The organism is Shewanella japonica (genome assembly GCF_002075795.1).
GTDB lineage: Bacteria > Pseudomonadota > Gammaproteobacteria > Enterobacterales > Shewanellaceae > Shewanella > Shewanella japonica.
On the sequence record NZ_CP020472.1, the window covers coordinates 3,908,988 to 3,960,000 of the forward strand.

Sequence of the window (51,013 nt, forward strand, 5' to 3'; positions counted from 1 at the left end):
CTGAATAATAACCATTACCCCATGCAGAGTAATAGCCAGCGCTGACGTACTCTTCATCAAATAAATTATCCGCACGCAAACTTGCAGACCAATTATCACGAGTGTAATTCAGTGCAAGGTTAGCTAACACATAGCTGTCTAATTTAGGGTCAACATTGGCATTATCACCTTCGATATAACGCTCACCGGTGTAAATGCCTTCAGCAAACACTTGCCACTCACTTGCAATGTCATAACTGACATAAGCACGTGCATTATGTTCAGCAACCCAAGACAAAGCCTTACCTTCATTTTCACCTTCAGTGAACTCAGCATCAATGTAGTCATATGATGCTCCTAATAACCAATCTTCTGATAATTGAACATCAAAGCTGGTGTTAACCCCAAAACGGCGAGATGCATCCGCATTAACGTTTGCACCGCCACCTTGTGGGCCATCTGTGCGCCCAGCGTCATAAACAATCTCATCTTCTAAATCGAGTACATAAGCGTTTAATTTGAAGGTGTATAAGCTTTCTGTCCAATCCCATCCTGCTTCATATGAACGACCAGTTTGTGGGTCTAACCCTATTGTGGTTACTGGTGTGTAAGCCTGCTCATCAACTTTAGCAAAACGGAAGTTATCGTTAGCACGAATGTAAAAGCGATGTTCGATACTTGGACGATAATTTAAACCTAACTCAAATGCATGGGCGTCATTATCAAGCTCGACACCGTTTGGATATAAAGTTTGATCGGTTAAATCATCAGTCACTTCACTATAGCGGCCACCCACGACGTAAGATAATGTACTTGTTAATGGCACCGAGGCTTGAACGTAAACGCTTGCCATTTTTTGTTCATTGTTTCTTTGAGTGTAAGCCAGATCAAAATCAGCTTCACCAACGCTTAAATCAATACCAGCGACAATGTCTAAATCACCTTGCTCTAACTGGTAATTACCCGTCGCTTTAGGTGAAAAGCTAAATAAGTTACGCTCGATTCGCCCAGCACTCCCCCATAAAAAGTTAGTTGTTAAGGTATCTGAATAATTTATATCAGCGGCTAAAGCCCACTCATTAGTTAATTGATACTCATAACCACTTCGCAGTGCTGTGGTCATTTCATGGGTGTAGTCATCATCTGTGAATGGTGCTGCTTGACTAGGATCATCTTCAAATTGCGCTAAGGTTAAAGCACCTGGTGCTTGACGATTATCGTCATAGTAGCTGGCTTCTACAAAAAACTGCTGTTTATCAGACTGATACTGTAAACGTCCTAAAATAGAACCCGTTTCACTCTCGTTATTATCACGATAGTTATCGCTTTGGTTGTAGCTACCCGCTAAGTAATAACGCCATGCATCATTGATTTGGCCAGAAATATCACCTTTAGCTTCATAGGTATCAAAACTACCAGCGCTTAGCTCAAGACCACCACCTGTTCCGCTAGGAGCTTTAGTGATAATATTAATGACACCACCCACGGCTTGATCACCGTATACGACACCAGCACTACCATATAGCACTTCGACACGCTCAACTTGGTTTAACGCTACCGCATTCAAACTAGGCGCAGAAATATCGATATTATTTAAACGGCGACCATCAATCAAAATAAGAGTGTTACTGGCAGCTTGCGATGCGGTAAAACCACGCATAGCAAAGGTCGTACCTGAATTATTATCAGACACTTGAATACCCGCTTGGCTGCGTAGTAAGTCAGTTAAGCTTACAGCACCGCTCATCTCAATGTCTGCGGGGCCAATGACGTGCACGTTAGCAGCAATATTCAGTGGGTTAGCTTCACTTCGACCTATAACCACAATGGTTTCTGTTTCTGCATTGATAGCAGCAGGCTCAGTAGTTGATGATGTATTAGTCGTTTCAGCATTAGCAGTTGAAACAAAACTTGCAGCAGAAACACTTAATATCAGGCTCAGTGCAGTGGCGATTTTAGTTGGATTAGTACCCATTTACCTTTAACTCCTAAAAGGAAAAATGGGGCATATTTGCCGCAGCATAGGTGCTAGCAATTTGAATGAAATCAAGTTCAATTGACACTCAATGATTCACTCATGGCTAGTAAGGCTACATTTCGAGATCTGCCCACCGAAATCTCAAAATCATTTTTTGGGCCGGTCTCCGGACTCAGGATAAAGTCACCATTGTGACTCACGAAGCTGAATTTTAAACGTTATAGACTTGTCAGTTCTCCAACAAGCCTATTTAACGCACTCAGTTCTCACCATTACCGTTGCGGGGGCAGTACCAGGTTTTCACTGGTTTCCCGATTATCCCAATTCTATTCATCGAATGAAATAGAGGCTGGGCACCACAAAAAATTGACGATAAATTTGAATTGTTTACACGACTGTTCATCAGTTACATATAACAACAGATTACATTATAACGTGTTAATGTTTCTTTTTGATATAAAGAATGATGATCTATCATATTATTCAACTGCTAGCGAAATAAGTTGAATAATATGATTAGAGAAACGGCTTACAGGTTTGCGACAAGCATTTGTGGTGAGGCGCGTTAACGGGAGAACTTTACCGTAAGCATATTCGAAATAAAGTCACGGTGGTTTGAGGCATTGAGTGGCGGGTTAGACTGACTAAATACACTTCCTCGCATTGACTTATGCATTAAATATAAATCGTCAGTGTCTTTAATCACGGCGTAATAACCAATTTCACCTTGCTGCTTACGTGACGTTGCGCTGCCATATAAGTTTTTCATCGCCGTGCAACCAATAATGCCATGATATGCTTCTTTACCGCCGATTTGAGTCATCCCCAACTGGTTATAAACCACTTCTCCTTGGCAACTTTGTTGGTAGGTATCAGCAAAATTATCTAAAAACTGGGCGCTTTCGATATTGTCAGCTAACCCTTCAAAACCTTGAATACAAAATAAGTCAGACCAATCACTAAGAGACTCTCCAGCAGGAACAAACTCCGCTTTATACATGGTGCCACGCTCAGCATTGAAAGCCATTTTCCAGCCAGTGGGTAACACAAAAGAGACTTTATTTGAAAAAATTGACAGTTCTTTCTTAGTTGAACCGCCCTCAGAATCAAGGTTTGCAGTAATAGTATTAAGAAATGGTTGTGGCTCTTTGGCCATTACATTAAATGAAGGGCTGAATGATAACAGCCCCCCAATTATTATTAGGGTAGCGCAAGCTTTCATACCGAAATCATCCTTGGTATTGGTGCTGAAAGGTGAAGTTTAGTTAATTTTTAATAAAATACAGCAAACTATGTCACCAAAATGTTGTATTACTGTATTATTTTAACTACTAATCTTCAAGCTAATCCTCTGAATCAGTTAGATTCAATTCATTTTCATCGTCAATAAGTGCTTCTGCAGCAATCGCGTCTGCAATTGATTTTGCTTTAATTTTCTTTTCTGTTTTGCGTTTGTTGCGCTCAGCCTGTGTGGCCATAAAGCCTGTCAGTTCTTTTTGGCCCCATGCCGTCGCTTCTTCTTCTGTTGCAAAGCCATCATGACTTTTAGATACAACAGTCTTGGTTGCACTCATACGACGGGTGATTTCTGCTTTAAAGGTATCGCCAACGGCTAACACACGAAAATCGTACTTCTTACTTTTGCTCATTACTCGGTTTTCCTAGCTGATTACAGCTTAAATATGTCGCGTTACACGCGAATATGCTCAACTTGGCATTGCTGCCAATACGTAGTTTATTGTTTCACTAACTGGTTTGAACCAACAATCATCATTTCACATTTCTGACAGTCGAAAACCAGCTTTAATCTATCTTTTCCGATATCTAATACCATAGGATCAGCCTTAATACCCTCGACTTCTTTAGGGCATAAATTAAAGCTATATCGTAAACAGTGCTTAGTGACCATTAATGGCGCATCGGTTAACACTTGGTTCTTTTCATAGGTGTCTTCAATTTGAATCACACCGTGCTGCTGATAAAACTCTCGAGATTTATCGTTAGCGACATTTGATAGAAAGCTCAAATACTTCTGTGGGAAGCGCGCTTCTTTGTCGTGCTCGCCTCGAAGAGGTCGTTGATACCCATTAATACGCTTCTCATCTAAAGCAGCAATAGCGTCACGACGTAGTCCATTAATTACCGATGCTGGTAAAAACCATCTGTTGGCACAGTTCACTTGTAACTGCCCTAATACATAATCACTATTACCTAGCTTTCCTAATTGAGTTCGAAGGCTGGCATCGGCTTTTGCATAGTCTTTTGCTGGCTCTTTTGCCCACTCAAGCTCGGTAGTAGCATAATGACCGTGGTTATCGTTAATGGTCAATGCAATGCCGCTATCGGTATCATTGAGTACCATATTCACTCGTATTTTTCTGGTGGCTGAATCTTTAGATAACAACGCATCAAATTGATGATCAAAGTTTCTAAATAGCTCAACACCCACTTTCAAATCTTTACTAACATCAGTTAAAAACAGGGTATTGCCGTCAGCACGATTAACGCGCAGCCCTTTGGTCTTGTTATCAGAAAGACGCTGTTTTTGGTAACCATCGATGAAAAAACATAAACCGTCACCATTATTAAATTCGATGGTTTTACCCGCTTTAGCACTATCAACTTTAATAAAGTCACGACCGACGCCAACAATTGTGCCGACCTTTTCACCTATGTATTTAGGCGAGCTAAAATGTTCAATCAACGCGGTGCGCTGATTAATAAAGTAATCCGTTTTACCACGGTTAAAGCTCTTTTCAGGATCAGGAGTAAACGTAAATTCACTGCGGCCATGGGACATCGACTCTAGATCACTACGACGATCAATGATCGCATCTAACTGTTGACGATAATGAGCCGTAACATTCTTAAGGTAACTAATATCTTTAAGACGACCTTCAATTTTAAATGAAGTCACCCCAGCATCAATTAATGCTTCGAGGTTTTCTGTCTGGTTATTATCTTTAAGTGATAATAAATGCTCATTTTCAGCTAATACTTCACCATCACGGGTCGACAAGTCACAAGGAAGGCGGCACATTTGCGAACACTCACCGCGGTTAGCACTGCGATTTGAAAACGCATGACTGATGTTACATAAACCGCTGTAACTTACACATAATGCGCCATGGACAAAATATTCCAATTTAAGCTTGGTGTTGTCAGCAATTTGCTTAATTTGCGGCAAGTTTAACTCGCGGGCTAATACCACTTGCGAGAATCCCACCTGCTCTAAAAATACTGCTTTTTCAGGGGTGCGATTATCCATTTGGGTACTGGCATGCATTGCAATCGGTGGTAAATCTAACTGCAATAATCCCATATCTTGGATAATCAGTGCATCGACACCCGCTTCATATAATTCCCAAATTAAACTTTGAGCTTGCTCAATTTCGTCATCCATTAAAATCGTATTTAATGCGACAAATACTTGCGCATGATAGCGATGAGCAAAATCAGCTAATCGAGCAATATCTTCAACACTGTTACCGGCATTATGACGAGCGCCAAATGCTGGCCCACCAATGTAAACTGCATCTGCACCATGACGAATGGCTTCAATACCATAGTCTGCGTTTTTAGCAGGCGCGAGTAACTCTAACTGTTTCTTTTCAGTAGACTTAGTTACAGGTGGTGTCGGCGAAAATATCTCTACAGAACTCATAATCGATGTTTATCTTTTTCTAGGTAATAAAAAATGCATCAAGATAGTAGCTAAACACGGACTAAAACCACGTGTATGTCACTATCATTGACGCACTGTTCAGTTTGCTAGTTTAGCAAAAAATAACCAGTTTCGTTGCTTTTACTTAAACAAATGCTGAATATTCTTAAAATCACTTTTCCCTTCAGCGATTTCTTGTGGGTTTAACCCAGACACTTCATGAGGGAAAACCAACCATTCTTCAGACTCATGGATGAAATAATCAGGTTTTAAGTCAACAGCGGTATTTTTGGGTTTGTAGTAAGGGCATGCTACTCGAATATCTGTTGGGATATTCTTGCGCATAAACTTTTGCAGTTTATCAATTAACGCATCCACACTGCGGCCTGAATCAAAAACATCATCAACAATCAATAAACCGTCTTCTGCATTGGCATTTTCAATAATGTAATGTAAGCCATGCACTTTTATTTTTTTGCTTTGCTTATCAGTTCCAATACCATAATAAGAAGACGTTCGTACTGCGATGTGGTCAGTTTCAACATTTTTGAAATCATAAAACTCTTGTACTGCAATACCAATAGGTGCACCACCACGCCAAATGCCAACAATAAATTGCGGTCTAAAACCACTATCGTATACTTGCGCCGCAAGCTTAAAAGAGTCTTCAAGTAACTGCTGCGCACTGATGTAATGTTTATCTGTCATTGGATTGGGCCCCTATCGTTTTTATTGCGGCGAATTTTATACCAAGGATAGCTGCTTGTCTTTGAGCAATGTGACGAAACGTCATATTTGTTACTGAAACTAGACATATTTCAGCAATTATTTAAACCAACCCACCCAAATTGACGCTATTTTCATGGCTCAAGCATAAGCTCATTTTGAATATTTTTTCACCATTGACTCCCTGTGCATCTGTGGCATAGTAAATTAACTGCCCATTCATAGTGAAATAGCCCCTATGCTTGCTGCACACAATGCTAAGCCAGAGTCGTTTTCATCACATGAGTCATTATCTCTTAAAAGTGATAACCCATTAATTTGGCCTCTACTCACTTTACTTCAAGGCCAACATCAAAGCTGGAAGGTGCACCATCTTGCCAGTGCGTTACAAGCCAAAGGCTTGATGCATGATCTTGATCCTTTGCCTGAGAAGGATTTATTCAAACGCAACTTTTTATTGATGAATGCATTGTTTGAATTACAAAGCATGCTGTTACCTAAGCAGTGGCTTCAGGTTCAAGCAATGGATATAAAAATATGTCGTGTATTGCCCCATGACATTGTCCACCAGCAACAACATGATGAAGCGTTAAAAAACTATTACCTTGATTGGCAACATTACGACACTTGTGCCAATGTCGTAAAAGAAATGCTCGAGTCTTTTTGGTCAAGTTACCATGAGTATATTGGGGCTAACCAACAGCTCATGCACGACTCTCATGCCTTACGGATTTTTGAGTTAAACGAAACCGCAACCGACAAAGATATTCGTAAACAGTGGCGAAAGTTAGCCTTAAAACTCCACCCTGATCGCCCAGATGGAGATGCTGAGCAGTTTCGGCAAGTTTGTGAAGCATGGCAAACTTTACGCTCAAAAGCGGGATAACACCGCGTTTTACGCCTATTTATTTTTATAGAAAGCCGTACCACATCACATATTTAACTCTGAAATAAATCATCGTTTAGGTCATAATTCTTGTTAAGATTAAGGCAATTAAGTTTTGGCTTAATTAAGACTATTTTAAGATTTTTCACGACTACCAGCGGGTAACGTGACACTTTTATTGAGGCTGAAATGATTAAGATTAAACCTATAGCATTTACTATGGCACTTGCGGCATTCACAATCGCCTTAACCGGCTGTGGCAAACCTGCTGAAGTAACGAATGAAAAAGCGGTTGAAGTCACGACTGAAGCAGTGGCTGAAAAAGTTGCTGAGATTCCATCTAAGTTTGTTGAAGGACAGCATTACACTAAAATTTCTGATGCACCAGCTTCAAGCGAGCCTAAAATTTCTGAGTTCTTCTCTTTTTATTGCCATAACTGTTACAACATGGAAAGTAAGTACCTGCCAGAAATTAAAAGCAACTTGAATAAAGGCATCAGCTTCGAAACTAAGCACGTTGACTTTATGAACAGTGACATTGGTACAGAAGTCATGCGCTCATTAGCTGTTATCCATGAAGTGGGTAATGCAGCAGTGCTTAATACTGCCATGTTCCAAGCGATTCAAGGTGAAGGTGGTCATCACGATCATAGCGCACCTGGCCACACACATGATGAGCCAGAAATTAATAACCGTGATGACATCAAAAAAGTTTTTGCCGCTCATGGTATTGATGGTGCAACTTACGACAAAATCGCAGACAGTGATACCACCAATAAAAAGCTATCACTATGGCGTCAACAGCAAGTGATGTTCCAAGTACAAAGTGTTCCAACTTTCATCGTCAATGATAAATACGCTATCAACATGAATGAAATGCGCACCCTTGGTGACCTAATTGATGTGATGAATTACTTAGCATTAGAAAAGAAGTAATCACCATCGCCAATCGATAACGCAACTCACTCAATTGCTGTTAATCGGACAACAAAAAGCCCAATCATTTGATTGGGCTTTTTACTATCTAAAATGAGTTTATCAATCGTTACTTACCGCCAGTTTTGATTTCCATAACACTGAGATAACGTCAAACCGCCCTCAAGAATTTCTTACCATATCAATAATATGAAATGCTGCAAAAATGATATGGATAACTAAAAAGCCAACAAAACCTTGAGCAAACATGATGTGATATTTTCGCCACATTAACGCATCGCTCGACCCTTGATAAACAAACCATGCGATGCCTGTAATACTGACCAGCGCCATCAACACTAAGCCTATTCCTTCAACGATACTAAAAATCCCTTTGCCGCCTGAACTGGGTAACCTTCCCTGCGGTATTTGCTTTATTTCTTGAACGAGTTGACCAAAATCCAATGTTAGCCACGGAAAAAACTGTCGCCAATGCCCATTTAACAGGTTCTTCAATAAAAACAATAATCCGAATATGGCTGCAACCAAGCCAAGGTATACATGTAAGCTATCCCAAATACTGGCTTTCGCACGTAAACGACTGCCAATCAATATCCATGGGCTCGTTACCACTAAAAAGATACTCAAGGCCACGACGATAACATGCAGTTTATCTGCAATGGTGCGGCACCATCTACTCACTTGATTCATAACTATCCTCAGTATGTCTTTAGCCAAAAGCACGGATTATCTATTGTCATAAAATTGCTTTAGCAGCTAAAAATAAAGCCAACATTCGATATGTTGGCTTTAAATGATGTTAAGCAGACAGGATTCTTTCGACATAATTGTCGACTTTAGCCCAATCTGTGTATTCCACCTTTGTGTGCGGGTCGGTTGGCCCTTTGGTGATCCACATAATAAAGCGAATAATATTACGATCCATCGGCCCATAGTATTGATAGTCAAGGTTACCACCAAACACTTCTAGTTCTTTAGGCTGCCATTCACTTTGTTTTAGAAATGCCTGCATATACATATTGGTTTCAGGCGTATTTTTACCTGGCTTTCTCGCCACTAAGCTAACTGAAAAGAAACCATTGGGCTTGGTATCAAGTAATGCTTTATTTGCAGCAACATACTGATAGAGCTCAGGGCGATGCTTACCATGGCGAATACTTGCGCCAATAAACACTTTATCAAAAGCCGATAAATCAGGTTTATCTTGCAGTGCTGATAAAGTCACAGTTTCACCTGCAGCCTCAAGCTTTTCTTGCATATAATCACATATCTTACGGGTCTGGCCGTGGACTGTTGAATAAACGATTAAAATATTGCTCACGTTAACCTCTAAGATAAACAAAGAACGAGTTTAAAGATGGGGATAGAATTAACATGTTTCCCCTGCTGTTCGATACGTTAGTTACAGTATCAAAAATGTCTTTTAATAGACTAACTGCATTTAAAGACTAGCTTAATTGAATCTCGAATAAATTTACATGAATCAGATCACGACATATTAGCAATAGCAGCTAATTAAATGATGATTTTTTGTCTCGCTCACAAAAAAGTGGCCATATCTGACGATATGCCCACTTATACATTTTGAAAATCAGCAATTTACAAATACGACATCACGCTTATCTTAATAATAACTTACCGACTAAAGTGACATTAAGAATGACACTAACTGATCACGCTCAGTTTTGCTCAATGCCATGAATGCCTCTTGACTGTTTTGTGCTTCACCACCATGCCATAAAATTGCTTCTTCAACTGTCGCTGCACGGCCATCGTGCAAAAATCCAGCTTGCGGATTAACGGTTTGAGTTAACCCTAAGCCCCATAACGGGCGGGTACGCCATTCATTACCATTAGCCAAAAAGTCAGGGCGCCCATCAGCTAAGTCATCACCCATATCGTGCAATAACATATCTGTGAAAGGATAAATCACTTGGCCCTTTAATGAATCAATGATGTCACTGCCACCAATATCACCGCTAGTTTTAGTGGTAAAACTTGGAGTATGGCAACCACTACAGTTAATTGATGCAAATAAACGGGCACCTTCACGCACATCAGAGTCATCAACATTACGTCTGGCTGGTACAGCTAAGGTTTCAGCATAAAAAACCACAGCATCACTAAGCGCTTGGTCAACTTCAGGCTCACCATTTTCATCTTCACCGGTATCAACAAAACCTGTTCGGGTTAAATAGGAGTCATGAAGGCTAGTACCTGCCACACTTTCATCAGGAAATAACGGGTTAGTAATGCCAATATCACCACGTAATGCTCCTAAAGATTGCACTCTTACACTTGGCGTATTGGCTTTCCAACCAAAACGACCTAGAGAGACAGGGTTGTCATCTCCGTTGCGATCTTTAATCGCATCAAAAACCCAATTCGGACGACCTGAAATACCATCGCCGTTGCTATCATCGGCATCCGCTAGTGCTAGAATGGCAGCTTCAGGTATCGCTTCCAGTAAGCCTAAACCAAATACTGGCATGCCATTACGCCAACCCATTAACACATCATCTTGAAGTAAATTTGAGGTAATGTTGGTGCTTTGTTTTGTCTCACCAGGTGCATCATAAGGATTTTCGACTTCAAAAATCGGCTTTTTAAGTTCAACACTGGTGCCATCGTCATAAGTCACTGTTGTACGCTCGTATGACAAGTAAACGTCTGCTTGGCCGCCAAAGGCATTTTCTTGCCAATCTGCTCGCGCCTTTAGCACGCCGCGATGGAACAATTGGCCACCAAAATCAGGAACAGGGATTGGAGCACAATAATTATTTGCAGCATTGCCTTGGGTACATTCAACATCTGCAGCTTTACTGATCCGCAAGAAAATTCCCGCATCAGACCCTAGCTTGACCCGGGTTTGATCTGCTGACAGGAAAGGCGTTGAGTTACGTCCATCACGTTGATGACACGAGTTACAGTCGGCATTATTGAAAACAGGGCCTAGACCATCTAATTCTGGATGCTCTATATTTGGTGCTGTGGTAAATGAAATTTCAAAGTTAGCATCACCTTCAAGGTGCAGTGCTAAATCGCCCTCTGATAAATTAGGTGCAGGTGTCGAAAAACCATGCCCAGAATTACCGGCATCATAGGTCGTTGTATCGCCACCACTTGCGGTAATATCGGTAAAGTCAGGATAGGTGACAACAGGTGGCTCTGGCGTCGGTGTTGGCTGCTCATCACCACTGCCACCACATGCTGATAATAGTAAGATGCTAACCATGGATGTCAGCACAATGTTGTTATGTTGATTGGGGAATTTTTGAAACTTGTTCATCTTGCACACTCTTAAATCAATAACACTGCAAAAGGCTTAAACAACACAATTTGGGACTTGCCTTGCTCTAACGGCTGGCTTATTAGTCAAAAGCTTAAATCGCTCTGCCCTTATCAAATTTAGAGCAAAGCGATTGCTTATCCGTTATGTGGCTTACTGAGGGTTCCACTCAGATAAAAGTGGGATAACATCTGACTCTAATGAGGTTTGTAAAGTAGTAAGTGCTGTTACTGCTATTTCAACACGAGTACGACCTGCTTCATCAAGAATAGCTTGACGGAAAGGCATATCGTCGTTGCCTGCAATAGCTTGAATTTTCAAGATAGCATCATCAATTTCGCTAGAAATACGTACTGAAAGCGTGCTGTCAGCTGCGGCAACAAAATCAATAATCCCTTGCTTGTCGGCAGAGCCTGTAAACTCGCCATGATATACATTGCGCACACCTTGAATGTTGTCAGCAAAGTCAGTTAATGAATTCCAAGAGTATTGAGACTCAACTTTTGAGGTATCAGCATTGGCTAAAGAATCACCAAATGGATCCGCAATTTTACCGTTACCGACTTCATCAACAATACCAATCATGCCGTTGATCAACTCTTCAATGACAGCAAGTTCAGAAGAGTAAACTGTGTTGTTATCACTGCCTGGTGAAGTTAATAAATCAGCATATGGTAATGCGTTCGCATCTTGCGGGTTATGAGAAATCTGCCAAGCATCATCAAGTTGTTTTGCATAATCTCTAAAGACTTCAGCAAGTGCAATGACATATTCACGTTCAGCCGTCGTTAAATCACTGATAGACTTATTGTTATCAGCGACACCATCGCCAAACAATAGGTATTCCATTGTGTGGAAACCCTGTACATCATCATTCCAGCTTTTAATTGTTTCAGCGTCAAAGCCTGTATTGTTATCTAGCTGAGTCTGTAAATCAGTAGTATTTAGTGGCCAGCTATCCAAATGCGGATCGATACTCAATGAATCAACAGGACCAAAGATGTGAGATTCACCTTGTTCCCAAGGCTTACGTGCCGCTTTCCACGCCTCTTGGGCAGCGGTTAAATCTGCTTGTGATGTGGAATTTACTAGTGCTTGGGTCGCTAATAATAATGCATCACCCTGTGCCGCTAAATCAGCATAACCCGCTACAATGACGTCATTCGTTAAGTTTGTGACCATCTCAGTTGCAGCAAAGCTAAACCCAGTTTCAGGTACTACCGGATCTGGGGTAGAGGAATCATCAGAACCAGAACCACCACAAGCGGTTAATGTACCCATTAAGGTTAGTGCAATCGCTGTATACTTAAAATTCATGTAAAACTCCATTTCAATCAATAATTTTGGCTGATTCATTTCAGCACTTTCATTTAAAAAAACATGTTAATGCACTGGCTTATAGCGAGAACTGGTAACCCACACCAAGTGCAAAAAAGTTAGTATCAGGAATACTGGCTACGGCCACTTGCTGAAGGCCGCCTTCTGCTTTAATGACAATTTCAGGAATTGGGAAGTAGTTAACTCCGATACTGCTCCAGGTATTTTCATAACGCTTAGTCGCAGTACCACTTTCCACTTCCATTAGTGGATTTGAATAATCTATATTGGCAAATACAGTCATAGGAATAGCTAAGTAGTCATCAAGCTTAAAGCCTGCTTCAACAAAGAAAGATTGCGATTTAGAGCCCAATTGCGCGAAGTTACCAGGCTGTAAACCTGGAGTGGTTTTATTCGCTAATGTAATTGCATCAGAGTCACTTAAAGTACCGTACATGTATTGACCACGTAGCACCCAAGGCCCCTCAACATATGCAGCTGCAGCTGTCACTATGCTCAACGTTCCGTCAACATTGAGCTTATTGCTTTTATTTCGATTGCCTGAGGTATTGCCGTAATAGTAAGACACGCCAATAGCACTACCAGTTTTAAAGTTGCCGTAATCGATTCGCCCAGCAAATGCTAAGTCGTCAGCGTTGACATGTTCAAACCGGGTTTGATGTCCTGATGCAACCCAATCATAGGTTCGAAAGTATTCAGAGTTTAAGCCGCTAACAATCTGGGCTTGATAATGAAAATCAGAGATTTCACCGTAAACACCAATACCATTCTCGTTCCACACGGCCGGGATCATGGCAGCTTCACTTTTGTGACGGAGTACAGTGAGGTATTGGTTTGGCTTGTGTAAGGTGCTCGTTAGGCCGATTGGCAAGTGAATATTACCGAACTTAACGCCAAAGGCTTCACTAGGGCGATATCGAATTTCCGCTTTTTCAACGACAACTTCGCCGCCTGCTTCTATTTCAGATTCAAATTCACCAAATTCATCAAAACCATCATACTCCAGCGCAGCGCCAGTTCCGCCATGCTCATATTCAATTTCAACTTCCATGCTCCAGTGCTCAGTAAACTGATAACCAAATTCAGTGACTATGCGCTCTAAGTCGAAACGGTTTCTTCTTTCTGGCGTGGTATCTTGTACATTGTCAAAATACTCATCACTCGTGAAATTCGCAGACCCATAAGATTTGAATGAAAACTGACTGAAACGGTCCTCTGCTGCGGCAACGTTCGTAACAACATCAGAGACTGCTTTTTGCTGTTGATGCTGAGTGACTTCAATTTGCTTTTGAGATTCAGCTTGCTGGGCTTGTTCCTTTGCTATGGTTTGCAATTGCTGTTTTAGCTGAGCGATTTCAGCTTCTTGCTTGGCAATCGCTTTAGCTAAATCTTCTGCTGATATCGCAGCATATGTACTTGCAGAAGTGCCTAAACCAATCACACTGGCTATTGATACTGCCAACAGCGTTAACTTTTTGCTCATCTCATTCCCCACAATATTGCACAACCTTCGTTAATGTGGCGACACAATATATTAAACAAGAATCATTTTCATTATAATTTACATTTATCTTTGCAGCTTTATTTACAACGCATTTACACTTAGCGCAAAAATGTAATCTGTGTAACCATACAAGCACGATATCAAGTTCAGGAAACCTCCCTATGTCAGTCGCCTCCAGTAAGCATCCTCAACAACTTTTATTGTGGATGACTTTCGTTATGTCGATGGTTTTTGCAGTATGGCAGGCGCTGCTAAATAATTTTGTCATTGAAAAGGCGGCATTCACTGGCGCAGAAATCGGCATGCTACAAAGTTTGCGGGAGGTGCCAGGTTTTTTAGCTTTTACAGCGATATTCGTTTTGTTGCTGATCCGTGAGCAATCATTTGCCTTGGTTTCATTAGCCGTGTTATCTATCGGCATTGCTATTACCGGCTTTTTCCCGAGCGTTTTAGGCTTATATTTAACGACGGTGTTAATGTCAGTGGGATTTCATTACTTTGAAACCATCAACCAATCTCTTACATTGCAATGGGTGGATAAAAAAGATACTGCCGGATTTTTAGGTAAGGCGTTGGCATGGCGCTCTGCTGCCGCTTTAATAGGTTATGGCAGTATCTGGATTGTGATGACATGGCTGAAATTAGATTATGTATGGATGTACGCCATTATTGGCGGACTAGGGCTAACTGCCGTGCTGGTAATGAGTATCTATTACCCTCGTTTTGATATCGCCGAACCACAACATAAAAAACTCATTTTCCGCAAACGTTACTGGCTTTACTATGCCCTTACCTTCTTGTCTGGAGCCCGTCGTCAAATCTTTATGGTTTTTGCCGGATTTATGATGGTAGAAAAGTTCGGGTATTCGGTTTCGCAAATTACGGCACTCTTTTTAATTAACTATGTCGTGAATCTAGTTTTCGCCCCTGCTATTGGTCGCTTAATTGGAAAAATAGGTGAACGGAATGCGTTAGTTATTGAGTATGTTGGATTAATTATTGTCTTCGCAAGTTATGCTGTCGTTGAGCATGCTCAATTGGCTGCAGCACTGTATGTAATTGATCACCTGTTATTTGCAATGGCAATAGCAATGAAAACCTATTTTCAAAAAATTGCCGATCCAAAAGACATTGCGGCCAGTATGTCGGTTAGCTTTACCATCAATCACATTGCAGCTGTGATTATTCCTGCATTATTAGGCATACTATGGTTAAGCTCACCACAGTGGGTATTTATGATAGGCGTATTATTCGCACTGTGTTCCTTGATATTATCGTTAAATATTCCAGCCCATCCGCAGGCTGGAAATGAAACGAATTGGGGTAAATCAACTACTCTTACAACGAGTGAGAGATAATTATCACCCGCTTATTCACCGTTGAAGTATGAGAAAACGTTATGGCAGAAAGTCACCCTCAACAAACTAACAAAGACCAAAAAGCGAGTGTGTCTGCACGAAAAAAAGCATTATTGCTCGGAAAAATTCTCGGATTAGCCAGCGAAGATGATTATCGCCCTTCTCAGGCATCGATTACAGAACGTGCCCAATTTAGATTACAAAAACAGCAAGTTCAGCATCAGCTCAATCTTGAAACCATCTTTGCTTTAGCCCTCAACTATACTCCATCTGATGTTACAGGCGAGGACTTAGATCCTGACTGGAGTTACCAGTTTTTCCAGATGGCAGAACAAATTCAATCTCGACGAATGCAAGATTTATGGGCCAGAATTTTAGCCAGCGAAATTGTAAAACCTGGAAAATTTAGCCTAAGAACCCTTGCCACTCTCAAGAACTTGACCCAACGAGAAGCACAAATACTTGAAAAAGCATTAGGCATGTCTGTAAAAATGAATGCAGAAACTCGATATAAGCTATTAAGTGGTTATCGCATCAGTGGTGGTTTACAGCAGTATTTTAGGAAAACATCACAGGTGAATATTGGCTTATCTAAATACGGTTTACCTTACTCAAGTATTTTAACTCTCATGGATGCTGGCATACTGCATAACAGTGAATTCGAAACCGGCCTGCTTGATAAAAATTCCGATATTTTACTGTCGATGACCGAGCAGCAATTCAAAATTAGTCCAAAAAATAATAATTCACTCTTTAGTTACTACCGCTTCACCCCTGTGGGCGATGAGCTTAGTCTATTGGTACAGGCCAATGTAGAGAACGAATATGTGAGAGCATTGAAGGAAACGTTAAAGGCAGGGTTTAGCGTAAAGTAAACTCTAGAATAAATTGGTTTTGGCCTGAGTGAGCGAGTATACAAGCATGACATGCGATAACCGCTCAGAAAACTTAGGCTAATTAGGTTTCACTTTTCAGTGATAGTAATGACTTCTCAGCTCCTTCGATATCTGTCTTATCCGAATCAACCACTCGCTCATATAAGTTAGAGTGCTGAGCTTTATGCATAGAGAATAGAAATTGCCTTAATGTTTCTCTAGATTCATCACTGACAACAATTGTCGCTGCTATAACGCCATTTTCAGAGCGTACAACTTGATATTCAATGTCAAAACTAATGTCTTTGGTTAAAATTAACTTAGCCTGACGAGCCTCTTCAGTATCATCTATATTTGGAGCATATAACGTCAGCCCGGTGCTTGAAAGAGACAACACATCGATGGCGAGATTAGTATCAAAATCAATGATCCTGACATTATCAAGTTCGTTCATTCGCCAGCTTCTGTCAGCGCCTCGCGTATCAACCACCTCGGGGATCCCCAGCTTAGGGACAAACTGTCCAAGTTCATCCATGGCAATATTTAAAGGGAACCATAATCGGTAATGGCTAATTTCAGCCAATAAAGTCAGTTGAGTCTTACCTAGCAAACTAGCTAAAGTTGCAGGTATTTCAGTTGTCACAGAAACGGTTTCATTAGGACCTTCTGGCACTTTCTTAACGGCAGAAGGTGTTTTAGCGAATAACTCACTAAAACAAGCTAACTCTTCTTTGGTTAAGGTGCTGTCCATTATCACTCCTTGAAACTGTATTTGTTATAATTTGTAACAATTCTATCATGTGAAATCTTAGCGTACAATTCATAGCCAACTTTCTTGGCATAAATCCTAATTAAAATAATAGGTTCTACTGCATTCAACATCGCTCAACAAGCTATGTAACGACACGTTTTATGAAGGATCCGCTTTAAAAGTTTCACTCAATTTTGCAGCACACACTTTAGGAGTTTCACATCGTTCAACTTGGCAATCGCAACCCATAAACTTGGTACGAATGAGCGGCAACTTTAGTTCAAAACAGTTATCCCAATTCAAGTCTTAGATAAATTCAAGCAAGTAAAAACCGGCCCTATATATTCAATTCAAAATGAACAAAAAATAATTTTGCGCAATTAGATTGCGCACAACTTACATTTACAGTATTGTATATTTCATTGAGTGAGTAGCTAAGATTAATCCAACTGAATCACTTAATTTAACGTTCATTATTTTTCAATTAGGAGTTTTCATGGATATCATTTATTCAGCATCAGCAACAACAACTGGCGGTCGTGATGGTCAATCAACATCATCAGACAATAAACTATCGGTAAAACTTAGCACACCTAAAGAACTAGGCGGCGCAGGCGGTGAAGGTACGAACCCAGAACAGCTTTTTGCAGCAGGCTATTCAGCATGTTTTATTGGAGCAATGAAATTTGTTGCAGGACAAGAAAAGATAAGACTTAGCCCAGATCTTAAAGTTCGAGCTACTGTCGGCATTGGGGCTAATACCGCTGGAGTCGGATTTGCCATCGATGTCAAACTACGCATTAGTTTACCTGAAATGGATAAAACTGCGGCTGAAGCATTAGTCGAAAAAGCACATCAAGTATGCCCTTACTCTAACGCTACCCGCGGTAACATCAATGTTGAGCTAGTTGTAGAGTAAATTGAATAAGTCAGTTACCATTTTGAGCTAGGCTATTTTTCACCATTTGAAAATAGCCTAGTGATTGTAGAAGTTAGCTATAACTTATTGCACACTTAATTTAAGACCTGGTAAAAACTATGGTTCAAGTCTTTAAGTCCTCAACAATTTACACCTTATCCAATAAAGCAATATCAAAGTCATCGAGGCTAATCGACAAATTTAATTGGGCAATTTGTGATTCAACTTTTTGAATATTTTGATTAACAGCATCGAGGGTCAACGTATTATTATCTAATTCGTACACTTGCTTTTGAGTGTGGTAGTAAAACAATAATATGGTAATCGCATCAGGTTCATTTTTATCAGCCGCAGCGACAATTTTAGTCAATTTTCGATAGATTCGGTTATGTAGCTGTTTCATTTGCCATACCCAATAAATATCATGCATAAATGGTTTAGTTTTAATGATATTCATAATAAGGCTACAAAAGACGACAGCTAAGATAACCCCCATCAAATTTAAGTGAAAATTACCAGTAGACTCACTTCCCGCGACGGGCGTTTGCCCAAAAAAAGCGATTAAAATAGCGCCAAAACCTAACGATAGTAAGGTTAAGCAACTCACCAACCCGATCAGTAATCTATTTAGCTGCTGCCGGTATTGCTGCTTATTGATTGAGATTAACTTCATAATAATCCTAAACGTAAATGTCTAAGGCATTTTATCCCGAAAAATAACATTGCCCAAGAACTGACACACTCGACTTAATCAAGCATGTCATTGTTTTTGACGATACCGCACCACTAACATTATCACCAATGCGGTAATGGCTCCGCCAACATGGGCAAAATGAGCAATATTACCAACAGAATATTTAGTTAATCCAAAGAACAGGTCACCAGCAATAATGAGTGGGACAAACCATTTAGCACTAATCGGCACAGGTAAGAAAATCAGCGATAACTTTGCATCCGGATAACGCATCGCAAAGGCCACTAACACGCCATACATCGCACCAGATGCCCCAACAACAGGCGCATGGTAAATAGACATAAACTCAACCAGCCTATCCTTACCCAAGGCCTGTACTAAGTGACCATCAGCCATACCTTGCTGCAAAATGGTTTGAATATCATTTGTGCTGTAACCTAACGTTAAAATGTCATTGGTGATAGCGGAAAACTGATAGTAATTAGCGGCAGTATAAATCAGTGCTGCCCCCAACCCTGTTACAAAATAAAAAGCTAAAAACCTTGGCGTCTTCCAAGTCTGTTCAAGTGGGGTACCAAATGACCACAGTGCGTACATATTAAATAGAATATGCGCCACACTGCCGTGCATGAACATATGGGTGACTAACTGCCATAGAGCAAACTTTTCATTCAATGGAAAGTAAAGCGCTAAGGGCTGCAAAGGTTCAAACTTTAACCATGTACTCGCAATAAAAATAAGGACATTAATCGCCATTAAGTAAATAATCGACTGATTTTTGGCTGGCATATTAAGTGACCTTATTGTTGATATTGTCATGATTTGACTAAATTCTACTACGTACTTTTCAACGCTTTTTTGATAAGTTTCCCGAACGGCTAATAGCAAGTAATAAGCGCCCTACCAGTAAACTGCCTGCGGCAGTAATCCCCAAACCTATAATAGAAACGCCTTCATACAAAGGCGGTACGCCACTACTTAACACCATACACCCACCGAGAAAAATAGCACCACTTAATACCCCATAAACCAAGCGATTAATAATCGTATCTAAACTTCGATGATTCAAATTAATATCAAACCGACCATTATTAATTTGCTGAGTTAATAACTCGATTTGTTCAGGCAAAGTATTAATGACACGTTGCCATCGATTAGAAGACGCCATGGTTTGTTTGAACATATATTGAGGCGACAACTGGGCAAGTTTCATCTTAATCGCATAAGGACGAATTGCGTCACCAACACTTATGCTGCTATCTAATTGCTTAGATGCTCCTTCAAGCATGATGAGTACCCTCAGGAGCATCGAAACTTCTGTAGGAATAACTAGCTTATGATGGTGAATAATTCGAATAAATTCATTTAATACGGCAACTAGAGGGACTTCATTAATATCCACTTCCAAAAAGTCTTGTACAAAATCGCTAACATCTTTTTCAAGTAAGACTTTATCTAGCTTAGGCTGTGCCTGACACAATTTGATTATATGGTAAGTTAACTCTGCGGGATCTTTATCGGCAAGGGCAACTAATAAGTGCTGAAAGCGTAATTGAACGGCTTGGGTTAATTTTGCTGTCATCCCCCAATCCAATATACCTAACTGTCCAGACTCCAATACCCAAATATTTCCAGGATGCGGATCGGCGTGAAAAAAACCTAAATCAAAAATCATATCAAGATACACCTTGATCCCGGTTTCAGCTAAAGCTCTAGTATCTACCTCAGCAGCATTTAGTTTGTCACCATCGGCAACGCTAAACCCCTTTAAGCATTCCATGACTAAAACATGTTTACCTGAAATGTCACGATAAACATGTGGAATATGCACTTTACTATTATCACTAAAGTAAGCACTAGCACGTTGCATACTGCGAGCTTCTTTCACGTAGTCGAGCTCATTCATTAGTGATTTAGTAAACTCAATAATTAACTTAGTCGGTTGATATAGTCTGAGTTCTTTATTGTATTGCTCAACCAAAGACGCCAGCATTTTTAAAATTTCGACGTCTGCAACAATTTTATCTTCAATACCAGCGTGCTGAACTTTAACGACAACGTCTTGGCCATCCACGGTGACTGCTTTATGCACCTGACCTACCGAGGCAGAAGCTAATGCATCAAAACAAAAGGATTGAAATAAAGTATCGAATGAGCGACCGAACTCAGCTTCAATGGTTGAAATGATCTGCTGTTTATTATCGGCAGGCGTATCAGATTGAAGCTTAGTTAGCTCGTCAGCAATCTCTTGACCAACCAGATCAGCACGGGTACTGAGTATTTGACCAAGTTTAATAAAAGCAGTGCCTAACTCACTGAATGCTAGACGTAAACGAACTGCAATAGAAAGTGACGCAAGTTGCTGACCGCTCTCATTCACAAATACACTTTTAATAAACTCAGGATTACCTTCTTTGACCCAATTAGCTAAACCATACTTTACCAAAACAGTGAGGATCTGTCGCGAACGCGCCGAATGATTCATGAATTGCTTAACGTTAGTCAGCATCGCCCAACTCCCTGTTTACCCGATAAAATAAGCTTTAGTTTTCTAGATATTGATAAGACTTTAAAGTCATTACATCATCTAGCTAAAGCTAAGATAAAGCAACGAAAATCAATTAATGGTGATTCGGATAAAAGGACTGAAAAAGGAATTGTACGGTTAATAAAATAAATGTGCAGAAAAGACAAAGACCTAGCATTTCTGCTAGGCCTTCTAAATTTGGCAGGGGTAGCAAGACTCGAACTCGCAACCATCGGTTTTGGAGACCGTTTGCAAAAACTTTTAAATCAATAGCATAGGTAGATTTCGTAGAATATAAATAGCTAAAACACCTGATTTATTGTATTGATTTCATTGGGTTTGACGAGACTATTTCTACACCTATATTCATTATTTAATCGGTTATTTGAATATGTTAATGCCTAATACCCGACAAGTTTCACTCTATCATGATGAATCAAAATAAAGGTTAGCTTCTGATAGTGACAAATTAACTTATTCTTACCCGTAGTTTGTAAGATATGTCCCACCTTCAAATCCAAATAATGTTTATTGCAAATATCAAGGTTAATTTTTTTACTCATTTATCCCAACCCGTTTCTAGTTAATCAGGACAATTCATCTATATTAACGAGAACAATATGGTTCAACATAAAAACATTCATCAAAAAATCAATAATCTAGCAAATCTGCTCCAGCTTCTTTCTGCGATAATAGAAACTGAAATCGAAATGCGATGTCAGGAGCGTACTCAATATGATATTGATTTGGAAACTCAATTTTTTCACCATCAAGTTAAACAGCATTTGAGTCGCCAAGGAGTGCAAACAGAAGACGTTAATCTAGCAATGGATTTTATTAACCAGTACATAAAAGACAGGTAGTTTCCCATCATTCAAACCTAGTTATTGATAAGGACATTAACACTAGGAATTGTTATGAATAAGTCACAAACACAGCTTATACGGGTCTATAAACGTCAATCTAAATCGCCATGGGATGACCACAGCACTGTATTGCTGCTGGCAGACCATCAACTTGAGAATGATGAGGTTAAAGTAAGCTATAATAAATACATTTATTTACATCGAAATGTACAAGGCCAAATGTTAGGTATCAGTATCAGCAAATCACTACTTGAAGAGAATGCTGAGCTCGAGAGTCAATATCTGACAGGTATTCAGGCTTATATGATGCTATTGATTTACATCGACGACATTGCCGCTTTTTGTGAACGATTCAAAAATGAGTTTATGAGTATTTTTGGGGTATATCCGCATTATTACTTCGAAACAGCTGAACAATGTTGGTCTGATTTGATTATTGCTGCTGACGCACTGTAATCGCCATCTAGCGAACCCAATTGGGTTCGCTTTTCTATTAATAATTTCATGTCTTTTACTCGCCCAATCTTAATTAAAGCAAACAGTAATTCACTGATAAAACGGACTGAGTAGTTAATTATTGCCTTGGTAAACGTAATAAATTATTCACCTAATTGAAAACCAGTTCTATTAACAGTCAAAAATTCCCCAGTCGCAACCTAGTTAATGGTGAGGCCACAAACCATTAATTAGGATCTATATATGGATCAATCTATGATTTTTCGTTTGCATCCCAAGTCTAGAGGCATTGAAAGCTGTTCATTTTTACTATTAGCAAACACTGACAGTACCAATGAATCATCAAGATTATGTTTTTCTCGATACATCTATCTTAATGTCGATGCTAAGTGGAACATGTTGGGGATTAACATTAGTCATTCCATTCTGGATGAGTACGCTGATGTCGGCGAACGATACTTAACAGGAATTGATATGTTAAAGGTACTAATAATGTACAAAGACGAGATAGCCACGTTCTGTGAGTTGCACTGCACTCAATTTTCAAAAATCTTTGGTTTATGCCCAACAGATTACTTTGAATTTGCGACACCAGTCTGGGCAGAACATGTTAATACATTAGAGTAATGTTATTGGCAACCAACTAACGAACCCTTCTGGGTTCGTTTTTTTGGGGGAAACATACTTATCATATCTATCACGTCGAAAATTAAAGATTAGACAAATACCTTATTTCAATATCAAAAGCTAAAAGTTCGTATTGCTCGATTCTATTTATTGATGGGACTAAACAATATAAAATTTGGACCTAAAAAGAACGATGCCCTAATTCTCAAATCTAGTCATTGCTTGTTCCAACTTGGTATCTGAGAAAGCAGCAACACATGGAACATGTTGCCGTTGAATTTTTAAACGAAAGCGTTTTAAATAATTTAGAGGGTAAAGAGCCGCTGGGCAATGACGGAAAGGCACTATGTGCCTTTTTCATGCCTTTAAAATAAGTAATTTACACAGATAGTAAAACTGTTAACAGGTTTTGCTTCAGTGCTGTGTCAAAATCATTTTAAAGCTCAGCTAGAGTTTTTCACATTTTATAATCAGTAACTCCTAACAATAAGTGGCAATTAAATATTAATACATTTTCTTACTTCTAAGCTTGGCTCTTTGTATTAGACATTAACATACTGTTCAAATTAAATTAATTTGATGTATGACCCAAAAAGAAGCATACTTATATCCACGTATTATTCGAATTAAAAACTAAAATGGACAGACTCTCTTACTCGCAGCAGCAGAGACTATATTTTATTGATTTTAGGCTGATGTTTGTTGGTAGTTTTACACGAGCTGAAGTTGTCCAGCACTTTAAGCTCGGCTTATCTGCTGCAACTCGTGATATCAATCTTTATAAAGAATTAGCGGTGCAGAACCTTCACTATGACAACGCAGACAAGCGTTATTTCAAAACTGAAAAGTTCATAGCGTTATTCCCACATGATGGTGAAAGTGTTTTGAAACAGCTCACCAGCACGCAAACCGACATCAATAATGTCTTTCATGGCATAAATCTCCCTTTTGAAGCACCTAGCCAGCTAGTCGTCCCAGATTTAAATGTTCTAGCGGTTTTGACTCAAGCGACATTAAACAACATTACTGTAGATATCGAATATATTTCATTGAGTAGCGGTCAAAGCGCGCGAACGATTGTACCTCACGCCATCATAGACAATGGGCTTCGTTGGCACATTCGAGCTTATGATTGTCAATCCTGTGAGTTTCGTGACTTTGTAATTACAAGAATTACCAGAGCAAGCTTAAGCCAACAATCGACTACAAGAGAACAAAGTGCTCAGTCTGATCAACAATGGATACAAGAAGTGTCATTAGAATTAGTGCCTCATCCAACGAATATTAAATATCCAAAAGCTATAGAATTAGACTATGGCATGGAAAACGGGGTGCTTCACCTTACAATTCGTTCAGCATTGACAGGGTATCTACTGCGACGCTGGAATGTTGATTGTTCCGCAAATGCAACTCAACAAACTGCTGAGCACCACCTCTGGCTACGTAACAATAATCTGTTAAATAGCGTAACGAATTTGAATCTCACTTCAGGTTTCAATTTAAACACTCTTACTTCTGCACAAGGAGCTAAGTAATGTCAGATCACAAACAATATTTAGGCGACCTAATTGGTGGTAGCTTAATGATTAGAGAAAGTCAGATTATCGCCGACTTACTTCTAAAAGAGCCGACCATAGAAGAATGGAATGAAGCAATAGTTGAGCAAAATATTCTTCAAAAGCCGTCTGCGGCCTCAGCTAAGCGCAATGCTTCAACCATAAAGAAACGCCTAGAAGGGCTAAGCAGTGATTTTCTTTCAAAACTCGCCTTCAGCGGGACTGAAGAAGCGACACAATTAATATTTGCAGCGACTTTAATCAACTCGACTTTACTCGCCGACTTTATGCGAAACGTCGTCACCGATGCTAAGCGCATGTATAGAGACTCACTTAACGTTGACGATTGGCAGCACTTTTGGGAAGAACGAACAAGACTATATCCTGCCTTAGCAGATATGACACAAGCTTCAGTTTATAAGGTATCTCAAGTAGCTTTTAAAGTCCTTGCTGACGCAGGTTATATAGAAACGACAAAAAGCAAACGTCTTATGAATGTATACCTATCACCTGACGTAAGACAAATACTCATTACTCTAAATCGTGATGATATTGTTAGAGCCATGGAGCCATAACAGTTTATGCAGACATTACAACAACTACAGCAACGTCTAAGCCAAGTGCAAGATAAATTAGAGAGCGATGAGTTTCTTACCAACAAAGAACTTGGCGGCGAAATTGGTTTCTACATTTTTGATTATCCCCCAGAGCATGAAGTGGCGGTTCGGGAGCACCTTAGCTATTTAACTAAAAAGCTAAAAAGCCGATCAGAAGCTAAAGGTGGGCGTTTTGCCAGTATCAACCTATTTGAAATGGTTATCGAATTACTTAAGTCTAGAAAGCTGCTTGAACGCTCATATAAGATGCAGTTTGAAAAAGGCGATGATGCGCTGTTTAAAGCATTAAAAGGACCGCTAGAGCAAAACCGTTTTGCAGAGTTTATTGTTGAGCAAGCAGACGTTAAAGGTTGTGATTTTATCATGTTACACGGTTTAGGAAGTGTTTGGCCTATTGTCCGAGGTCACGGTTTGCTGAATGCATTACATGCTAAGGTCGGTAATGTACCAACAGTCATGTTCTACCCAGGTGAATATGATGGTGCCGCACTTAAACCTTTTGGCAGGATAGAATCAAATAACTATTATCGTGCTTTTAAGCTTGTGCCATAAGCCATTGAGCTAGTAAGTAAACTTTGTCATCAGTTAGGGACAACAAATGCAAATTGAACAACTTATCAAAAAAAATATTAATCTCTATCACAACGGTATAGTTAAAGCCGAAGAAATCGATAATGAAACGGTTTTTGTTGAGTTAGACAAATATGTAGTTACCAACGAACTAAAAGAGCACATTGAAAACTTTTTTAAGCTTTACATGACACCTACTTCTAGCGCTGAGGCATCTTCCCCTGCGAGTAAATCAGGCATTTGGCTATCGGGTTCCTTTGGAAGCGGTAAATCACATTTCATTAAGATTTTAGCTTATTTAATACAAAACATTGAAGTCACTTGCAATGGTTTTAATCGAACAGCTTTTGACATGTTTGCAGAGAAACTACAGCCAAATGATATTTTCTTAGCTGATATTGAGAAAGCGATCAAAAATGAAAATAAAGTCATTTTGTTTGATATTGATAAGCTCGCCAATACTGATGATAAAGAAGATGTCATCTTAAAAGTGCTATTAAAAATGTTCAACGCACAACTTGGCTACTGTGCCACCCACGCCCATATTGCTCACTTCGAGCGGGACTTGGACAGAAGTGACAAGTTTGATGCATTCAAACAAGCCTTTAACACTATCTCTGGTGAGAATTGGTTAAAAGAACGTGATGCATATGATTTCTACCGTGATGATATCGCTGAAGCATTAACACAAGTTACAGAGCAGTCCTTAGATTCGGCTCAACAACAAATTGATAAACTGGAAGAAAGCTTCCACCTTGATATAACTCACTTCTGTAAATGGGTCAAAGAATACCTCGATGGCAGCCCTAAGCGTCGTCTACTCTTCTTCATCGATGGAGTGGGTCAGTTTATGGGTAACAACAAAGCAATGATGCTGCAATTACAAACTATCACAGAAAGTCTAAGCGAAAATTGTAATGGTAAGGCATGGGTGGTCGTCACTGCTCATGACGATATTGATACTGTAATTGTTCGTATGGAAGAGTCAAAAAGTCAGGATTTATCTAAGGTTAAAGCTCGTTTTGAGCACATTTATTTATCTGAATCGAACACCAAAGAAGTCATTCAAAAAATGACTCAATTGTAAAAAATAACATTACTCAATTTTAAGATTATTAGTCTGTTAGGGACAAACAATGCAAATTAAACAGCTTTTCAAGAAAGACATAGCTCGCCCAATCAATGGTGTCGTCAAAGCAGATCAAACAGAAAATGAGACTGTTTTTGTTGAATTAGATGAATATGTCGTAACTAACGAGCTAAAAGAGCACATTGAAAACTTTTTTAAGTTTTATATGCCCTCTGTTCATAATCCTGAAAAAGCTTCTATCTCTGGTAAGTCAGGGATCTGGGTGTCAGGTTTCTTCGGAAGCGGTAAATCGCACTTCATCAAGATTTTGTCTTACTTATTACAAAATATTGAAGCAAGTAGCAATGGCCTTCAGCGCACTGCTTTTGACTTTTTTGCTGAAAAACTCCAACAAGATGCTTTCCTCGTTGGCGATATTGAAAAAGCGATCCAAAAAGAAAATAAAGTCATTCTGTTTAATATTGATAGCCGAGCCAACACTGACGATAAAGAAGATGCCATCTTAAAAGTGTTTCTAAAGGTCTTTAATGAACAGCTAGGTTATTCAGGTGATCACGCTCATATTGCCCACCTTGAACGAGATTTAGATAGTCGTGGTCACTTTGAATCTTTCAAAGCGGCTTTTAACACTATCTCAGGTGAGAACTGGCTAGAGCAACGTGACTCATTTGATTTCTACCGTGACGATATCGCCGAAGCCTTAACACAAGTCACAGGCCAATCCATAGACTCGACTCGTCAATGGGTAGAAAAACTGGAAGAGAACTTCCCTCTCGATATCGCTAACTTCTGTAAGTGGGTAAAAGAATACCTCGATGGTAACGCTGATCGTCGCTTATTATTCTTCGTCGATGAAGTAGGTCAATTCATTGGTGACAACACCCAAATGATGCTCAAACTGCAAACAATCACAGAAAACCTAGGCACAATCTGTGGCGGTAAAGCATGGGTCATTGTTACATCACAAGAAGATATTGATGCTGTTCTAGGGCGTATGCAAGGCTCTAAGAGTCAAGATTTCTCTAAAATTCAAGCACGATTTGATCGCATATCACTATCAAGCTCCAACACCAATGAAGTTATTGAAAAACGTCTACTCGATAAAAGCGATGCAGCAAAAGCAGAACTGACCGCCTTATATAACGAAAAAGGCGACATCATTCGCAACCAGTTAAGCTTTGAGCAGAGCAACAGTGCCGAGCTAGCTAATTACACAAGTAGCGAAAACTTTGTAAATAGTTATCCATTCATCCCCTACCACTATAACTTAGTGCAAAAAATCTTTACGGGGATCAGCCGTGCTGGGGCTTCCGGTCAACATATGAGTAAAGGCGAACGCTCACTTATTGATGCGTTCCAAATTGCGTCCAATATGTATTCAGACGATAACGTAGGGCGTCTTATTCCCGTTTATAGCTTCTATAAATCAATTAAAAAGTTTCTAGATACCGCAGTAGTACGTGACATAAACCAAGCGGCAGAAAAGTCGTCAATCAATGATTTTACAGTCAATGTATTACAAACTCTGTTTATGATCCGTTATGTCGACGAAATCAAATCGACACTTGATAACCTTGTTACCCTGTGTATCAGTGAAGTGGATCAAGATAAGCGCACGTTGCGTTTAGAGATTGAACAAAGTTTAGAAGTGCTAGAGCGAAACCTGCTTATTGCCAGACAAAACGATGAATATATCTTCTTAACCAACGAAGAGAAAGAGATTCAAAAAGAGATCCAAAATACCGAGATCGAGCCTTCTGATAAAACAGGAGAGCTGAGCCGTATCGTATTTGATGAAATTTTACGTCGAAATAATAACTATCGTTACCCTGAGAACAAGCAGGACTTCCCTATTGCTCGTTTTTGTAATGGCATTCCGTTTGACCGTAACGTTGAAAGCGATGTATTGCTAAAACTAGTATCACCAATTGATGCCAGCTATAACGACTACACCACAGCAGCTTGTGGCAATTATTCTTCTGATTGTATTCTCGTCAAGCTTAACGACCAACCACGGTTATTTGATGAGCTACGCACCTATATAAAAACAGAAAAATATATTCGTAAAACTTCAGCGAGTGGCACTGAACAAGAACAATTGCGTCGTGAAAAAGCCAATGAGAACATGAACCGCCGTAAACGTTTGGTTATTGAGCTTGAAGAACTCATAAAACAATCAGAGTTTTATACATTAGGCAGCCCCTTTGATGCCAAAGGAGGTTCTATTACGGTAATGTTAGACGGTGCATACCGATATATCATCGAAAACACCTTTGGCAAACTAAAGCTTATCAAGCCTTTCCAAGGCAACATCATTTTAGAAACGCAGCAAACACTCGTTGCGGGAGATACAGCTCAATTTGGCTTAGATCTCAATGGTGACGAAGCAAACCCGAAAGCAATTTTAGAAGTCGAGCAGCACATCTCGTTAAGTGATGAACACGGCTACGCTGTCACCGCTGCAGATATCATTAAAAGATTCGCTAAGCGCCCTTACGGCTGGAACACGGATGAAATTATTTTGATCTTGGCTCGCCTAGGGTTAGCCAATAAAATTATCTTCCAAGCCAATCAGCAAGATGTGCCGCTGAAGCAAGCTTATGAACATTTAAGCAAATCGCAAAAACGTTCAAACTTACGCATTCGTAAGATTAAACAGCAATCGGAAGCGAACCTTAAAAAAGCCGCCACTTTATATAAAGACCTAGGCTTTGGCACAGCACCAAACAATGAAAAAGAATTGTTCAACCTAGCAGTAGCCAATAGCGACAGTAAGCTAAAAATTTGGTTAGAAAAACTCAAAAAATTCAAGTCGATGTCATCAACAGGCTCGTATCCTGGTACAAATGAAATCGATGAAGGTATTGAGCTGATTTCAAGCCTTGCAGAACTTAAAAGCAGCTTCCAATTTGTTGACCAATTCATCGCTGCTAGTACAAGTTTATGTGATTTCGAAGAAGAATATGAAGCATTAGAGAACTTCTACGAAACCCAGTTTACTGTGTGGCAAGGGCTTGAACGAGCACTCAATATTACGTTTGCTCAAAACCGCTCATTCTTAGACAAGAGTGCCGATGCTAAACAAGCCATAGACAAGCTAGAAGCTATTTACATCAACCCTCGTCCATATCGTGAAATTCGTACAATCAAACCCTTGATAGAGCAAGTTATCAAGATTGATAAAGAGTTTGTTGAAAAGCAACGTGAGTACACCATTAACAAATTAAAGCTTCGCATTACTGAAGTTGAGACATTAGTTAAAGAGGCTGGCGCAACGGCTGAAATCAGTAACCAAGCCTTATTGCCATTCCAAAGTGCAAAAAAACGAGTTGAAAAAGAAAACACTGTTGCGCAAATTAAGCACGAATTAAGTGAGTCTAGAGAGTGGTTCAAAGAAGCTGAAACCCTAGTGAATAACTATATCCGCCTGCAAAAGGAACTGGCACGCAAAGCAAAAGAGGAAGCGGAAAAAGCAGCTAAAGGCTCTACAAACAATACAACAAGCACCACAAGTGCAACTGGAACTGACGGCACTAGCTACCCAACAGGGGCTACAACTCCCGTAAAAGTTGCTGAGCCTGCTCCAATTAAAGCCAAAGAAACCAAATCTATTGATGCAATGCAAGTTTACAACGAAGTGTGTGAAGCAACGTATATGGAAACCGTTGATGACGTTGAAAAATACATCAGTGCCCTTCGAGGCAAGCTAACTGAATTGGTGGAGTCAAACCACAAAGTTCGTATTCAATAGGAAGCACCGTATGTATCAAAATGGCGGAAGCATAAAGCAACTATTAGACAAAGTGGCAGATCAAACACTTGTGTTACCAGCAATCCAACGTGAATTTGTTTGGAAGCCAGAACAGATCTGTCAACTATTCGATAGCCTGCTGCAAGGCTATCCTGTTGGCACATTTTTGTATTGGAAAATAAAGCCTGAGCATCGTAGCGACTATCAGTTTTATGAGTTTGTTCAAAACTACCATCAAAGAGATGCGAACCATTGTGTTCGCCTCGAAAACATGGGAAACAAAGAGTTTACTGCAGTCCTTGATGGACAACAGAGAATTAGCTCATTGAACATTGGATTAAGAGGATGCTATCACCAAAAAATTGCTGGTAAATGGTGGTCTAGTAATGATGCTTTTCCAGAAAAGCACCTTTATATCAATCTTTTTGGTATGCCTGATGAAGAGGGAAATCAGTACCAATTCGAGTTTCTTACTAAAGAAAAAGCGACAGTAAAAAGTACTGAGCAGTATTGGTTTAAAGTCTCTAATATATTTGATGGTGACATAGACGAGCTGCAAGATATTCTCGTTGACGAACTCGTCGATGAACTAGGCGATATGGTGGATAAAGAGCAGCGCTCTACAGCTAGAAAGTTGCTCCGTAAACTAAACTCATTAATTCACGATAAGCCTGTGATCTCATACTATGAAGAAGCAGATCAAAGCCTAGAGAAAGTGCTTAATATCTTTATTAGAATGAATAGTGGAGGTACACCGCTTTCCTATTCAGATCTATTATTGTCTATTGCCGTAGCGCAATGGGACAACCTAGATGCACGAGAAGAGATCCATTCATTAGTTGACGAATTAAACCAAATTGGCGACGGCTTCAGTTACAGCAAAGATCTTGTCTTAAAAGCGGGGTTAATGTTGTCAGATATCGGTAGCGTTGGCTTTAAGGTAGAAAACTTCAACAAAGAGAACATGTCCGTTTTAGAGGATAAATGGGACTCTATAAAGCAAGCGCTAACTGTGACAACGCAGTTATTTGCGAGCTTTGGCTTCAATGCCCAAAATTTACGAGCAGATAGTGCATTACTGCCTGTTGCTTACTACATCTACCATCAAAACCACGACGAAAGTTATCTATCAAAAAGCATGTATGCTCAAGATAGAGCAAATATTCGACTTTGGCTCGTTAAGTCGTTACTTAAAGCATCGGGGATCTGGGGAAGTGGTTTAGATACCTTGCTAACAGGGATTCGTACTGAAATAAAAAACAGTAATAACGATAACTTCCCCATTCAAGCTATTGAAAACTTGATGGTAAGCCGAGGTAAGTCGCTTAAGTTTGAAGCCGAAGAAATAGACGAGTTAGTCGAACTCGAATACGGTAACAAGCGCACATTTGCTTTACTGTCTGTTTTATTTTTTGGTTTTGATTTTTCGCATCACTTCCACATCGATCACATCTACCCTAAAGGTCTATTCAACCGACCAGCCCTGAGAAAGCTAGGGCTAGATAACGATGAAATTGAACAATTCATTCAGCTCTCTAATAAGCTACCTAACCTACAGTTGCTTGAAGGTTCAATTAACAATGAAAAGCGCCAAAAATGCCGCACATTTGGTATGCACAGCAATGGCCTAACGAGATAGACCGTGCCCATTATCTTGATCGACAAGCAATCACTGAATTACCAGAGTCGCTACTTGCATTTGGCTCATTTTATGATAAACGCAAGCAAATACTTAGAGCGAGAATCGAGCAAGCATTAGATGCACATAACTCCGTTAGCGATGTGACAAATAATTAAAAATTTTTGGATAAACAATGAACACCAATAAACTAAAATCTTACGCCCCAAAAGCTCGTATTGCGTTTATGCAAGCGGTAACAAAACGTGCGGCTGTGTTGGGCTTATATGAAGACCGTATCGCTGATGTCAATATTCAGGGTGATAATGCCATTATTGAAGGCCGAGTATTTACCCGTAAACAGGGCCAGCAGCGTAATCAATTAGAAAAGCGCATTGAATCGCTTGGTACCCATGACGGTAAGCTCGATCTAAAAACAGGTTTTAAGCAGTTTATCAACGAAACCGCTTTTACTTGGTTTAACCGTTTCACCGCCATACGTTATATGGAGATCAACGGCTACTTTGATCACGGTTTTCGAGTGCTCAGCAAACCGCCGCATTCAGATGGGAGCTTTGCCAAATTTGACGAAGGTTTCGAAATCTTATCTCATGCTGCCGACGTAGCAGATGATCTAGGGCTAGATAAAGCCCAAATAGTACAAATGATGCTTGATGGCGATAAAGAAGAAGAGCTGTATCGTGAAATACTATTAGGTCAGTGCCACCAATTAAGCCATATCATGGCTTTCATGTTCGAAAAGCTAGATGATGCAACCGAACTACTGCTGCCTGATAACCTGACTAAAACCGATTCTATCTTAAAAGCATTAATCGATGATCTTCCAGAAGATAACTGGCGTGATATTGAAGGCGAGAAAGGTCAAATTGAAGTCATCGGTTGGCTATATCAGTTCTACATCTCTGAGCACAAAGATGCCGTGATTGGTAAAGTGGTTAAGCGTGAAGACATTCCAGCAGCAACCCAGCTATTTACCCCCAACTGGATTGTAAAATACCTAGTGCAAAACTCGTTAGGTCGCCAATGGCTCGCCACCTACCCTGACTCAGCACTTAAAGACAAGATGGAGTATTACATCACTCCTGCACAGCAGAGTGATGATGTGATTGCACAGCTAAAAGCCATCACCCCAGCCAGCATAGATCCTGAGCAAATCAAGGTGCTCGACCCTGCTTGTGGTTCAGGTCATATCTTAGTGGAAGTGTATGAAGTACTGCGTGAGATCTACCTAGAGAATGGTTATCGTCTACGTGAGATCCCTGAGCTTATTCTAACCAAGAATATTTATGGCTTAGATATTGATGATCGTGCAGCGCAGATGGCGGCATTTGCCGTATCAATGAAAGCCCGTGAAGATGATAAGCGTATCTTTAGCCGCATTACAGATTCAGTTGGCACTGAAAATGAAATCAAACTCAACATCTACTCACTGCAATCAACTGAAAACCTCAATATCAACAAGCTGTGGGCAGATTTAGATTTTGACGGTATGCAGCAAACTGGTGGAATGACAGATCTATTTGCAGCACCACAGCAAGACGTTGCCGAAACATCTTCTGCCAATGCCGAAAATCAGGTTTATCTTAATCTACTGCGTTATCTCAAGACGCAGTTTATCGATGCCAAAAACTTAGGCTCTTTGATTGAAATTGATAGCCAATATCAAGTTACGTTAACTGAACTGAAAGCCAAGCTGCTCGAAAATGCACAAAACAATCATCAACCAACCAGACAAGCTGTAGAAATTTTGTTACCGATTGTTGAACAGGCAATTGTTCTATCACGTCAATATGATGTTGTAGTTGCCAACCCCCCTACATGGGCAAGAAAGCAATGAACTCTATCCTAAAAAAATATGGCAACAATAATTACAAATTATCAAAATTAGATCTATTTACCATGTTTATGGAGAGAGGAGCCAGTTTAATCAAACCTTATGGGTATAATGCTCAAGTGAATATGCAAGCTTGGATGTTTCTTAGTAGTTACGAACAATTAAGGCTTAATTTTGTAGAAAACTATACTTTTATCTCGCTAGCTCATTTAGGTACAAAAGCATTTAGTGAAATAGGCGGGGAGATAGTTAAAACTGTTGCGTGGGTACATACACATAAGCTCCAGAACTACTCATCAACTTTTATCGATTGTTCTAAGTTAATCGAACAAGATAAATCTAAATCCATAAGAATGGACACTGGGAATAGGCATTACAATAATCTAGAGAATTTGAAAGGTATACCTGGTTTACCATTTGCTTATTGGGTTAATACAGATTTTTTAAATATTTTCTCAAACAACCCTAAAATGGAAGAAAAAGCACCAGCTATGCAGGGTTTAGTTACTGCTGACAACGAACAGTTCGTTCGCTTTTGGCATGAGACTGACTTTAATAATATTTCTTTGACTTGCTCATCAAAAGATGAGTGTATCGAATCAGGAAAGAAGTGGTTCCTATACAATAAAGGCGGAAGTTATCGTAAATGGTTTGGAAATCAAGAGCACATTGTTAATTGGTGGTTCGATGGACATGATATAAAACAAAAAAAGTCAACAGATTTAAAACTTGGAAAGATCACAGCTAATAACTCTAAATGCTGGAATCAAAAATACTATTTCAAAACTGCTATTAGTTGGTCAGGAATATCCACAGACAGAAACTCATTTAGACTTTATCCAGAAGGTTCTATTTTTAGTGGCGCAGGGCTTTCTGCCTTTTTTAATCCTTCACAACAAAATAAAGCAATAGGATTACTAAATTCAAATTTATATCGACAACTCATTTCCATAATATCCCCAGGTCACAATTTAACCAGCGGGGAGTTTGGGAAGTTCCCATATTTAGAACTAGACGCCAATATAGAAAATCATGTGGCCAGCTTAATTAGTATTCACAAATCAGATTGGGACAGCAAAGAACTATCTTTTGAGTTTACTTCTAATGGTTTAGTGTCAAATCATTGTGAAAGCATTAAAGATTCGATGATGAAATACATTAATGAGTCTAAAAATATAACTGACAAAACTCATGCGTTAGAATGTGAGCTTAATGACACAATAAATAAAAGTGCAAATATAGTAAACCATGTCAATCCAAATGTGAAAATGTCTGAAATCACCTTGTTTTCAAATATACTTTATCGTTACAGCAACACAAATGATTTACATAGCCTAACATTAAGATATCAAAGCGACTTGACTTCAGAATTAATTAGTTTTGCTATCGGTTGCATGATGGGTCGCTACTCGCTTGATCGTGAGGGATTGGTCTATGCTCACTCAGGCAATAACGGTTTCAAAGAGTTAGTCGCTGAAGGCGCATACAACACCTTCCCTGCTGACGATGATGGAATCATCCCACTAGCGGCAGAAGAATGGTTATTTGAAGATGACGCAACGACTCGTTTCCGTGAATTCGTCAAAACTGTTTGGGGCGAAGAGCATTTAACCGAAAACCTCGACTTCGTTGCTGAAAGCCTATGCTTAGATGCGATTAAAGCTAAGAAAGGTGAAGGCACAATGGATACCATACGTCGCTACTTCTCGACCCAGTTCTACAAAGATCATTTAAAGACGTACAAGAAGCGTCCAATTTATTGGTTGTTTAGCAGTGGTAAAGAAAAAGCGTTTGAATGTTTGGTGTACTTGCATCGTTATAATGAAAGTACCCTCGCCCGTATGCGTACTGAGTACGTCACACCGCTTATGGGTAAAATTGAAACACAACTAGCGATGCGTGCTGAATCTATCAATAACGCCCCTTCTACCACAGAGAAGAATCGCTTGACTAAAGAGCTTAAATCTCTTGAGAAGAAACAAGCCGAACTGCGTGTTTTTGATGAAGAGCTAAAACATCTGAGCGAGATGAAAATCAACCTAGATTTAGATGACGGCGTAAAGGTGAACTACGGCAAGTTTGGCAACTTACTCAGCGATGTCAAAGACATCCATGGTAAAAAGCCAGAGGCAGTGAAGTAATTTTGGAGAAAAAGCTAAGCTTTTCCAAGCAGCAAAAAAAGAGTCTAAGAGCAATCTTAGGCTCTTTACCCGCTTACGATAAACTCGACGGTGCAGAATCATTCTTACTTTGCTATATCGCATTTGAAACACTGACTAGAAAAATCTGGAATTTTCATCGAAGCGCAAAAGCCAATAAAGAGGTCAATGAAACTCATGCACCTTTGACGTTACCTGCTGTAAAATCGGCATTTATGGCTTATAACATCAAAATTTCAGATGACGTTATAACACCTATCCTTAATTCCAATTTAAACAAACGTGGCTCTATGAACGTAAGAAGTCTGCGGAATGGCTTGGTCCATCAATGGAAAGCTAAGGACAGAGAAGAAGTCATCGCTAGATATAACGAGATAATGGCTTACCTCGACAAAGTGATTCAGGCTATTAGAGTAGAAATAAAATGAATATAGACCAAATTTCCCAAGGCCTTTTAACCAAATTTGAGCAATGTCGTATCGTATTGTGGCAAGACATTGATAAAGAGTTCACAACACAACTTGATGAACTGACTATCAATGACGGTGCAGGAAACCCGATTGAGGTTATCCGTTTAGACGATGTCTCGCATTTTCAAGTAAAAGAGCGTATTGAACTACTTGAGCCTGAAACGCCGTTTTTACTGTATAACACAGTCGCACCAAATCAACCTGAGCGTGATTGGCTATACGACATTCGCTTATACGCAGAAAGCTTTTATGCCGACTCTAGTTCAATGATCCTCAATGAATTAGGAATGCGAATGGAGTTTCGCCCAGTTGTGACAGAGCATCGTGCATTTTTTACCAATAAAACCCGCATGAATCGCTTGAAGAAACTTCTGCCAGAAAATGCCAATAAAGAAGAGCTACAACTGGCATTGATCGCTGCCAGCTTAAAGGTTGATTCGCCGACCTTTGTAACGATTTTACAGCACTTAATCATGCAGTTTGCTCAGCTAATTAAAGAAACGGGAAGTTTTTCAGAAGCGGCTCTTTCTATAAGCACAGACTTGCAAGACTCTGCTCCAAAAAGTGATTCGTCAAAAAACAAAAACAGTCTATTTACTGAACTACAGAAATATAACTTAGAAACCGCCTTCTGGCGCTTTGCTAACGAAACACTAGGTTATGATGTAGAGAAGAATGATAGCGATGATGGCGATTCTAAAGACAGCAATACACAGCTTGACTCACAGCAAAAGCTGCAAGATTTAATCATCAAGCTGCTGTTTACTGAGTGCTATCAAGCACTGCAAAATAGCGGTGTTAGCAGCAAAGATCCAATGCTAGAGCGCTTCACTCTGCAATTACTGCCGATTATTCTTGATGAGAAAGGCAAGCGAGTGGTTGCGAGCACTGTGAGTGTCGGTATGAACTCATCCAAACGAGCGATGGCTGTAAACATTATTAAAAGCTTACGTGAAAGCCGCTCAATGGCACAAGATTACAATGCGATAGCGGCAGAAGTTGAGCGTGAGTTTGAGCTGAAAAATATTCTCTCAATGGTGAAACAACCACACCTACTACAGAGTGTTGAAACCTTTGAGTACGCAGAGCAACAGCTCATTATTCTACTTGCTCGCCAAATTAACGAGCTTGAGCAAGTTGATATCAATAAAATCGTTTCACACCGTTTAACGACACATTGGGCGCACACTAGTCATAATAAAAATGGTAGTAAATCCAACTATGCAGCCATTTTAAATGCAATTAAAGCCGCAAAACAGTTCTACACCTTGAAGCAAAAATACATTGATGGCTTTAATTACGACTCTGCAAAAGCAATGTATCAGGCGTATGAGCAAGAGCTTTACCTGTTTGATGCTGCTTATCGTGAGTTCTGTGAAAATGCTATTAAAGTGGCACATAACGGCTCTGACATTTTGAAGAAAACAGGGTTAGTTAATGATATTGAAGCCCTTTATGTCGATTGGTATCTGCACGATCTAGCCATTAGCTGGGGCAAATTGGTTGATAATGAAAACTTACTCGAACAATGGAAGCTTTCAGGAGTTCCTAACCAATATGACTTTTATAATCGCCAAGTAGAAGCGACATTCCAAAGCAGCCAAGTTAAGAAAGTGTTTGTGATCATCTCCGATGCACTGCGCTATGAAGTGGCACATGCTATTAGCGATCAAATCAATAATGAGAAACGCTATTTAAGTGAGATAAAGTCTCAGTTAGGTGTTGTGCCATCTTATACTCAATTGGGTATGGCTGCGCTACTTCCTCATAATGAGTTAACGGCTCATGTTGGCGCAAAAGTAGAGTACAAAGCAGATGGCGTGAGTGTACATGGCCATGAAAACCGCCAAAAAATACTGGCAAAGCGAAATGGCTTGGCATTTAAAGCCTCTGAAGTACTTAACTGGACTAACGAAGAGGGTCGCCAAAAAATACATGATGCTCGTGTGGTGTATATCTATCACGATCAAATTGATGCTATTGGCGATAAAGCGGTAACAGAAAATCAAACCTTTGATGCTTGTGCCGATGCTATTGCTGAGATAAAACAGCTTATTGAGCGTATTATTAACCGTTTAAATGGTAGCCGTATTTTGGTTACTGCTGATCATGGCTTCTTGTTTAAGTCGAGTGATGTAGTCGATTCTGATAAAACTGCTTTAACCGTTAAGCCTCAAGGCAGTGTTGAAGCTAAAAAGCGCTATTTAATCGGTGAAAACCTGCCTGAAGATAATTACTACTGGCAAGGTAAAATGGCTGCTACGGCCAACCTAAGTGTTGAAGGCTGTGATGCTGAGTTTATCGTCCCCCGTGGCTCAAACCGATTTAACTTTGTCGGTGGCGCTAAGTTTATTCATGGTGGCATCATGCCGCAGGAGATCTGCGTGCCAATATTGAAAATTCGGGAGTTAGATAAAAAGCAGCAAACCAAACACGCCAAAGAGCGAGTGTCGGTTGTGCCTTTAAGCAATCCAATAAAGCTTGTTGCACTAGCTGATAAAATTGAACTGTTCCAAGCATCGCCTGTTGGTAAAGATTATCTCGCTCGTGAGTTAGAAGTCTGGATTGAAGATCCTGAAGGCAAAACGGTTTCTCACAAACAAAAAGTGATGTTCGATTCAACGTCCGAGAAAAGTGACGAGCGTAAGCGCAATGTCATTATTATGCTTAGCGGCTCAGGCTTTGATCGAACGGTAGCTTACAAGTTAATGATGAATGACATTACTCAGCCTAATCGACCGAATTTATTGCAGTCACACTCAGTTACGATTGATATCGCTATTGAAGACGATTTCTTCTAAGGACAATGACGATGAATGAACACAAAAACAACGAAGAAAACGCTACAAACCACTCTTCACACTTAGATGAAAGTGACAGCAATATCGAAGTGCATCATTACCACCATTACGGTGATGACAATCATGATATGAGTGATGACAGCGTACATAATGAAGGTGAAGATATCTTCACTGAATCATTAGCTTATGACGAAAAAATTGCTCAAGAAGTTCAACAAGTCCGTGACGTTGACCTTGACCAACTAATGACTACTCAGTTCAAAGGCCGTGTGGTTCGTAAAGATCTGACTAAGCAGTTAAAAGAAGGCGCTAACGTGCCTGTTTACGTACTTGAGTATCTACTTGGTATGTATTGCTCGTCAGCTGAAGATGACCTAATTGATGCTGGCTTAGTCCGTGTTAAGCAAATCTTGACTGATAACTATGTGAGACCCGATGAAGCGGAGAAAGTGAAATCACTGATCCGTGAAAAAGGCACTCATAAAGTTATTGATAAAGTATCGGTAAGACTTAACCAGAAAAAAGACGTTTACGAGGCTAGCTTATCTAACCTTGGAATTAAAGATGCTGTCATCCCTGCCAGTATCATTAAAGACAATGAAAAGTTACTTACGGGTGGTATTTGGTGCATCGTGAGTTTGAGCTACTTTTTTGAAGAAGGGCAAAAAACATCACCTTTTTCTGTTGTGACATTGAAAGCTATTCAAATGCCATCAATGAACATGCAGGAAGTATTTGATGCAAGACGTGCCTTCACTATGGATCAATGGCTTGATCTGTTACTGCGTTCTATCGGTATGGAGCCTGCAAACTTAAAGCAAAGAGCTAAGTGGCATTTGCTAGCAAGGATGATCCCATTTGTAGAAAATAATTATAATGTGTGTGAGCTTGGCCCTCGTGGTACGGGTAAGTCACATGTTTACAAAGAGTGCTCACCCAATTCGCTTTTGGTATCTGGCGGTCAAACAACCGTTGCGAACTTATTCTATAACATGTCATCTCGCCAAGTGGGTTTGGTTGGCATGTGGGATGTAGTCGCTCTTGATGAGGTTGCTGGTATCCGTTTTAAAGACAAAGACGGCATTCAGATCATGAAAGACTATATGGCTTCAGGCTCATTTAGCCGTGGCCGAGACTCCATTGAAGCAAAAGCTTCGATGGTATTTGTCGGCAACATAGATCAAAGCGTTGAAACGTTAGTAAAAACGAGCCACCTGTTAGCCCCCTTCCCTCCAGAAATGATTGATTCAGCCTATTTTGATCGTTTCCATGCTTATATTCCTGGGTGGGAAATACCTAAAATGCGGCCTGAGTTTTTTACAGACCGCTTTGGCTTAATCACTGACTACCTAGCTGAATACATGCGAGATATGCGCAAGCAGACGTTCTCTGATGCAATCAATAAGTACTTTAAGTTTGGTAATAACCTAAATCAGCGTGATGTTATAGGTGTGAAGCGCACCACTTCAGGTTTATTAAAGCTGTTATTCCCGCACGGTGAATACAATAAAGAAGATGTTAGAGTGTGTCTGACCTATGCGCTTGAGTCACGTCGCCGAGTCAAAGAGCAGCTAAAGAAAATCGGTGGTATGGAATTTTTCGATGTTAATTTTTCTTACATCGATAATGACACTCTTGAAGAGTTCTTTGTTAATGTGCCTGAACAAGGTGGTTCTAATTTAATACCTGCTGGCCCTCAAAATGCTGGTGTGGTGCATTTTGTCAGTCATGGTGCTATGGGCAAACTCGGTGTTTTCCGTTTAGAAACACAAAAAACAGCTGGTACAGGCAAACACCGTGCAACAGGCTTTGGTAATGATACACATGCAAAAGAGCAAGTGAGGATTGGTTTTGATTACTTTAGAGGTAATTTAAGCCGTATTAATGCTTCAGCTAAATTCTCAGAGTTTGAATTTAACCTCCATAGTGTTGATTTACAAAGCTCTGGTTGTACACAGACAGCAAGCTTGGCATCTCTAGTCGCCTTCTGTTCAATCCTACTAGCTAAACCTATTCAAGAGCAGATGGTTGTACTTGGTGATATGTCTTTAGGTGGTGTGGTAAACCCTGTGACAGATTTGGCAGGATCAATGCAAGTAGCTCATGAAGCTGGTGCGACTAAAATATTACTGCCGATGTCATCTGCAAGTGATATTCCTACCGTACCGTCAGAAACATTTACCAAGTTTCAGGTAAGCTTTTACAGTGACCCTATAGATGCTGTGTATAAAGCTCTGGGCGTAAACTAACAACACATTGTACGAACTATTCTAATTCACATCACAGCTTTGAACAATATGCTCAAGCTGTGACCAATGCCTTGCAGCTGAAGTTCTTTTAGCAGTAACTCCTCAGAAATAAACTAATAAACCATTGTTATTAAAATATTAAGTACTAGTTAATCACTAGCTCAGCATGATTAGCTCGAATAATAATGCATACTATAAACTTAATTTGAGTAGATCGCGAAACGCCGTTATTTTAGTGTTTTTGTAACTATGGGGTGTTAGGACTGCTACAATAGCGGGGAAAGGCATAGCGCCTTTTTTTCCGTTTGAGCGCCAAAGTAAGATGGCGTAAGTGAACCATTGTATTATGGTTTAGTGATGTAACTTAACACAGATGTGATGCTAGAAGCCTCGTTTCAAAGGCACCTGTCGGTGCCCTCTTTAATTTTATTGATAAAAAATCTTATCTAATTCACTGCAAAAAACCGTTCTGTATATCATTCTGCTTTGTAATAACTCAACGTTAGATTCTGTTAGTAAAGGCTGGCGGGTCTTTTTATCGATTCTGGTACTCAGCTCCTCAAAAAGCTGTCCATGTAATCGTTTTATATCACTGAATATCTGCTGTGATTGCGAGAACAGCATCACTTTATCGTAATAGCCATGATTTAAGCCGTATAGCCACTTTAAGAGAATGGTTTGCCTTGCCGCCTTGGTCTTAAATGAATGCTCCATTTCAATCGCTGTAATGCTGCCAGACACTTCCAGCACAATGCCATCGACGTTTCTCACATCATGAGAGTTAAACAACCTTTTAAACTCCGACTCTGTCACCACAGAGTGCCAAAACACATTATCTTCACCATCCTTACTTTTATTATGTACGCCTCGTAGCTGGATATACTGCATCATCAAATCATGCATCACGGTATTCAGATTGACTCTTAATGATGGGTTATCGCCTGAGCGAAAATAAACGGCCACTGACAGTAACTCCTCAGCATACTTAGCACCTGTATAACCGAGTACATAGACGCGATTATCTAAAGACCGATGAGTGATGACCACATTGAGTAATTTTTCCTTCACGAGCTTGTTTAAATGCTCTAGTGCCTGCCGCTTAGAAATACCGTAAAGCCAGGCAATAATCGTAGGTGACGTCATCCCGAATCTTGCCACTATTTTGATAGTGAGTTCCCTTCGAGCTTTGCCCGTTTGATTATTGTTAGCACCGCAGAAATAACGCATAGGAATAAACAGGTAAGGCTGAAACTTTTCAACCTTACCGCCTGCCTCATAAACGCTTACGTTAATCGCATTCTGTAACGCTTGATGTGTGTGCATAGTGATATCCGAATTCTTTGAATTATTGATATCAATAACTAGTGTCAGGTACTGCAAATTATCACCACAAGTCACGTAATTCATGCCGTTAAGCTGATTTATTCCTGTCGGGATGAAAATAGCGATGAACATCACTACAAAGCCAGCCTTTGGCTGATGAGTGTTTAACTTCGTTAATCCCTCATATGCTCTGAAGCGCCCACCCGCTCTGATGACTCGTCATCGGCGCAGGTTTACGAGCTACGCTCTAGCACTTCACAGCATCAAGCGCGCATGTATTTCGCTACGCTCTGTACTAACCGCATTTTCACCGCTTATGACGAGGGGATGTGTTCCACCTCATTTCCCTCTTTCATCGCTATGATTTTCTGACGAAAACCACATAGGTTTAGCCTTCAATTTGTCCCAAATATGAGGCTAAATTTTGCTGAGGCAAAACTAAAATTCGGTTAGTACAGACCAGCTGTACATGCGCGTGCTGCTGCTCGCCATTACTTCGTAATAACTCACATCCGCGTTTTGAAAGCCTGTTTCACAGGCCGTTTTATTGCAGAAAATCGTGCCGATTTTTGCTAGATAAAGACAATTCTATCGAATAAATGCAAAGAGAATAAAAGCTGAAAAACGATTTTTTTGAGTCTTGAAAGAGTCTAGGTAACCGACGAGGTGAATAAAGAAAGGGCACATTTTTATTGCTGACCTTGCAGATAAATAAGTTTGCAATTCAACTTTATTTCATTAACTTAAATTTAGAACAGTAATTAACCTTCTTTTTAAAGGACACATTATGACTTCTAAAAATAACGCCCCTATTACCAATATTGATGGCACACCAATGGTCTCAGGCTCCAGTGTAGACATCAAAGGTAACCCATTCGGTATCACTGAAAGCAGTAGTTCAATAAGCACTTGTGATACTGATATCTCATCAAGCTTCGACAGTTTTGATTCTTGTTCAAGTTTCGACTCAGGCTTTGATTCGGGGTTTGATAGTGATTTTTAATCAACAAAACGAAGCGTTTTACGCTCGTTACACGCCAGTACTTATTTTACTCATCTCGACTATAGTTTGTGTGACTATGTTTTGGATAACCAATAGCCCTTTTTTCTGTTTACCTTCAAGCTTATTGTATTTGAAATTTATAATCGGAGAATGTGCTTATGATAGAAAGTATAGGGGCAAAGGGCTGCCTGAGGACTCTTGGTTAAAATGTCGCTACTTACTATTTAAGTTTTTTTAAATTCAAAATCAGCAAAGGTATCAGCTTAAATCACCCTAAGCTGATACCTATAAAGGAGGTTCCATGGAATTCTTACTACCCTTAACTGTATTAATCGTCGGATGCATCATTATTTGTAAAAAGTGCAAAGAAGCTGAAAATGTCAGTAATAAGTGATGATAATTTAGGTCTTATCAAGCTAAATCTTATATAAATAAATTAGAGGTTTTTACAGAACTTCTAATTTATTACCCCATTTACCGCAATTACGTCTTCAACACATCTAAGTTAAGTTGTTTAAAACCTAAGAATCAACTGCATTTTCGTGAAGATATCTACAAGCAATAAAAAATCAAAAAAAAATAAATTATTTTTTAAAAAGAAAAACAACCAGAATATCACAATAAAAAACAACAACATAAATCATACTAAATAATTACTCCTTTGTAAGTTGGCATAATCTTTTTTTTGAAATATCGACAATAACGAAAATACTGGCCTTGATTTAAAAAATGTCGATTATTCAAAAGAGGAACAAATGGCACTACTCACAGAAAAAGACTTAGAACAACTTAGTGGTCTCACGCAGCCAGCCGCACAAATCAAATGGCTAATACTCCAAGGCATAAAACATTTTATTCGTAGAGATGGACGACCATCACTAACTTGGGATTTTGTAAATAATTCTAATGGAGCAACGCTTCAACTAGAAAATAAAACTGCTAAACCAAACTTTGGAGCCTTAAATGCGAACTCGTAATACTAATGATTCATGGATGCCACCTTTTGTCTATCTACATAAGCGTGCAGGAGTAGCTGAGAGTTATGTCCTAAAGCGTCATAACTCAACGAAGGTGCTATGTAAGAGTTCCGCTAGTAAAGCTGAAGTTTGGCAAGCATATGAAAGTGAAATAGCAGAAATGAGTACAATCTACACTGTAAATCGATTAGTAATAGACTATCTCAACAGTACAAGCTACTCCGAGCTTGCCCCAAGAACACAGAAAGATCGCGACATAGAACTAAAGCGATTTAGTAATGTCTTTGGTGAAATGAAACCAGATGATATTAGAGCCCCAGATATACGCCAATATATGGACCTGCGAGGACAAGCTAGCAAAACCCAAGCTAACCACGAACTAGCGGCAGCTAGTGTAATGTTTGGGTGGGGGTTCGAGCGAGGAAAATGCAACAGTAACCCCGCCAAAGGGATAAAAAAGTTTAAACTTAAGACACGTGATAGATATATAACAGACACTGAATACAGCGCAGTTTTAGCATGCGCAGAACCGCGCCTCAAAATAGCTATGGAGATAAGTTATTTATGTGCTGCAAGAAAGGGGGATGTGCTAAATCTTACATGGTCACAATTATCAGATGATGGAATTTATATTGAACAAGGAAAAACTGGCAAGAAACAAATCAAGGCATGGTCTAAAAGATTGAGGGTATTGATACAGGAAGCAGAGCTACTGCAGAATGATGCTGCTAGTGCCTATGTTATCAATAAAAAAAATGGTGGAAAGCTTTCTTCTGATGGTTTAAGTAGTGCTTGGAACCGTGCGAAGAAAAGAGTGAAGAAAAAACACCCAGAGATAGAGCTCTCGTTTACATTTCACGATATTAAAGCTAAAGGGATCTCCGACTTTAAAGGAACCTCAGCTGAAAAGCAGCAATTCTCAGGTCATAAGACACAGAGCCAGCTGGGCATATATGATCGCAAGGTGAGTATTGTTCCAACTATAGGCAGTAGTACAAAGACCCTGTAGCAGATGCTGTATAACTGCCAAGTTTATATGTACTCAGGTATTCGAGCTTCAAAGACAATAATAAAGCGATTTAATGCTGGTTTCCGTTTTCCAATCAGCATCGCCCACTTCTTAGAAGCTTGCATAATCGCCAAGTAAACGACTCTCTATGCGGTGTCATCATTTAAAAAAGTTAGGATTCTTGATGACCTTTACAATCACACACTCGATTGCATTGGTTCTATAAATGCAATCGGTTGTCTTGAGCGTGAATTAAACTACGTATTAAGGTTAGACCATTACTGCACTTGATTTCACATTTTGATAGCGATCTATTCTGTGCATCTGATTAAAGGTTTGTCTGGTTTTTAGCCCACTGCAATCTCAGAAGGGCAAAAGCTATAGAACTTCTGATAGAGACTATCCCTACCGATGAAGTCTTCCATGCATACATAGTCTCAGGGAAGATGGCGACCACCCCCTTGTTTAACACCTTAGAAACATGAACAAGAGATGTGTCTACTGAGATCAGTAGTTCTGAGTTGCGAATGATCGGAATGACGCTCTCAAAACTGGTGATTCCTTTTACTAACTCAACATTAGACAAACTCAAATCCTCAACCAACCGTGAGGCTAACTGAACAGAATCAGGAGAGTCCACATGTTGTGTTAACTCATCGCATTCAACTATTGTTACCACCCCTTTGACGTAAAGATGCAATATCTTATCGTTCAAGGAAGTAAAACCGCTCTGAGTTTTTTTACTATTTCAGGCTCGAAACGGCCATTACGATCAGGCTACACCTCAAACTTGAAACTGCCTTCATCGGTCTTTACTTACTTGAAGGAGTGACTAAAACGGTGATAATGAATTGGTGCTTTCTTACTTTTTTGATAAACCATACGATATTCGGGCTCAGCTTTGACTTTGATTTTGATTTTCATGGTTCTGAAATCAGTTAAATCAGGCTCAGTTTTAATACCTATTCGGCTTGGTAATGGAATGTTTCAAGTTCTTTTTTTCAAAAAACCTTGTATTGTTCCGTATAGAATAGTGATTGAAAGGTAGTTAAACAAAATTATTTACAGACAGTACGAAGTGAATATAAATTCGAAAATGAAACCTTTATTTTCTACGCTATATTCTACAGAATTAAAAACGGCTCGCATATTTCTATGCAAGCCGTTGTTTTATTTGGCAGGGGTAGCAAGACTCGAACTCGCAACCATCGGTTTTGGAGACCGCTGTTCTACCAATTGGAACTATACCCCTGTTGACGAGATGCATTATGCTAAAACCACCGACAAAGGTAAAGCATTATTTGCTTCAAACACTACTGACTGTGGGTTTTTCAGCCAAATTAGTAAAATTGAATACGCTTTGGCTTTACCTTATACAAATCTCTTTATCATATACGTTAATACTTCATAAGCAGATCAATCTATAGTGCATAAAAAGATAAGATTAGTTGTGCTATTTGTATTTATCGATTTAATGAGCTGTGGCTTACTGGCTAATGCTTAAATGAGTAACACTAAGTAGAACGAACATATATTGCAAGAGTTGGCCTCGATATACAAGAGTTCACTCTGGTTGCTCTGGCTACTCTGAGATTGATAGATTAAGGCCCAATTACTTATGGATACACTTAGTTAATAGGGTATAAGTTGATAGGGTATAACTCAATAATCACTGGTTCACTTCTGAGTGATACCTAGCATTTACTGAAAGCCTTGATATAAACATTCAGTATCTTATTAAGCGTGTTTAGTTGAGTTAGCATCCCTAAATATTGACTGCAAAAGTATCTTTTATAATGGGGATTGTTGGTAGATAACAGAAATCATTGATAACCAAAACGAAAAAAGCCTCTACATTACTGTAGAGGCTTTCGTCTTTATGTTGGCGGAGCGGACGGGACTCGAACCCGCGACCCCCGGCGTGACAGGCCGGTATTCTAACCAACTGAACTACCGCTCCTTTAGCAAAATGCTTACGCGTAATGCTAAATGCTTTTTAAGTCGCTAACTTGTCAATGTTAGTAGACTCGCTTTATCGTGATAAAGCTACTCTTTCGAGTAAATTAGGCGCTTGGCAATGACCTACTTTCACATGGGGAGACCCCACACTATCATCGGCGCGATTGCGTTTCACTACTGAGTTCGGGATGGGATCAGGTGGTACCACAATGCTATTGTCACCAAGCAAATTCGGGTGTTAATCGCTTATCGCAATTAACTAAATTCGGAAAGCTGTTTGAGTTTTCTACTTTACTAAGCGCTTTATATTCTTCACTAAGTCTTACCTTCAACAGTAAGTAATAAATCTAGTTACCATCAACTCAGATAAAAACTCATCTGGGTTGTATGGTTAAGCCTCACGAGTCATTAGTACAGGTTAGCTCAACGCCTCACAACGCTTACACACCCTGCCTATCAACGTCCTAGTCTCGAACGGCTCTTTAGAGGAATTAAATTCCTAGGGATGACTCATCTTAGGACTCGCTTCCCGCTTAGATGCTTTCAGCGGTTATCGATTCCGAACGTAGCTACCGGGCAATGCTATTGGCATAACAACCCGAACACCAGCGGTTCGTCCACTCCGGTCCTCTCGTACTAGGAGCAGCTTCCTTCAATCATCCAACGCCCACGGCAGATAGGGACCGAACTGTCTCACGACGTTCTGAACCCAGCTCGCGTACCACTTTAAATGGCGAACAGCCATACCCTTGGGACCGACTTCAGCCCCAGGATGTGATGAGCCGACATCGAGGTGCCAAACACCGCCGTCGATATGAACTCTTGGGCGGTATCAGCCTGTTATCCCCGGAGTACCTTTTATCCGTTGAGCGATGGCCCTTCCATACAGAACCACCGGATCACTATGACCTACTTTCGTACCTGCTCGACGTGTATGTCTCGCAGTTAAGCTGGCTTATGCCATTGCACTAACCGTACGATGTCCGACCGTACTTAGCCAACCTTCGTGCTCCTCCGTTACTCTTTGGGAGGAGACCGCCCCAGTCAAACTACCCACCAGGCACTGTCCCGAACCCCGATTAGGGGCCGCGGTTAGAACATCAAAACTACAAGGGTGGTATTTCAAGATTGACTCCACTCCATCTAGCGATTGAGCTTCAAAGTCTCCCACCTATCCTACACATGTAGGTTCAATGTTCAGTGCCAAGCTATAGTAAAGGTTCACGGGGTCTTTCCGTCTAGCCGCGGGTATACGGCATCTTCACCGCAATTTCAACTTCACTGAGTCTCGGCTGGAGACAGCGTGGCCATCATTACGCCATTCGTGCAGGTCGGAACTTACCCGACAAGGAATTTCGCTACCTTAGGACCGTTATAGTTACGGCCGCCGTTTACTTGGGCTTCGATCATGAGCTTCTCCGAAGATAACCCAATCAATTAACCTTCAAGCACCGGGCAGGCGTCATACCGTATACGTCATCTTGCGATTTTGCACAGTACTGTGTTTTTGATAAACAGTTGCAGCCACCTGGTATCTGCGACTCCCAACAGCTTAGAGAGCAAGTCTCATCACCGTCAGGAGCGTACCTTCTCCCGAAGTTACGGTACCATTTTGCCTAGTTCCTTCAGCCGAGTTCTCTCAAGCGCCTTGGTATTCTCTACCCGACCACCTGTGTCGGTTTGGGGTACGATTCCTACTAACCTGAAGCTTAGAAGATTTTCCTGGAAGCATGGCATCAACTACTTCATCACCTTAGTGACTCGTCATCAGCTCTCAGCCTAATGTTCACCCGGATTTGCCTAAGTGAACAGCCTACAACCTTAAACGCGGACAACCAACGCCGCGCTAGCCTAGCCTTCTCCGTCTCTCCATCGCAGTTAGCAAAAGTACAGGAATATTGACCTGTTTCCCATCGACTACGCCTTTCAGCCTCGCCTTAGGGGTCGACTCACCCTGCCCCGATTAACGTTGGACAGGAACCCTTGGTCTTTCGGCGTGGGGGTTTTTCACCCCCATTATCGTTACTCATGTCAGCATTCGCACTTCTGATACGTCCAGTGTGGGTTACCCCTTCACCTTCAACCGCTTACAGAACGCTCCTCTACCGCTTGCTCCTAAGAGCAAACCCATAGCTTCGGTGTATTGCTTAGCCCCGTTAAATCTTCCGCGCAGGCCGACTCGACTAGTGAGCTATTACGCTTTCTTTAAATGATGGCTGCTTCTAAGCCAACATCCTAGCTGTCTAAGCCTTCCCACATCGTTTCCCACTTAGCAATAACTTTGGGACCTTAGCTGATGGTCTGGGTTGTTTCCCTTTTGACGACGGACGTTAGCACCCGCCGTCTGTCTCCCGAGTAGTACTCACTGGTATTCGGAGTTTGCAAAGGGTTGGTAAGTCGGGATGACCCCCTAGCCTTAACAGTGCTCTACCCCCAGTGGTATTCGCTCGAGGCGCTACCTAAATAGCTTTCGAGGAGAACCAGATATCTCCGAGTTTGATTGGCCTTTCACCCCCAGCCACAAGTCATCCGCTAATTTTTCAACATTAGTCGGTTCGGTCCTCCAGTTGATGTTACTCAACCTTCAACCTGCCCATGGCTAGATCACTCGGTTTCGGGTCTACGCCTTGCAA

Annotated in this window: 37 protein-coding genes, 2 tRNA genes, 2 rRNA genes, 2 pseudogenes and 1 riboswitch (2 of these 44 only partly in view); of the genes and pseudogenes, 22 read left to right on the forward strand and 21 right to left on the reverse strand. The window is 40.2% G+C overall.

Features of this window, described 5'->3' with window-relative positions; genetic code table 11:
* The 5 genes from SJ2017_RS16775 to SJ2017_RS16795 form a co-directional block, all read right to left on the reverse strand.
* Positions 1 to 1,954, reverse strand: the 5' portion of a protein-coding gene (locus SJ2017_RS16775; RefSeq protein WP_080916519.1) for a TonB-dependent receptor. Its footprint begins 44 nt before the window's first position; only the first 1,954 of its 1,998 coding nucleotides appear in the window; it begins with the start codon at positions 1,952 to 1,954; the stop codon falls past the left edge of the window.
* A 143-nt stretch (positions 1,955 to 2,097) separates the two neighbouring features.
* Positions 2,098 to 2,334, reverse strand: a riboswitch (cobalamin riboswitch).
* A 188-nt stretch (positions 2,335 to 2,522) separates the two neighbouring features.
* Entirely contained in the window at positions 2,523 to 3,113 is a 591-nt protein-coding gene (locus SJ2017_RS16780) for a hypothetical protein (protein WP_167692939.1), read from the reverse strand.
* 187 nt (positions 3,114 to 3,300) lie between these two features.
* The gene (locus SJ2017_RS16785) at positions 3,301 to 3,606 is read right to left on the reverse strand and encodes a DUF3622 domain-containing protein (protein WP_065108744.1); all 306 of its coding nucleotides are present in this window, start codon (positions 3,604 to 3,606) and stop codon (positions 3,301 to 3,303) included.
* Between the two features lie 86 nt (positions 3,607 to 3,692).
* Positions 3,693 to 5,621: a peptidase U32 family protein gene (locus tag SJ2017_RS16790; RefSeq protein ID WP_080916522.1), complete on the reverse strand. Its 1,929-nt coding sequence runs from the start codon at positions 5,619 to 5,621 to the stop codon at positions 3,693 to 3,695.
* A 141-nt stretch (positions 5,622 to 5,762) separates the two neighbouring features.
* On the reverse strand, positions 5,763 to 6,329 hold the full coding sequence (locus SJ2017_RS16795) for a phosphoribosyltransferase (protein ID WP_055026273.1): 567 nt from the start codon (positions 6,327 to 6,329) through the stop codon (positions 5,763 to 5,765).
* A 256-nt stretch (positions 6,330 to 6,585) separates the two neighbouring features.
* On the opposite strand from SJ2017_RS16795, the gene SJ2017_RS16800 reads away from it, so the two are divergent.
* Both SJ2017_RS16800 and SJ2017_RS16805 read left to right on the forward strand, forming a co-directional pair.
* Positions 6,586 to 7,233 carry a DNA-J related domain-containing protein gene (locus SJ2017_RS16800; protein ID WP_080916523.1) on the forward strand — a complete coding sequence of 216 codons (648 nt, stop codon included), beginning with the start codon at positions 6,586 to 6,588 and terminating at the stop codon, positions 7,231 to 7,233.
* A gap of 189 nt (positions 7,234 to 7,422) precedes the next feature.
* The gene (locus tag SJ2017_RS16805; RefSeq protein ID WP_420876290.1) at positions 7,423 to 8,169 is read left to right on the forward strand and encodes a thiol:disulfide interchange protein DsbA/DsbL; all 747 of its coding nucleotides are present in this window, start codon (positions 7,423 to 7,425) and stop codon (positions 8,167 to 8,169) included.
* A gap of 162 nt (positions 8,170 to 8,331) precedes the next feature.
* Here the strand turns inward: SJ2017_RS16805 and SJ2017_RS16810 are convergent, their stop codons facing one another.
* The 5 genes from SJ2017_RS16810 to SJ2017_RS16830 all read right to left on the reverse strand — a co-directional run bounded on the left by SJ2017_RS16810 (position 8,332) and on the right by SJ2017_RS16830 (position 14,279).
* Positions 8,332 to 8,859, reverse strand: a complete 528-nt coding sequence (locus SJ2017_RS16810) for a cytochrome b/b6 domain-containing protein (RefSeq protein WP_055026474.1) — start codon at positions 8,857 to 8,859, stop codon at positions 8,332 to 8,334.
* A gap of 109 nt (positions 8,860 to 8,968) precedes the next feature.
* Positions 8,969 to 9,490, reverse strand: coding sequence for a menaquinone-dependent protoporphyrinogen IX dehydrogenase (gene hemG / locus SJ2017_RS16815; RefSeq protein WP_055026475.1), 522 nt, complete (start codon positions 9,488 to 9,490; stop codon positions 8,969 to 8,971).
* 321 nt (positions 9,491 to 9,811) lie between these two features.
* Positions 9,812 to 11,404, reverse strand: coding sequence for a di-heme oxidoredictase family protein (locus SJ2017_RS16820; RefSeq protein ID WP_156003487.1), 1,593 nt, complete (start codon positions 11,402 to 11,404; stop codon positions 9,812 to 9,814).
* A gap of 207 nt (positions 11,405 to 11,611) precedes the next feature.
* On the reverse strand, positions 11,612 to 12,775 hold the full coding sequence (locus tag SJ2017_RS16825; RefSeq protein WP_080917511.1) for an imelysin family protein: 1,164 nt from the start codon (positions 12,773 to 12,775) through the stop codon (positions 11,612 to 11,614).
* Between the two features lie 79 nt (positions 12,776 to 12,854).
* Complete coding sequence (locus SJ2017_RS16830) at positions 12,855 to 14,279, reverse strand: hypothetical protein (RefSeq protein WP_055026476.1); 1,425 nt, start codon at positions 14,277 to 14,279, stop codon at positions 12,855 to 12,857.
* Positions 14,280 to 14,461: 182 nt separating this feature from the next.
* Here SJ2017_RS16830 and SJ2017_RS16835 point away from each other — a divergent pair, with 182 nt between their 5' ends.
* Both SJ2017_RS16835 and SJ2017_RS16840 read left to right on the forward strand, forming a co-directional pair.
* Positions 14,462 to 15,658, forward strand: a complete 1,197-nt coding sequence (locus SJ2017_RS16835; protein ID WP_080916526.1) for an MFS transporter — start codon at positions 14,462 to 14,464, stop codon at positions 15,656 to 15,658.
* A 41-nt stretch (positions 15,659 to 15,699) separates the two neighbouring features.
* Positions 15,700 to 16,533 (forward strand): TIGR03899 family protein, encoded by an 834-nt coding sequence (locus SJ2017_RS16840; protein ID WP_055026478.1) that lies wholly within the window; start codon positions 15,700 to 15,702, stop codon positions 16,531 to 16,533.
* Between the two features lie 82 nt (positions 16,534 to 16,615).
* On the opposite strand, the gene SJ2017_RS16845 is transcribed toward SJ2017_RS16840, so the two are convergent.
* A complete protein-coding gene (locus SJ2017_RS16845) occupies positions 16,616 to 17,284 on the reverse strand; it encodes a hypothetical protein (protein ID WP_055026479.1) in 669 nt (222 codons plus the stop codon).
* Positions 17,285 to 17,780: 496 nt separating this feature from the next.
* Here SJ2017_RS16845 and SJ2017_RS16850 point away from each other — a divergent pair, with 496 nt between their 5' ends.
* Complete coding sequence (locus SJ2017_RS16850; RefSeq protein WP_080916528.1) at positions 17,781 to 18,203, forward strand: organic hydroperoxide resistance protein; 423 nt, start codon at positions 17,781 to 17,783, stop codon at positions 18,201 to 18,203.
* A 148-nt stretch (positions 18,204 to 18,351) separates the two neighbouring features.
* On the opposite strand, the gene SJ2017_RS16855 is transcribed toward SJ2017_RS16850, so the two are convergent.
* From SJ2017_RS16855 to SJ2017_RS16865, 3 genes are all read right to left on the reverse strand, one after another.
* Entirely contained in the window at positions 18,352 to 18,876 is a 525-nt protein-coding gene (locus tag SJ2017_RS16855) for a DUF3087 domain-containing protein (protein ID WP_080916529.1), read from the reverse strand.
* Positions 18,877 to 18,963: 87 nt separating this feature from the next.
* The gene (locus tag SJ2017_RS16860) at positions 18,964 to 19,686 is read right to left on the reverse strand and encodes a rhomboid family intramembrane serine protease (protein WP_080916531.1); all 723 of its coding nucleotides are present in this window, start codon (positions 19,684 to 19,686) and stop codon (positions 18,964 to 18,966) included.
* 58 nt (positions 19,687 to 19,744) lie between these two features.
* Positions 19,745 to 21,406, reverse strand: a complete 1,662-nt coding sequence (locus SJ2017_RS16865; protein WP_080916532.1) for an ABC1 kinase family protein — start codon at positions 21,404 to 21,406, stop codon at positions 19,745 to 19,747.
* Positions 21,407 to 22,044: 638 nt separating this feature from the next.
* Here SJ2017_RS16865 and SJ2017_RS16870 point away from each other — a divergent pair.
* The 14 genes and pseudogenes from SJ2017_RS16870 to brxL all read left to right on the forward strand — a co-directional run bounded on the left by SJ2017_RS16870 (position 22,045) and on the right by brxL (position 42,109).
* A complete protein-coding gene (locus SJ2017_RS16870; protein ID WP_080916533.1) occupies positions 22,045 to 22,287 on the forward strand; it encodes a hypothetical protein in 243 nt (80 codons plus the stop codon).
* 54 nt (positions 22,288 to 22,341) lie between these two features.
* Positions 22,342 to 22,746: a hypothetical protein gene (locus tag SJ2017_RS16875; RefSeq protein ID WP_080916534.1), complete on the forward strand. Its 405-nt coding sequence runs from the start codon at positions 22,342 to 22,344 to the stop codon at positions 22,744 to 22,746.
* A gap of 243 nt (positions 22,747 to 22,989) precedes the next feature.
* On the forward strand, positions 22,990 to 23,373 hold the full coding sequence (locus SJ2017_RS16880; protein WP_080916535.1) for a hypothetical protein: 384 nt from the start codon (positions 22,990 to 22,992) through the stop codon (positions 23,371 to 23,373).
* A 638-nt stretch (positions 23,374 to 24,011) separates the two neighbouring features.
* Positions 24,012 to 24,908 carry a WYL domain-containing protein gene (locus SJ2017_RS16885; protein ID WP_080916536.1) on the forward strand — a complete coding sequence of 299 codons (897 nt, stop codon included), beginning with the start codon at positions 24,012 to 24,014 and terminating at the stop codon, positions 24,906 to 24,908.
* Entirely contained in the window at positions 24,908 to 25,504 is a 597-nt protein-coding gene (locus tag SJ2017_RS16890) for a DUF1819 family protein (protein ID WP_080916538.1), read from the forward strand. The genes SJ2017_RS16885 and SJ2017_RS16890 overlap by 1 nt, the downstream gene beginning before the upstream one ends.
* 6 nt (positions 25,505 to 25,510) lie before the next feature.
* Positions 25,511 to 26,098: a DUF1788 domain-containing protein gene (locus SJ2017_RS16895; RefSeq protein WP_080916539.1), complete on the forward strand. Its 588-nt coding sequence runs from the start codon at positions 25,511 to 25,513 to the stop codon at positions 26,096 to 26,098.
* 46 nt (positions 26,099 to 26,144) lie between these two features.
* The gene (locus SJ2017_RS16900; protein WP_080916541.1) at positions 26,145 to 27,203 is read left to right on the forward strand and encodes a hypothetical protein; all 1,059 of its coding nucleotides are present in this window, start codon (positions 26,145 to 26,147) and stop codon (positions 27,201 to 27,203) included.
* Between the two features lie 49 nt (positions 27,204 to 27,252).
* The gene (brxC, locus tag SJ2017_RS16905; protein ID WP_080916542.1) at positions 27,253 to 30,957 is read left to right on the forward strand and encodes a BREX system P-loop protein BrxC; all 3,705 of its coding nucleotides are present in this window, start codon (positions 27,253 to 27,255) and stop codon (positions 30,955 to 30,957) included.
* 10 nt (positions 30,958 to 30,967) lie between these two features.
* On the forward strand, positions 30,968 to 32,596 hold the full coding sequence (locus tag SJ2017_RS16910) for a DUF262 domain-containing protein (RefSeq protein WP_244899714.1): 1,629 nt from the start codon (positions 30,968 to 30,970) through the stop codon (positions 32,594 to 32,596).
* Positions 32,554 to 32,754 (forward strand): hypothetical protein, encoded by a 201-nt coding sequence (locus SJ2017_RS21755; RefSeq protein ID WP_244899715.1) that lies wholly within the window; start codon positions 32,554 to 32,556, stop codon positions 32,752 to 32,754. Before SJ2017_RS16910 ends, SJ2017_RS21755 begins: the two co-directional genes overlap by 43 nt.
* A 68-nt stretch (positions 32,755 to 32,822) precedes the next feature.
* A pseudogene (gene pglX / locus SJ2017_RS16915) lies at positions 32,823 to 36,571 on the forward strand (BREX-1 system adenine-specific DNA-methyltransferase PglX).
* A gap of 2 nt (positions 36,572 to 36,573) precedes the next feature.
* Positions 36,574 to 37,017, forward strand: coding sequence for a hypothetical protein (locus SJ2017_RS16920; protein WP_080916544.1), 444 nt, complete (start codon positions 36,574 to 36,576; stop codon positions 37,015 to 37,017).
* A complete protein-coding gene (pglZ, locus tag SJ2017_RS16925; protein ID WP_080916545.1) occupies positions 37,014 to 39,860 on the forward strand; it encodes a BREX-1 system phosphatase PglZ type A in 2,847 nt (948 codons plus the stop codon). The genes SJ2017_RS16920 and pglZ overlap by 4 nt, the downstream gene beginning before the upstream one ends.
* 11 nt (positions 39,861 to 39,871) lie before the next feature.
* Positions 39,872 to 42,109: a protease Lon-related BREX system protein BrxL gene (gene brxL / locus SJ2017_RS16930; protein WP_244899716.1), complete on the forward strand. Its 2,238-nt coding sequence runs from the start codon at positions 39,872 to 39,874 to the stop codon at positions 42,107 to 42,109.
* A 426-nt stretch (positions 42,110 to 42,535) separates the two neighbouring features.
* On the opposite strand, the gene SJ2017_RS16935 is transcribed toward brxL, so the two are convergent.
* Complete coding sequence (locus SJ2017_RS16935; protein WP_244899717.1) at positions 42,536 to 43,564, reverse strand: hypothetical protein; 1,029 nt, start codon at positions 43,562 to 43,564, stop codon at positions 42,536 to 42,538.
* Between the two features lie 655 nt (positions 43,565 to 44,219).
* On the opposite strand from SJ2017_RS16935, the gene SJ2017_RS16940 reads away from it, so the two are divergent.
* The 3 genes from SJ2017_RS16940 to SJ2017_RS16950 all read left to right on the forward strand — a co-directional run bounded on the left by SJ2017_RS16940 (position 44,220) and on the right by SJ2017_RS16950 (position 46,421).
* Entirely contained in the window at positions 44,220 to 44,435 is a 216-nt protein-coding gene (locus SJ2017_RS16940) for a hypothetical protein (protein WP_080916547.1), read from the forward strand.
* Between the two features lie 755 nt (positions 44,436 to 45,190).
* Entirely contained in the window at positions 45,191 to 45,412 is a 222-nt protein-coding gene (locus SJ2017_RS16945; protein WP_080916548.1) for a DUF4224 domain-containing protein, read from the forward strand.
* Positions 45,399 to 46,421, forward strand: a complete 1,023-nt coding sequence (locus SJ2017_RS16950; protein ID WP_080916550.1) for a tyrosine-type recombinase/integrase — start codon at positions 45,399 to 45,401, stop codon at positions 46,419 to 46,421. The genes SJ2017_RS16945 and SJ2017_RS16950 overlap by 14 nt, the downstream gene beginning before the upstream one ends.
* Before the next feature lie 23 nt (positions 46,422 to 46,444).
* Here the strand turns inward: SJ2017_RS16950 and SJ2017_RS21970 are convergent.
* The 6 genes and pseudogenes from SJ2017_RS21970 to SJ2017_RS16975 form a co-directional block, all read right to left on the reverse strand.
* Positions 46,445 to 46,649: pseudogene (locus tag SJ2017_RS21970) on the reverse strand (IS256 family transposase); the annotation flags it as partial.
* Positions 46,650 to 46,749: 100 nt separating this feature from the next.
* Positions 46,750 to 47,100 (reverse strand): glycosyltransferase family 9 protein, encoded by a 351-nt coding sequence (locus tag SJ2017_RS21975; RefSeq protein ID WP_420876307.1) that lies wholly within the window; start codon positions 47,098 to 47,100, stop codon positions 46,750 to 46,752.
* A 496-nt stretch (positions 47,101 to 47,596) separates the two neighbouring features.
* Positions 47,597 to 47,673: transfer RNA gene (locus SJ2017_RS16960), tRNA-Trp, on the reverse strand.
* Between the two features lie 631 nt (positions 47,674 to 48,304).
* Positions 48,305 to 48,381 (reverse strand) — tRNA-Asp (locus tag SJ2017_RS16965).
* Positions 48,382 to 48,490: 109 nt separating this feature from the next.
* A 5S ribosomal RNA gene (gene rrf, locus SJ2017_RS16970) occupies positions 48,491 to 48,606 on the reverse strand.
* Positions 48,607 to 48,767: 161 nt separating this feature from the next.
* Positions 48,768 to 51,013: ribosomal RNA gene (locus tag SJ2017_RS16975) — 23S ribosomal RNA — on the reverse strand (it continues 646 nt past the right edge of the window).

Excerpts from the sequence above, each read along its gene's own strand:
- SJ2017_RS16825 (WP_080917511.1), bottom strand. The coding sequence starts at position 12,775 with ATGAATTTTAAGTATACAGCGATTGCACTAACCTTAATGGGTACATTA.
- brxC (WP_080916542.1), top strand. The coding sequence starts at position 27,253 with ATGCAAATTAAACAGCTTTTCAAGAAAGACATAGCTCGCCCAATCAAT.
- SJ2017_RS16780 (WP_167692939.1), bottom strand. The coding sequence starts at position 3,113 with ATGGCCAAAGAGCCACAACCATTTCTTAATACTATTACTGCAAACCTT.
- SJ2017_RS16785 (WP_065108744.1), bottom strand. The coding sequence starts at position 3,606 with ATGAGCAAAAGTAAGAAGTACGATTTTCGTGTGTTAGCCGTTGGCGAT.
- SJ2017_RS16890 (WP_080916538.1), top strand. The coding sequence starts at position 24,908 with ATGTCAGATCACAAACAATATTTAGGCGACCTAATTGGTGGTAGCTTA.
- SJ2017_RS16875 (WP_080916534.1), top strand. The coding sequence starts at position 22,342 with ATGAATAAGTCACAAACACAGCTTATACGGGTCTATAAACGTCAATCT.
- SJ2017_RS16935 (WP_244899717.1), bottom strand. The coding sequence starts at position 43,564 with ATGTTCATCGCTATTTTCATCCCGACAGGAATAAATCAGCTTAACGGC.
- SJ2017_RS16900 (WP_080916541.1), top strand. The coding sequence starts at position 26,145 with ATGCAAATTGAACAACTTATCAAAAAAAATATTAATCTCTATCACAAC.
- SJ2017_RS16830 (WP_055026476.1), bottom strand. The coding sequence starts at position 14,279 with ATGAGCAAAAAGTTAACGCTGTTGGCAGTATCAATAGCCAGTGTGATT.
- SJ2017_RS16800 (WP_080916523.1), top strand. The coding sequence starts at position 6,586 with ATGCTTGCTGCACACAATGCTAAGCCAGAGTCGTTTTCATCACATGAG.
- SJ2017_RS16885 (WP_080916536.1), top strand. The coding sequence starts at position 24,012 with ATGGACAGACTCTCTTACTCGCAGCAGCAGAGACTATATTTTATTGAT.
- SJ2017_RS16880 (WP_080916535.1), top strand. The coding sequence starts at position 22,990 with ATGGATCAATCTATGATTTTTCGTTTGCATCCCAAGTCTAGAGGCATT.
- SJ2017_RS16855 (WP_080916529.1), bottom strand. The coding sequence starts at position 18,876 with ATGAAGTTAATCTCAATCAATAAGCAGCAATACCGGCAGCAGCTAAAT.
- SJ2017_RS21755 (WP_244899715.1), top strand. The coding sequence starts at position 32,554 with ATGCCGCACATTTGGTATGCACAGCAATGGCCTAACGAGATAGACCGT.
- SJ2017_RS16805 (WP_420876290.1), top strand. The coding sequence starts at position 7,423 with ATGATTAAGATTAAACCTATAGCATTTACTATGGCACTTGCGGCATTC.
- SJ2017_RS16850 (WP_080916528.1), top strand. The coding sequence starts at position 17,781 with ATGGATATCATTTATTCAGCATCAGCAACAACAACTGGCGGTCGTGAT.
- SJ2017_RS16845 (WP_055026479.1), bottom strand. The coding sequence starts at position 17,284 with ATGGACAGCACCTTAACCAAAGAAGAGTTAGCTTGTTTTAGTGAGTTA.
- pglZ (WP_080916545.1), top strand. The coding sequence starts at position 37,014 with ATGAATATAGACCAAATTTCCCAAGGCCTTTTAACCAAATTTGAGCAA.
- SJ2017_RS16950 (WP_080916550.1), top strand. The coding sequence starts at position 45,399 with ATGCGAACTCGTAATACTAATGATTCATGGATGCCACCTTTTGTCTAT.
- SJ2017_RS16860 (WP_080916531.1), bottom strand. The coding sequence starts at position 19,686 with ATGCCAGCCAAAAATCAGTCGATTATTTACTTAATGGCGATTAATGTC.
- SJ2017_RS16945 (WP_080916548.1), top strand. The coding sequence starts at position 45,191 with ATGGCACTACTCACAGAAAAAGACTTAGAACAACTTAGTGGTCTCACG.
- SJ2017_RS16795 (WP_055026273.1), bottom strand. The coding sequence starts at position 6,329 with ATGACAGATAAACATTACATCAGTGCGCAGCAGTTACTTGAAGACTCT.
- SJ2017_RS16910 (WP_244899714.1), top strand. The coding sequence starts at position 30,968 with ATGTATCAAAATGGCGGAAGCATAAAGCAACTATTAGACAAAGTGGCA.
- SJ2017_RS16790 (WP_080916522.1), bottom strand. The coding sequence starts at position 5,621 with ATGAGTTCTGTAGAGATATTTTCGCCGACACCACCTGTAACTAAGTCT.
- SJ2017_RS16870 (WP_080916533.1), top strand. The coding sequence starts at position 22,045 with ATGGTTCAACATAAAAACATTCATCAAAAAATCAATAATCTAGCAAAT.
- SJ2017_RS16835 (WP_080916526.1), top strand. The coding sequence starts at position 14,462 with ATGTCAGTCGCCTCCAGTAAGCATCCTCAACAACTTTTATTGTGGATG.
- SJ2017_RS16865 (WP_080916532.1), bottom strand. The coding sequence starts at position 21,406 with ATGCTGACTAACGTTAAGCAATTCATGAATCATTCGGCGCGTTCGCGA.
- SJ2017_RS16895 (WP_080916539.1), top strand. The coding sequence starts at position 25,511 with ATGCAGACATTACAACAACTACAGCAACGTCTAAGCCAAGTGCAAGAT.
- brxL (WP_244899716.1), top strand. The coding sequence starts at position 39,872 with ATGAATGAACACAAAAACAACGAAGAAAACGCTACAAACCACTCTTCA.
- SJ2017_RS16840 (WP_055026478.1), top strand. The coding sequence starts at position 15,700 with ATGGCAGAAAGTCACCCTCAACAAACTAACAAAGACCAAAAAGCGAGT.
- SJ2017_RS16820 (WP_156003487.1), bottom strand. The coding sequence starts at position 11,404 with ATGGTTAGCATCTTACTATTATCAGCATGTGGTGGCAGTGGTGATGAG.
- SJ2017_RS16940 (WP_080916547.1), top strand. The coding sequence starts at position 44,220 with ATGACTTCTAAAAATAACGCCCCTATTACCAATATTGATGGCACACCA.
- SJ2017_RS16810 (WP_055026474.1), bottom strand. The coding sequence starts at position 8,859 with ATGAATCAAGTGAGTAGATGGTGCCGCACCATTGCAGATAAACTGCAT.